At 44.8% G+C, this 42528-nt stretch carries 36 protein-coding genes and 1 other annotated feature (1 of these 37 cut by a window edge); of the genes, 32 read left to right on the top strand and 4 right to left on the bottom strand.

Translation table 11 applies throughout. The annotated features are described in order from the left end of the window. Nucleotides 1-99: 99 nt before the first annotated feature. On the top strand, nucleotides 100-3417 hold the full coding sequence (locus OCV77_RS05195) for a DUF6044 family protein (RefSeq protein WP_262573866.1): 3318 nt from the start codon (nucleotides 100-102) through the stop codon (nucleotides 3415-3417). Nucleotides 3418-3501: 84 nt separating this feature from the next. On the opposite strand, the gene OCV77_RS05190 is transcribed toward OCV77_RS05195, so the two are convergent. From OCV77_RS05190 to murC, 4 genes are all read right to left on the bottom strand, one after another. Further along, a complete protein-coding gene (locus OCV77_RS05190; protein ID WP_262573865.1) occupies nucleotides 3502-4689 on the bottom strand; it encodes a ribose-phosphate pyrophosphokinase in 1188 nt (395 codons plus the stop codon). 8 nt (nucleotides 4690-4697) lie between these two features. Further along, complete coding sequence (locus tag OCV77_RS05185; protein ID WP_262573864.1) at nucleotides 4698-5669, bottom strand: ATP-binding protein; 972 nt, start codon at nucleotides 5667-5669, stop codon at nucleotides 4698-4700. A 13-nt stretch (nucleotides 5670-5682) separates the two neighbouring features. Then, nucleotides 5683-6768 carry a DnaD domain protein gene (locus tag OCV77_RS05180; RefSeq protein ID WP_262573863.1) on the bottom strand — a complete coding sequence of 362 codons (1086 nt, stop codon included), beginning with the start codon at nucleotides 6766-6768 and terminating at the stop codon, nucleotides 5683-5685. Between the two features lie 276 nt (nucleotides 6769-7044). Beyond that, nucleotides 7045-8421: a UDP-N-acetylmuramate--L-alanine ligase gene (murC, locus tag OCV77_RS05175; RefSeq protein ID WP_262573862.1), complete on the bottom strand. Its 1377-nt coding sequence runs from the start codon at nucleotides 8419-8421 to the stop codon at nucleotides 7045-7047. A gap of 326 nt (nucleotides 8422-8747) precedes the next feature. Between murC and OCV77_RS05170 the strand changes: the two genes are divergently transcribed. From OCV77_RS05170 to OCV77_RS05020, 31 genes are all read left to right on the top strand, one after another. After that, on the top strand, nucleotides 8748-10025 hold the full coding sequence (locus OCV77_RS05170) for a glucose-1-phosphate adenylyltransferase (protein ID WP_262573861.1): 1278 nt from the start codon (nucleotides 8748-8750) through the stop codon (nucleotides 10023-10025). Then, nucleotides 10022-11143, top strand: a complete 1122-nt coding sequence (glgD, locus tag OCV77_RS05165) for a glucose-1-phosphate adenylyltransferase subunit GlgD (protein WP_262573859.1) — start codon at nucleotides 10022-10024, stop codon at nucleotides 11141-11143. Before OCV77_RS05170 ends, glgD begins: the two co-directional genes overlap by 4 nt. Before the next feature lie 53 nt (nucleotides 11144-11196). Beyond that, the gene (gene spoVG / locus OCV77_RS05160; protein ID WP_118799412.1) at nucleotides 11197-11472 is read left to right on the top strand and encodes a septation regulator SpoVG; all 276 of its coding nucleotides are present in this window, start codon (nucleotides 11197-11199) and stop codon (nucleotides 11470-11472) included. A 290-nt stretch (nucleotides 11473-11762) separates the two neighbouring features. Further along, nucleotides 11763-13685, top strand: coding sequence for a PfkB family carbohydrate kinase (locus OCV77_RS05155; protein ID WP_262573857.1), 1923 nt, complete (start codon nucleotides 11763-11765; stop codon nucleotides 13683-13685). Beyond that, on the top strand, nucleotides 13682-14599 hold the full coding sequence (rbsK, locus tag OCV77_RS05150) for a ribokinase (protein WP_262573855.1): 918 nt from the start codon (nucleotides 13682-13684) through the stop codon (nucleotides 14597-14599). Before OCV77_RS05155 ends, rbsK begins: the two co-directional genes overlap by 4 nt. A gap of 7 nt (nucleotides 14600-14606) precedes the next feature. Continuing rightward, a complete protein-coding gene (locus OCV77_RS05145) occupies nucleotides 14607-15569 on the top strand; it encodes a nucleoside hydrolase (RefSeq protein WP_262573853.1) in 963 nt (320 codons plus the stop codon). Between the two features lie 18 nt (nucleotides 15570-15587). Then, on the top strand, nucleotides 15588-16220 hold the full coding sequence (locus OCV77_RS05140) for a hypothetical protein (RefSeq protein WP_262573851.1): 633 nt from the start codon (nucleotides 15588-15590) through the stop codon (nucleotides 16218-16220). A gap of 37 nt (nucleotides 16221-16257) precedes the next feature. Further along, on the top strand, nucleotides 16258-17013 hold the full coding sequence (locus OCV77_RS05135) for an energy-coupling factor transporter transmembrane component T (protein WP_262573850.1): 756 nt from the start codon (nucleotides 16258-16260) through the stop codon (nucleotides 17011-17013). Beyond that, a complete protein-coding gene (locus OCV77_RS05130) occupies nucleotides 17001-17849 on the top strand; it encodes an energy-coupling factor ABC transporter ATP-binding protein (RefSeq protein ID WP_262573849.1) in 849 nt (282 codons plus the stop codon). The genes OCV77_RS05135 and OCV77_RS05130 overlap by 13 nt, the downstream gene beginning before the upstream one ends. A 15-nt stretch (nucleotides 17850-17864) precedes the next feature. After that, complete coding sequence (locus OCV77_RS05125) at nucleotides 17865-18671, top strand: energy-coupling factor ABC transporter ATP-binding protein (protein WP_262573847.1); 807 nt, start codon at nucleotides 17865-17867, stop codon at nucleotides 18669-18671. Nucleotides 18672-18893: 222 nt separating this feature from the next. Then, nucleotides 18894-19475, top strand: coding sequence for an aminoacyl-tRNA hydrolase (gene pth / locus OCV77_RS05120; protein ID WP_262573846.1), 582 nt, complete (start codon nucleotides 18894-18896; stop codon nucleotides 19473-19475). Between the two features lie 16 nt (nucleotides 19476-19491). Continuing rightward, a complete protein-coding gene (gene mfd / locus OCV77_RS05115; RefSeq protein WP_262573845.1) occupies nucleotides 19492-23013 on the top strand; it encodes a transcription-repair coupling factor in 3522 nt (1173 codons plus the stop codon). Nucleotides 23014-23223: 210 nt separating this feature from the next. Then, nucleotides 23224-24093, top strand: a complete 870-nt coding sequence (locus OCV77_RS05110; protein ID WP_262573844.1) for a phosphate ABC transporter substrate-binding protein — start codon at nucleotides 23224-23226, stop codon at nucleotides 24091-24093. A 15-nt stretch (nucleotides 24094-24108) separates the two neighbouring features. Continuing rightward, entirely contained in the window at nucleotides 24109-25047 is a 939-nt protein-coding gene (gene pstC / locus OCV77_RS05105) for a phosphate ABC transporter permease subunit PstC (RefSeq protein ID WP_262573843.1), read from the top strand. Beyond that, nucleotides 25040-25912, top strand: a complete 873-nt coding sequence (pstA, locus tag OCV77_RS05100) for a phosphate ABC transporter permease PstA (RefSeq protein WP_118799406.1) — start codon at nucleotides 25040-25042, stop codon at nucleotides 25910-25912. The genes pstC and pstA overlap by 8 nt, the downstream gene beginning before the upstream one ends. A 30-nt stretch (nucleotides 25913-25942) precedes the next feature. Then, nucleotides 25943-26707: a phosphate ABC transporter ATP-binding protein PstB gene (gene pstB, locus OCV77_RS05095; RefSeq protein ID WP_262573840.1), complete on the top strand. Its 765-nt coding sequence runs from the start codon at nucleotides 25943-25945 to the stop codon at nucleotides 26705-26707. 29 nt (nucleotides 26708-26736) lie between these two features. Further along, entirely contained in the window at nucleotides 26737-27399 is a 663-nt protein-coding gene (gene phoU, locus OCV77_RS05090) for a phosphate signaling complex protein PhoU (RefSeq protein ID WP_262573838.1), read from the top strand. A 113-nt stretch (nucleotides 27400-27512) separates the two neighbouring features. Next, a complete protein-coding gene (locus OCV77_RS05085; protein ID WP_262573837.1) occupies nucleotides 27513-29288 on the top strand; it encodes a Na/Pi cotransporter family protein in 1776 nt (591 codons plus the stop codon). Between the two features lie 15 nt (nucleotides 29289-29303). After that, a complete protein-coding gene (locus OCV77_RS05080; protein WP_118799402.1) occupies nucleotides 29304-29978 on the top strand; it encodes a response regulator in 675 nt (224 codons plus the stop codon). A gap of 12 nt (nucleotides 29979-29990) precedes the next feature. Beyond that, entirely contained in the window at nucleotides 29991-31358 is a 1368-nt protein-coding gene (locus OCV77_RS05075) for a sensor histidine kinase (protein WP_262573836.1), read from the top strand. 14 nt (nucleotides 31359-31372) lie between these two features. After that, nucleotides 31373-32572, top strand: a complete 1200-nt coding sequence (pseC, locus tag OCV77_RS05070; RefSeq protein ID WP_334307698.1) for a UDP-4-amino-4,6-dideoxy-N-acetyl-beta-L-altrosamine transaminase — start codon at nucleotides 31373-31375, stop codon at nucleotides 32570-32572. A gap of 54 nt (nucleotides 32573-32626) precedes the next feature. Further along, on the top strand, nucleotides 32627-33649 hold the full coding sequence (locus OCV77_RS05065) for a glycosyltransferase family 2 protein (protein WP_118799399.1): 1023 nt from the start codon (nucleotides 32627-32629) through the stop codon (nucleotides 33647-33649). 61 nt (nucleotides 33650-33710) lie between these two features. Continuing rightward, nucleotides 33711-34784, top strand: coding sequence for a 6-phosphofructokinase (locus OCV77_RS05060; protein WP_118799398.1), 1074 nt, complete (start codon nucleotides 33711-33713; stop codon nucleotides 34782-34784). Nucleotides 34785-34816: 32 nt separating this feature from the next. Next, a complete protein-coding gene (dnaX, locus tag OCV77_RS05055; RefSeq protein ID WP_118799397.1) occupies nucleotides 34817-36424 on the top strand; it encodes a DNA polymerase III subunit gamma/tau in 1608 nt (535 codons plus the stop codon). 36 nt (nucleotides 36425-36460) lie between these two features. Beyond that, entirely contained in the window at nucleotides 36461-36814 is a 354-nt protein-coding gene (locus tag OCV77_RS05050; protein WP_118799396.1) for a YbaB/EbfC family nucleoid-associated protein, read from the top strand. Continuing rightward, nucleotides 36814-37410: a recombination mediator RecR gene (gene recR, locus OCV77_RS05045; protein ID WP_118799395.1), complete on the top strand. Its 597-nt coding sequence runs from the start codon at nucleotides 36814-36816 to the stop codon at nucleotides 37408-37410. The genes OCV77_RS05050 and recR overlap by 1 nt, the downstream gene beginning before the upstream one ends. Nucleotides 37411-37431: 21 nt before the next feature. Then, nucleotides 37432-38472: an aldose epimerase family protein gene (locus tag OCV77_RS05040; protein ID WP_262573832.1), complete on the top strand. Its 1041-nt coding sequence runs from the start codon at nucleotides 37432-37434 to the stop codon at nucleotides 38470-38472. Between the two features lie 94 nt (nucleotides 38473-38566). Continuing rightward, nucleotides 38567-39202 (top strand): hypothetical protein, encoded by a 636-nt coding sequence (locus OCV77_RS05035; RefSeq protein WP_262573830.1) that lies wholly within the window; start codon nucleotides 38567-38569, stop codon nucleotides 39200-39202. A 20-nt stretch (nucleotides 39203-39222) separates the two neighbouring features. After that, the gene (locus tag OCV77_RS05030; RefSeq protein WP_262573829.1) at nucleotides 39223-40434 is read left to right on the top strand and encodes a DUF5711 family protein; all 1212 of its coding nucleotides are present in this window, start codon (nucleotides 39223-39225) and stop codon (nucleotides 40432-40434) included. An 18-nt stretch (nucleotides 40435-40452) separates the two neighbouring features. After that, nucleotides 40453-40845 (top strand): CvpA family protein, encoded by a 393-nt coding sequence (locus OCV77_RS05025; protein ID WP_262573828.1) that lies wholly within the window; start codon nucleotides 40453-40455, stop codon nucleotides 40843-40845. An 87-nt stretch (nucleotides 40846-40932) separates the two neighbouring features. Beyond that, nucleotides 40933-41180 (top strand) — a binding site (T-box leader). A gap of 155 nt (nucleotides 41181-41335) precedes the next feature. Beyond that, nucleotides 41336-42528, top strand: partial view of a carbon starvation CstA family protein gene (locus tag OCV77_RS05020; protein ID WP_262573826.1) — the 5' portion only. The gene runs 496 nt beyond the window's last position; only the first 1193 of its 1689 coding nucleotides appear in the window; the start codon lies at nucleotides 41336-41338; the stop codon falls past the right edge of the window.

Here is a 42528-nt window from a genome sequence, read left to right as displayed (position 1 = left end):
AGGATGTCCAACAATTCATCCATACCTACATCATAAAAAATAAGTCTATAGCCTCTGAATGAGAGGTCTATAAACTTATAATACGAGGAGAAGTAAAGAGTGAAAAAAATAGCAGAAAAATGGTATCTTGTTCTGATCATCGGCTTTCTTGTTTTTGCAGCCCTTGTGTTTGGGATTTTCGGAAAGGGAAGTATTATTTCCGTGCATGACAACCTGGATCTGTTCGTGGCACAGTTCCAGATGCTGAAGAATACAGGAGCCTTTTGGAAGCATGGCGTAGAAGTGCCGTTTCTTGGAGGGATCAGCCGGGATGTACTGCCTTCCGAGTTTTCACTTTATTCTCTGTTGTATATGATCCTGCCATCTTACTATGCGTATGTGGCAGGATATTTGCTGAAGATCGTGATCGGTACCTTTTCCATGGTACTCCTTGCCAGAGATCTGTTTAAGGATCAGTATGGAGAAAGTAAGCCGGTGATCTTTCTTGCTGGGTTTGCTTATGGGATCCTGAATGTTTTTCCGGCCTTTGGTATACCCTTTGCATCTGTTCCTCTGGTGGTTTATCTCCTGCGGAAAATATACAGAAGTCCGTCGGCAGGGTGGTATCTGCTGTTATTTCTTTATCCACTGTTATCCTATTTTTCTTATTTTGGCCTGTTTATCCTGGGATATCTGGCGATAGCCTTTGTTATTCTGTGGATCAGGGACCGAAAATTTCCGTTTCGGATGATCCTTTCCCTTATCGTACTTTCAGCGGGCTACATCCTGTTTGAGTACCGGCTGTTTGGAACCATGCTGTTTGGAAGTGAGGAAACGATCCGGTCTACCATGGAGGCGGGAAGCTTTACAGGTGGAGAAATCGTGAAAACCATGGTCGATGGATTCAGACAGGGAATGTTCCATGCGGAAAGCATACATACATATCTGGTGATGCCGGTCTGTCTTCTGTATTTCCTGTTTCTCAATGTGTCTTATATCCGGAAAGGAAATACGAAAGGGATCTTCCATGACGGTTACAATCTGTTGATGGTGCTTCTGGTGTTTAACAGCGTGGTATATGGCATTTACTATCTGGAGCCTTTCCGCAGCCTGATCGAAAAGATAGTGCCACCTCTGAAAGGCTGGCAGTTCAACAGGACGATCTTCTTTAACCCCTTTGTCTGGTATCTTGCATTTCTTGTTGTTCTTGTGAGATTGTATCAGGAAAAGAAAAAATGGCTGTGCGTTCTGACGGATCTGCTGGCAGTGGCAGCAGTACTGCTGATCGTATTTTCGGGAACGAGATATAATGATCTTTATCATACCTGTGTAGCGAAGGCATATGAGATCCTGAAAGGAAAGGAATCCAATGACTTAAGCTACGGGGAATTTTATTCGGAAGAGCTCTTTGCGAAAGCGAAAGAGGACATTGGTTATAATGGAGAGTGGTCGGCGGCTTATGGCTTCCACCCGGCGATTCTTGAATATAACGGAATTTCCACCCTGGATGGCTACCTTGGTTTTTATTCCCAGGACTATAAGGACAGGTTCCGGAAGGTGATCGCACCGGCTCTGTCGCAGAATGCGGCATCTGCGGAGTATTTCGACACCTGGGGAGCCAGAGCATATCTGTATTCCCCAACGGAAAACTCTCTTGTGATGGCGGTTAGGGATTATCACGTGGAGGATGAGAGTCTTGCCATTGATGTGGATGCCTTTAAGGCACTTTCCGGAAGATATCTGTTCAGCCGGATCTGCATTTCCAATGCAGAGGAGGAAGGGTTTACACTGATCGGAACCTATACGGATGAGTCATCTCCGTATACACTGTATGTTTACCGGACAACGACTCTCTATCAGAGTAATAACTGGTCAGAGGTTCCTTTTGCAGAAAGGGATCTGACCTATGACAAAGATGTCATATATGAAACTGCGGATCATCTTGAGGAACTGGCCAAAGAAGCGGTCAGACAGGAAGAAAATCAGGAAACAGTAGTTCTTCAGGAAGAGAAAGCTCTTTCTCTGTATGAAAGTCTTCTGGATGGCTGTATCCGGGTGAGAACCTGTAATTCCCTGTCTCAGATCCGCTACGACATGGATGTGCGGGATGAAGAGAATGCCAGCCTGCAGGAACAGCAGTATGAGGATGCTGTGGATATTACGGACAGAGTTTATGCAGCTATGGCGCAGATATGTAATTCTCCTTACAAAGAAATTTTTTCTGAGGTATTTACTGAAAGTGAAATAAGCTCCCTTCAGGATTATGAAGAAATGACAGAGCAGGAAAAAGATTTGATCCTGAAGGAAAACAGCCTGCAGCAGGAATATAATGAAGCACTGCTGGATGATTATGACGCAGAGAAAAACAGTGTGATCGGGGAAATTTACTGTGAACTGGTATCTGTCAGGGATCAGCTTGCCAGAGAGTATGAATATGATAACTATGCTGAGTATGCCTATGGGGGCTTGTATCTGCGGGACTATGACACGGCAGACGCTAAAGCCCTGTTCAAACAGGTAAAAAAAGAAGTCATGCCATGGCTGATCGAAATAGAATCTCTTTACTATGAAATGGATGATTCCGCACTGGAGGAGCTGAATGACAGTCCGGCAGCGGAGAGGCTTTCGGCTGTGCAGAAATACATTGGGGAGCTGGATCCGGAGATGGAAGAAGCCTTTGACCATATGCTTGCATATGATCTTTATGATATGGATGCGGGAGAAAGCAAGGCACAGACTGGATATACCATAGAACTTCCCTGGTACGGAGATGCTTTTATTTTCGATGCACCATATGGAACCTGTCAGGATTATGTGACGACTATTCATGAATTTGGGCACTACAACTACGCAGTCCATAAAAAGAGTAATCCATTATTTGTCGTGAATAATATGGATCTTTGTGAAATTCATTCCCAAGGACTGGAAATGCTCTTTTATGATTACGATCAGGATATGATCCAGGGTGAAGCTGGAGACATGTTCCGACTGCAGGATGTGGTGCAGCTTGCAGAGCAGACAGCTAATGCCTGTATGCTTGCTGAATTTGAGATCTGTGTGTATGAAAACCCGGATATGACAAGAGAAGAGATGAACAAACTGTACTGTAATCTGGCCAGAGAGTATGGAATGGCTGTAAATGATCCGGATATTCAGGAGCTGTATTCCTGGGTGGATATTCCCCATCTTTTTATGCAGCCCTGCTACTACCTTGGTTATGGTACATCGGCTTTCACAAGTCTTGATCTCTTTGCTCTGGCAGGAGAGGACAGGGAAGCAGCGGTTGATAAATATCTGGAGCTGACTGCTGTTTCTGCTGAAACACCTTACTGTGAAGCTGTGCAGAAGGTGGGACTACGGGATATCTTTGAAAAGGGAGTTCCCGGAGAAATCCTTAAGGAAGTAAATAACAGACTTAAGAAGGATTACGAACAGTAAAACTGAACAGAACAAAAAGAAGGTGTACCGGAGAACTGCTCTGGTACACCTTTTACTTTTGATTGGATCATTGGATCAGGAAGATCAGATCCTTTCGCCTCTTTTGTATTTGCCGACAACCTTTTGGATACGTTCATTAGGATCCAGAAGATCACTGATAGATGCATCGTGGTTCAGGGTGTCGATCAGGTAAGCGATGTATTTACTCATATCACAGTTGATATACCATTCTCTGGAGAGAAGCTCCGGTGTCTGGTAGATCAGGTTGGTGGTCAGGACTTTGTCAATGATACCGCTCTGATATGCCTTATCAAAGCGCTCCAGGCCATTTGTAAACAGACCGAAGGTAGTACAGATAAACACTTTTCTTGCACGTCGCTCTTTCAGGGCAGTAGCAACCTCGATCACGCTTTCTCCAGATGAGATCATATCATCAATAATGATCATATCCTTGCCTTCTACAGATGAGCCAAGAAATTCATGGGCAACGATGGGATTTCTGCCATCAACAATTCTTGTATAATCGCGGCGCTTGTAGAACATACCCATATCAAGACCGAGTACGTTGGCCATGTAAATAGCACGTCCCATACCACCCTCATCGGGGCTGATGACCATCATGTGGTCGGAGTCAAGCTGCAGATCGTCCACGTTGCGGAGCAGACCCTTGATAAACTGATAGGTAGGCTGTACTGTTTCGAAACCATGCAGAGGAATCGCATTCTGCACACGTGGATCATGTGCATCAAAGGTGATGATATTATCAACACCCATATGAACCAGCTCCTGCAGTGCCAGTGCACAGTCAAGGGATTCACGGGTTGTTCTCTTGTGCTGGCGGCTTTCGTAGAGGAAAGGCATGATCACAGTGATCCGTCTTGCCTTACCACCCACAGCGGCAATGATACGCTTCAGGTCCTGATAGTGATCATCCGGGGACATGTGGTTTTCGCGTCCACAGAGAGAATAGGTCAGGCTGTAATTGGCAACATCAACGAGAATATAAAGATCTGTACCACGGACAGATTCTAGGATCATACCCTTTGCTTCACCGGAACCAAAACGCGGTACCTTGGCCTTCAGAATGTAGGAATTGCGCTGATAACCTGAAAAGGCAAGGCTGTTTTTATGCTCGCTTTCACGGACAGTCCTCCATTCTACCAGATAATCATCTACCTTCTGACCGAGGGATTTGCAGCCCTCCAGGGGAATAATACCCAGAGATCCGACAGGTATGGTCTCAAGATTTCTTGTTTCTTCGCGTTGTGACATGGGAGTCCTCACTTTCTGTTCTGAAGTCTTTTTTTATACATCCGGATATCAGGTCCGGTTATCTTACAGATTTCGTAGTTGCTGGTGATTCTGGAAAAGATCCTGTCAGAATATCGGTTCCGGAAATCCTCCAGTGAAAGATTAGTGGATATAATAGTAGCTTTTTTACGCAGGTGTCTGTCATTGATCAGTGAAAAAAGCTCAGAGGCAATCAGGTTGTTGGTAAATTCTGTGCCAAGATCATCAATGATCAGCAGATCACTTTCGAACAGATCTCCATAGGAACTTCGGAGGTCATCACTGTTTCTATAGTCAAATTTATATTTGGACAGGGTATCGAAAAGTCCAGTAGCACTGAAGTAGATCACAGAATGACCACTTTCAATCAGCTCTTTGGCAATACAGCCTGAGAGAAAGGATTTGCCCGTACCAACTGTACCATAAAAAAAGAGATTGTGGTAGTCTGAATTAAAATTATTGATAAAGTTTCTGCAGGTGAGGACAGTATTTTTGAATCTTGTCAGATCCTCTCCCTGATAGTATTCATAGGACAGGGTAGAAAAATTCTCATTCTCCAGCATTTTGCGGATTCCGGACTGTTCGTACAGGAGATCGATCTGCGCCTGCAGAAAACAATGGCATTTCCTGCCATCGATATATCCGGTATCCTTACAGGCGGGACATTCATAGACCGGAGCAAGGTAATCAGTGGGAAGACTGGCATCTGTAAGGAGTGCATCCTGCTTCCTGCGCAGCCTTGCAAGCTCCGTTTTCAGATCCTCTATGGCATCTTTGTTCCCGAGAAGAAGCTGTTTTCCCTGTCTGACAGAAACAGAGGCGATCTCATTTCTGACTTCATTGTAGCCGGGGATGTGTTTCATGACGTAAGCTGTCCGCTCTTCGAGAAGATGGCGGCTATTCGTCTGCCTGGCTTCATAGAGCTTCATAATGGTTTCATACTGGGAATTGGTAAGTGCCACGGGTACGCTCCTTTTAGTTACTTAAGATCTCTTTTTCCAGAGTATCAAAGTCATAATCAGTGTGCATGAACTGGTTGAACTGTCCGTTCCTGGGAGCGGTTTTGGCTGCCGGCTTCCGGGAATGGGCTTCATCCATGGTACGGATATCTGCCTTGTGCTTTACGTGGTTTTCATGCCAGCTTTTCAAAATACTGTCAGCATATTCGAAGCGGTGCTTGTCAGTAGCAAGGACAGTTCTTTCACAGGCTTCCATGATGATATCGGAAGTAAAGCCATACTCTCTGACCCATTTCATGGCATAATCAGCTTCTGCCTTGGTCGGGATAGAGGATTTGCCAAGAGCCTTCATGATATCATATACGTTCTTGTCGTATTTGGCAGCATATCTGGCGGCCTGTGCAGGAGTAGAAATACCCTCCTGTGCCCAGCTGATGGCCACCTTTTCTATGTAACGGAAATCCCTCTTGCCCTTTTCCACACAGTACTGGAACAGATAGTCGATCAGGTCAGCAGAGAAATGCAGTCTGTCTGAAAAGAAAAGAATGGTTTTCATTTCGGGGGCAGTCAGTGGTCTGCCGATATACTGTTCGGCAACAAAGATGATCTGGGAGGTTTCCTCGTTATTCTTAAATTCCTTCAGCTCATCCAGAGAGTAGGAGGGCTTTGCAAAAGGATCAGCCGTTTCAGCAGCTGTCCGGACAGCGGGCTCTTCTGTGATACTTCTGCCTGCTATGTCCTTCTTCGAGACAGTAACAGGCATGCTGACGATTTTGGTCAGGGGAAGAACATCGTTTTCGCTGCGGCTGGTTACATCCAGCAGACGGATGCCGCACAGGGTTCTGTCCTCGTTATATTCCAGTGCGAGAAGATTATTCTTTTCCCAGTACTTCAGTGCCCGCATCACATCCTTTTCAGTGTGATTAAACTTGTCCGCAATATCGGACACGCTGGTAGCCTTATGCGCACTCATCATACGCAGAAGATATAAATAGATCTTAATCTGCGCATCATTGGCATCCTTCATATATTCATCAATAAATAAATTGGACACAATGGTGGTATCGGCATAGTTGTCCTGGTAAATAGTAAAACGACTCACGTTGATCCCTGCTCTCTGCTGTTTACATTTTCATTTCAAAGCAAAATGATTATAGCATATGAAAAAAGAAATGCAAACCTCAATTTTTCCGGAAAACCCAGTATTTACAAGGGTTTCTGGACTTTGTGGACAATGTGGATAATGTGGATAGTTTACCGGAGGAGAAGAAAAACTATTGTAAAAAACAGGTAAAATCTGCTCCCACCATAAAAATAAATATCCACATACGAAAGAGGCCTTTGCAGCTTCCTGAATGTGGATATCGTGGATAAAAAATTATTTCAGAAGATTTTCTCCGATTTTAACAACATCTCCGGCTCCCATAGTTATCAACAGGTCACCCGGCTTACATTTTTCCAAAATAAATTTTTCGATAGAAGAAAAATCCGGGAAATAATAACAGGTTTTGCCAAGAGCCTCAAGCTCTTTCTGAAGTGTTTCAGAACTGATCCCGAGATTATCAGTTTCCCTGGCCGGATAAATATCCGCAAGGATCACATAATCGGCATGGGACAGAGCCTTTGCAAAATCCTTCATAAATGTCTTGGTACGCGAAAATGTATGTGGCTGGAATACACAGTACAGATCCTTGTGGGGATAATTTGCAGCAGCTTTCAAAGTCGCAGTAATTTCTGTGGGATGATGTGCATAATCATCTATTATAGTAATACCATTGATACGGCCCTTATACTCAAACCGTCTGTCAGTACCATGAAAATCGGACAGGGACGCTGCAGTAACAGATGGATCTACAGAAAGGAGGTCTGCGAGTGCGATTGCTGCAAGAGCATTCAGAATATTGTGTTCTCCGGGGACAGACAGGGTAAAATGTCCGTCAGGAGCTCCTTCCCTCAGTAAAGTAAAGGAGGCACAGCCCTTTTCGTCATAAGTGATATCGGTGGCACTGTAGGTAAAGGAAGGATCCATACCAAAGGTGATAATGGGACAGGCTACGTCCGCTGTGATCTCGGAAAGATCAGAAATACTGCCATTTATGATCAGTGCACCGTCCGAAGGAAGGAGCAGGGCAAAACGGTGGAATGAAGAACGGATATCTGCAAGATCCTTAAAGAAATCCAGATGGTCTGCTTCGATATTAAGGATCAGACCGATCTTTGGATAAAAACTCAGGAAGCTGTTGGTATATTCGCAGGCCTCTGTTACAAAGTACTCAGAATGACCGATCCTGATATTGCCGCCGATAGTCTTCAGGATACCGCCGATGGAAAGGGTTGGATCGAGCTCTGCATGGAGCAGGATCTCAGAAATCATGGAAGTGGTTGTGGTTTTGCCGTGGGTGCCGCTGATGGCAATAGGGAGCTTATAATTCTTCATCATTTGACCAAGGAGCTCTGCTCTTGTGAGAAGAGGAAGAGAAAGCGCTGCAGCTGCCTGCATTTCCGGATTATCCGGATGGATGGCGCTGGTATAAACAACAAGATCCAGGTCACCTGACAGATTTTCGCGCCGCTGGCCATAGTAGATATGGGCACCTCTTTTTTCGAGAAGCTCAGTCAGGGGAGAGGGGCGCATGTCAGAGCCGGATACGGTAAAGCCTTCATCTAACAGGATCTCTGCAAGACCGCTCATGCTGATGCCGCCGATTCCGATAAAATATATATGAATGGGGTGGTGAAAATCGATCTGATACATGGAAATAACCTCCAAAGATAATTATACTGATATTATAAACATCCTATACAAAAAAACCAATAGCATTTTGAACAAAATGTATGGTCTGCTTCTTTTACATAACACAAAATGTTGTAAACACGATTCGAAAGTGTAAATTTAAATAGTAGAGAATTGTAAGATATTTACATAAAAGCATGTAAAATGAGCAAAATTTTTGTAAAAAATATTCACATTCAAATGGTTATATGATATACTATTCGTAAACTTGATGATTGGAAACTGTAACGGTCTACCGATTATTAAGAACAAAATATTCACAAAAAATACTGGTAAGAGGTGACAACATGATTAAAAAGGAAATGATTGCCATGTTATTAGCGGGCGGTCAGGGAAGCAGACTTGGTGTGCTCACTTCAAAAGTGGCCAAACCTGCGGTATCTTTTGGGGGAAAGTACCGTATCATTGACTTCCCGCTCAGCAACTGTATTAACTCCGGTGTAGATACAGTGGGTGTGCTGACACAGTATCAGCCCCTCCGGCTGAATACGCATATTGGCATTGGTATTCCGTGGGATCTGGACAGGAATATTGGTGGAGTCAGTGTCCTGCCGCCTTATGAGAAGGTGACAAACAGTGAGTGGTATACAGGTACCGCAAATGCGATCTATCAGAACATTGATTACATGGAGAGCTTTAATCCCGATTATATCCTGATCCTGTCAGGAGATCATATTTATAAGATGGATTATGAAGTGATGCTGGATTTCCATAAGGAAAAGGGAGCAGAGTGTACCATTGCAGTCATGCCTGTTCCGATGGAAGAAGCGAAGCGCTTTGGTATTATGATCACAGATGAGGATAAGAAGATCACAGACTTTGAAGAGAAGCCTGCCAATCCGAGAAGCAACCTGGCATCCATGGGTATTTACATATTCAACTGGAAGACATTGAAGGAAGCCCTTCTTGCCAATGCAGACCAGCCGGGACTTGATTTTGGTAAGCATATCATTCCGTATTGCCATGGCAAGGGATCACCACTTTATGCTTTTGAATTTAACGGCTACTGGAAGGATGTAGGAACGCTGAATTCTTACTGGGAAGCCAATATGGAACTGATCGATATCGTTCCGGAATTTAATCTTTATGAAGAGTACTGGAAGATCTATACCAAGAGTGAGATTCTTCCTCCACAGTATTTCGCAGAGACCAGTCTGGTAGAGAGAAGTATTATCGGTGAGGGAAGTGAGATCAGCGGACAGGTTTACAACTCCGTGATTGGTTGTGGGGTAACCATTGGTAAGGATACGGTGGTAAGGGATTCCATTATTATGAACGGAACTGTGATCGGGGATGGCTGTGAACTGAATAAGGCCATCGTTGCAGAGAAGGCCATCATCGGAAACAATGTGAAGCTGGGTATCGGTGAAGAAGTGGAAAATGAAACAGATCCGCATATCTATAACCACAGCATTGCAACTGTTGGTGAAAAGAGCGTGATACCGGATGGCATCACTGTTGGTAAGAATACCTGTGTATTCGGAACCACTACTGCTGAGGATTATCCGGATAACTGCCTTGCAAGCGGTAAAACACTAATTATTAAGGCGGGTGATGAAAAGTGAGAGCGATCGGTATTATTTTAGCAGGTGGCAGCAGCTATCGTATGAAGGAACTTTCTACCAAAAGAGCAGTGTGCGCCATGCCTGTGGCAGGAAGCTATCGTAGCATTGATTTTGCACTGAGCAATATGACGAACTCCCATATCCAGAAGGTAGCTGTACTGACCCAGTACAATGCCAGAAGTCTGAATGAGCATCTCAGCTCTTCCAAGTGGTGGGATTTTGGCAGAAAGCAGGGGGGACTGTATGTGATGACTCCGTCTGTGACAGCAGAAAGCAATGCCTGGTACAGAGGAACAGCAGATGCTATTGCACAGAATCTTTCTTTCCTGAAGAACTGCCATGAGCCTTATGTGGTAATTGCTTCCGGTGACTGTGTCTACAAGCTGGATTACAATAAAGTGCTGGAGTATCACATTGCAAAGAAGGCAGATATTACAGTGGTATGTAAGGACATGCCGGCAAGTGAGAATGTAGATCGTTTTGGCATCCTGAAGATGAATGAGGAAAGCCGGATCGAGGAGTTTGAAGAGAAACCGGTAGTTGCCAAGTCCAACACGATTTCCTGTGGTATCTATGTTGTCAGAAGAAGACAGCTGATCGAGATGCTGGAGAAATGTGCAGAAGAAGAAAGATATGATTTGGTTAAGGATATTCTGATCCGTTATAAGAACATGAAGCGGATCTATGGATACAAGATGCAGGAATATTGGAGCAATATTGCAAGTATTGATGATTATTTCAATACCAATATGGATTTCTTAAAACCGGAAATCCGGGATTATTTCTTCAGACAGTATCCGGATATCTATTCCAAGGTGGATGACCTTCCGCCTGCCAAATACAATGTAGGAGTCAGTGTGAAGAATAGTCTGGTTTCCAGCGGCTGTATCGTTAATGGTACTGTAGAGAATTCCGTAATCTTCAAAAAGGCTTATATCGGAAACAACTGTTATATCAAGAACTCTATTATTCTCAACGATGTGTACATTGGGGATAATACGCATATTGAAAACTGTATTGTAGAAAGCCACGGCACGATCAGAGCCAATTCCTATCATGCAGGGGAAGAGGGAAAGATCAAGGTTGTTATTGAACGCAGTGACAGGTATGTGATCTAAGCCACAGCAGCATTGATGCAGAATAAATAAACGAAACAGGGGAGAGGAATGCTATGCAGATTACAGATGTAAGGATCAGAAAGGTTGCGAAGGAGGGTAAGATGAAAGCGATCGTATCCATTACGATCGATGATGAATTCGTAATCCATGACATTAAAGTGATAGAGGGAGAAAAGGGCTGCTTCATTGCCATGCCGAGTAAGAAATCGACAGATGGAGAGTACCGGGATATCGCACATCCTATTAATTCCTCAACAAGAGAAAATATCCAGAAGATCATTCTGGATCGTTATGAACAGGCGCTGCAGGAACCGGACGAAGAGGCTTAGGCAGAGACCTGAAAAACCTGATACCAGTTACAATAAAGAGACTGAAAAGCCAGTATGATGATATGGTTTTTCAGCCTCTTTTTTTGAGACTTAAGACTGGCATTATTACCAGTCTTTTTTACTTTCTGAGAACGAAACAGTGTTTAGTAAAGATGTAAATTGTGCAATATGTCGGAAAACAGTTTTGCTTTTTGAAATTATTGCACTATATCGCACAAAATGATAAGATGTTATCAAGCGAAACGAGTTTACTAAAAGCTTTTAGAATAATTTAGTTTGGTGAGGATTTCATGAATATACGGGATATTGCAAAAATAGCAGGAGTATCTGCCTCTACGGTATCAAAAGTTATGAATGGAAAAGACCGTGATATCAGTGAGGAAACAAAGAAAAAAGTTCTGGATGTTATTGAACAGGAACATTATATTCCTTATTTTAAATTTCTGGAAAAGGAGGGGATGAAATCTCGTCTCATAGGGATGATTCTTCGCAAAGACAATCGGACAAAGCAGAAGATGCAGCTCGTAGCCGAAAAGGCCGCAAGGGAGAATGGTTACAGTCTTGTTGTCGGATATGCGGATGGTATGGAAGATACAAAACAGCTTGTAAAGGAGATGAAGACGAAAAAGATATCCGGATTTCTGATTGACGAGTCCCATTGGGTTGCAGATGGGAATATGGAAGATACAACGGTATATCTGAGTGATACAAGGACATTTGATGAGAGACAGAAAACAACATTTTATTATCGGCCATCAGAAGCTGCCAGAATAGCAGTTAGTCAGCTTTACAAAGAAGGGCATCAGAAGATTGCCTGTATTGTTACACAGCAGGATAAAAGTATTCTGGACGGTTATAAAATAGCAATGCAGAACAATAATCTGCACTACAATCCGTTGTGGATCTATATCTTTGATTCCGTGAACGACATTGAAAAAATTGGAATACCGCAGGTAATGAAAGAACGTGTAACAGCCATTGTCTGTGGATCACCGGAGGTTGCCTGTTACGTAGAACGTGTACTGTCCAAAAATAATACAGTAGTACCGGATGAAATATCCCTGATTTCCATAGGAGATGAAAATGAACTGGAATATGTGGGAAATGGTATTACGGCAGTGCAGTTTCCTATTGAAAAAATGGTATCCGCTGCAGTGGAATGTCTGCTGGAAATCATTAACCAGGAAAAAAGAATTGAGGTGGTCAGAAAATTTGAACCACAGGTCAAATGGAGAAACAGTGTAGTGAGACCACCGGCAGACAGACAGGGTGAGAAGATCGTAGTAGTTGGAAGTATGAACATAGACGTGACAATCTATGTAAATGAAATTCCAGGCGCAGGTGAAAACCAGATGGCAAATAAGGTGTATATTTTCCCGGGAGGAAAGGGAGGAAATCAGGCTGTCGGAGTTGGAAAGCTTGGAGGTCAGGTTTATATGATCGGATGTCTTGGCAACGACATGGAAGGAAAACAGATTTATACCAGTCTTACTGAAAATCATGTGCATGTAGACGGAGTCAGATTTAATACAGTGCTTCCTACGGGAAAAGCTTATATTCATGTGGACCAGAGCGGAGAAAGCGCAATTACCGTCTATACAGGTGCTAACAGAGGATTGAGTATGAAGCAGATTGATCAATATGAATATCTGTTTGAAAAAGCAAAGTATTGCCTGGTATCTACAGAAATTCCGGAAATGATAGTGGAGCATACTGTCAGACTTTGCAGGGAGAATAGAACACAGGTAATTTTGAAACCTACAGTGGCCGAAGTCCTGAATGATAAAATATACCAGGAGATTACATATTTTGTACCAAATGAAAAGGAATTGCACATACTTGTTCCGGGAAACGCGTCAATAGAAGAAAAGGCTTATATTTTAAGGGAAAAGGGAGTTAAGAATGTCATAGTGACTCTGGGGGCAAGAGGATGCTATCTGAAAAATGATGACTATTCTATGTACTTTGATGGTACTGGTTTTGAAGCTGTAGATACTACTGGGGGTGCAGATTCTTTTATCAGTGCATTAGCGGTTTATCTGAGCGAGGGAAGAAATCTGCTGGAAGCGGTTGGGTTTGCAATCTATGCTTCCGGGATCAGCGTTACCAGACATGGAGTGCAGCAGGCGTTGCCAGACAGAAGGGCTGTAGATATTTATGAAGATGAAATTCATTCCCAATATTACACAAGGAGGAAGGTGAAGGCAGATTGAAACAAATTTTAGTAGTGGGAAGTCTGAATATGGATACTGTGATAGAAACACCTCACATGCCTAAATGCGGAGAAACGATCACGGGGAAAAGTGTAGAACAGATTCCAGGTGGAAAGGGCGCTAATCAGGCATATGCAGTGGGAAAGCTGGGGGGGAAGGTTGTCATGCTCGGAGCGGTTGGGGATGACACGAAAGGACAACAGCTTTTGGACAATCTGAATGCAGTAAATGTGGATGTTTCACATGTGGAAAAACTGAAGGCGGTTCCTACAGGACAGGCTTATATTACGGTGGACAGTAATGGAGATAACGCTATTATCATCATAGCTGGAGCAAACGGAAAAGTAACTAAGAAATTGATTCGTGAAAATCGGGAGCTGATCTGCGGAAGTGATATTATTGTCATGCAGCTGGAAATACCATTGGAAGTTGTTCAGTATGTTAAGGAGCTGGCAGTAGAGGAGGGAAAGACGATCATTCTTGATCCGGCACCTGCCAGGAGTGATATACCGGAAAGCTTGTGGAATGGAATTGACTTTATAAAACCAAATGAAACCGAAATAGGAATTCTTACGGGAACCGGCATGGGAGATCGGAAGGAAAGGATATGTGCAGCACGGGAACTTATCAGGAAAGGAGTAAAAAATGTAATTGTTACACTTGGAGGTGAAGGCTGTATTCATGTGACGGCGGACTCAGAAGAGTATTTTCCAGCTCATAAGGTGAAGGCGGTGGATACCACGGCAGCAGGAGACTGCTTTACAGCTGCTTTTGCACTGGCACTCAGCCAGGGAAAAAACTGCAGAGAGGCAATTTCCTTTGGACAGAAAGCATCTGCCATAGCGGTGACAAGAAAAGGGGCGCAGACCTCTATTCCAACTTTGGAAGAAATTAGAGAATATGGAGGAGATTAAGGAAGACATGCAAAAAATTATTATTGATACAGATCCCGGAATCGATGATGCGATTGCGATCTTACTTGCATTATCTGCAAAGCAAGAACTGGAAGTATTGGCGCTCACTACGGTAAATGGAAATGTGGGACTGGATAAGGTTACGAAGAATGCATTCAGGATACTGGAAATTGCCGGAAGGAATGATATTCCTGTTTATAAAGGAAGTGCAGAACCGCTGGTCCGGGTGCATGAGCATTGTGAAGCATTTCATGGAGATGACGGACTTGGAAATCTGCGGATGGCCGAGAGCCAGAGAATGCCGGAAGAAGAGGATGCTGTAGATTATTTGATCCGTAAAGTAAGAGAAGATAAAGGTAATATTACCCTGGTGCCGATTGGACCACTCACCAACATTGCAAAGGCAATTCAGAAGGATCCGGAGTTTATACATAATGTGAAAGAAGTTGTTATTATGGGTGGGGCAGAAAATGGTGGTAATATGACACCGCATGCGGAATTTAATTTCTGGATGGATCCGGAGGCTGCTAAAATTGTATTCCAGGCAGGATTCAAAAAAGTTACAATGATCGGTCTGGATGCCACACGGGATGTCTGGCTGAACTCAGACTTAAGAGAATTGCTCTGGCAGATCAATACACCGGCATCCCGTTTTATACATCAGATTACCCGTGTATATGTAGATGGACACTGGAATTATGCAAAAGAGATCGGATGCGAGCTCTGCGATGTATTGATCATTGCATACTTGCTTAACCGCGAAATTGTAAAAACCAAGGAAGCATTTGTGGATGTGGAGACAGAAGGACTCTGTCAGGGAGCATCAGTCGTATATCCTACTTTTATCTACAAGGATAAAAAGAAGAACTGTCTGGTGGCAACCGGAGCGGATAAAAAGCTGTTTTTTGAAACATTTTTCCACTACCTGTTTCCAGGATATGAAGATATCGTAAAACAATATAATGTATAGGATGAAGGGAGAAACACTATGAGCAAAGGAAAAGAATCAAAAATCAATTTAGTTACTATCTTAATTATTCCCATTGCAGTTGCTATTAACTGGGTTGGAGGAACACTGGCCGGTTTGCTGAAGCTGCCAATTTATCTTGATTCGATCGGAACTTTTCTGGTATCTATCCTGGCAGGACCGATCGTGGGATGTATTACAGGTATTCTGAGTAATGTTGTTGTTTCCCTGACAGCACCGACAGCTCTGCCGTATGCGATCGTAAGCGCAATTTTTGGTATTACAACCGGTCTTTTGGCTAAAAAGGGCATGTTTATTGATGTTAAGAGATTCATTATTTCTGGTGTGCTTATTATCTTAATGGGTGTGTTTGCTTCCATCTTTGTTGTAGTTGTATTTTTTGGAGGATTTGATGGAACCACAAGCTCAGCTATTATCGGAGCCATGATCACAGCAGGGGTTCCTTTCTGGCCAGCACAGGTAATCGGTAACTTCATTGCAGAGATACCGGATAAATTTATTTCACTGTTGATTCCTTATATGGTTATCCGTAATATGTCGGATCGAAATCTGTATAAGTTTGCAAATGGTCCTGTCTTTATTGAGGCCAGAAAAAGAGCGAAGGAAGCAAAGGATGCCCAAAAGTCAAAATAAGTATAACGGAAAACCAACAAAAAGATAGGAGAAAGAAATGCAGAATAATAAGGAACAGAAAAATATACTGAATCCTTTGACAAATTTATATATTATTTTGGCATTGGCAATCATTTCCGCGCTCTTTGGTAACGGAACAGCTATAATATGTGTGTTGGTAATGATAGGGATAGCATTTACATACCGGACAGGAAAGGAATACCTGAAGCTGTGGGTAAAAACGATCTTCTTTGTAACAGTAGTCTGTTTTATTTTCCAGATTTTGTTTATTCCTGGGGATACTGTGATCTGGAAATTGTGGGTATTTTCAATCACACAGGAAGGACTGGATAAGGCGGTTTCCCTGTGCTCGAAGATCCTGGGAATTGGTTCTGCCGCAATCCTGTCAGTAAAGATCCTGAATTTGAATAAACTGATGGCGGTACTGGAAAAAAAGGGAGTATCCCCGACAGTCAGCTATGTGCTGATGTCTACAGCAAGTATTATTCCACAGATGAACAAGAAGATGGGGACTATTCTGGAAGCACAAAAATCCCGTGGGATTGAAATGGAAAGTAATCTTATTGTACGTGCCAAGGCATTTTTTCCATCTGTAGGACCACTGATCCTGAATTCCATTGTCAGTGCAGAGGAAAGAGCGATCACGTTGGAAGCAAGAGCCTTTTCAGCTCCGTGTAAAAAAACAACCCTGCATGAAATCCCGGATACCGGGACAGATAAGGCAGTGCGGATTCTGGCTATTGCGGCCGTTGTTGCAGCGATTGGAGGGAAAATTGTCTTATGGATAGTATAGTCATTAAGGATTTAACTTATCAGTATCCGACGGCTGAGGTACCAACGTTGAAAAATGTGTCCCTCACAGTAAAAAAAGGAGAACTGTGCGCCATTGTGGGAGCGAATGGAAGCGGAAAAACGACATTATGTAATGCAATTCGTGGTTTTGTACCTATTTTCTATAAAGGAGATATTTCGGGAGAAGTCCTTGTTAATGGGAAAAATGTGCAGGAGGAAGAACTGGGGACTACAGCGATGGATGTCGGATTTGTATTTCAAAATCCGTTTACTCAGATCAGTGGTGTTGCACCTACAGTTTTTGATGAACTGGCATATGGGCTCTGCAATATGGGAATTGAGCCGGATGAAATCCGCAAACGGGTCGAAGAGATCATGAAGCTGACTAAAACAGAAGAATTTCGCGATCGGGATCCGTATCAGCTTTCAGGCGGTCAGCAGCAGCGCGTGGCACTGGCAGCCGTGCTTGTTATGGGACAGGATATTTTTGTTATTGACGAGCCGACCTCCCAGCTCGATCCCCAGAGCACGGATGACATCTTTGAGATCATCAAACTCATGAAGAGCATGGGGAAAACGATCGTACTGGTGGAACATAAGATGGAACAGGTAGCAGAATATGCGGATCAGGTGGTTGTTATGGATGAGGGCAGGATTGTAATGGAAGGAACTCCGAAAGAAGTTTTTGCAAATCCGAAATGCAGAGAATATCATACAAGGCTTCCCCAGTGCACCCAAATTGCTCTGGAATTACAGGAACAGGGAATTGATTTGGATTCGATTCCGGTCACTGTAGATGAAATGATACAAATGCTGCAGGAAAAAAGGAAGAACTAGCAGGAAGGTGACGAAATGGCATTAGTAGAGGTAAAAAATATATCTTTTAAATATCCTAATGGTTATCTGGCTGTAGATGATGTGAGTTTTTCTATTGAAGCGGGAGAAAACATTGCAATCATAGGGCAAAATGGTGCAGGAAAGACAACAACAGTGAAGATGCTGAATGGACTTACAAGACCTTGTTCCGGTGATGTACTAATCAATGGAGAATCTACAAAGAAATATACGACAGCGCAGATGGCACGCAGGGTAGGCTATGTATTTCAGAATCCGGATGACCAGATCTTCAATGCGACAGTTTATAAAGAAATCGAGTATGGGCTGAAGAAGATGAAGGTGCCGGAAGAGGAAAGGGAGCGCAGAATCAAGGATGCAGCAGAGCTGACAGGCATGGACAAATACCTGGAGGAAAACCCATATGATCTGCCACTGTCTATCCGGAAGTTTGTAACGATCGCGTCGGTGATCGCCAGTGACTGTGATGTGATGATCTTTGATGAACCCACAGCCGGGCAGGATCTGGATGGACTGGAAAGACTGTCACAGTTAAATTGCATTCTGACAGGACGTGGCAAAGCGATTGTGACGATCACGCATGATATGGAATTTGTGGCAGATAACTATAACCGAGTGATTGTCATGTGTCAGAAGAAGATTCTGGCAGATGGAAAGACAGAAGAAGTCTTTTTTGAAAAAGAGATTATGGACCGAGCCATGCTAAAACAGCCGGCAGTTGTAAGGATTGCAACAAAGCTGGGAATGACAAAGCACACACTGGATGTAAAAGAACTGGCACAATATATCAGAGAAAATATATAAGAAATTATAGCCGGGAAAGGAGACTACTGAAAAAGTGGTTTCCTTTCTTTGCTTCCAGCGGATAATGTGCTTTTTATCTGGTTGCCAAAAGTTTAGGGAATATGTTATATTGAAAACAACACAGGGGCATATGATAAATATGGCCTTATTTTATCATGTATAAATAAATTTCAGCTATGCACCCTTCCAGGTGCACAGGAACAGAAAACGAGGAAAAGAAAAATGTATCTGATCGCAGGACTGGGGAATCCAGGGACAAAATACGAAGGAACGCGGCATAATATTGGCTGGCAGGTTATTGATGAGCTGGCAGAGAAATATAATATAAGGGTATTGGAAAACAAGTTTAAAGGACTGACCGGAAAGGGCATGATCGGTTCTGAAAAGGTGCTTCTGTTAAAGCCACTGACCTATATGAACCTCAGTGGGGAGAGTATTGCAGAGGCAGTACGCTTCTACAAGATCGATGAGACTACAGAACTGATCGTCATTGCAGATGATATCAGTCTGGATGTAGGACAGATCAGGATCCGGAAGAAGGGCAGTGCAGGTGGACATAATGGGCTTAAGAATATCATTGCACAGCTTGGACATGAAAACTTTGCCAGAATCAAAATGGGTGTCGGGGAAAAGCCTGCAGGCTATGATCTGGCGGATTATGTGCTTGGACATTTTTCGAAGGAAGAGGAAAAGATCATGGCAGAGAGCAGAAAGACAGCAGTAAAAGCCATTGAAACGATCCTTGCAGAAGATATTGATAAGGCAATGAATCTGTATAACTCGAAGAAAAACCAGAAGGACTGAAAGGAACAGGAATCATATGAGGGCACTGACAGCTCCGTTATATGAGCTTTCGGAATTTGAAGAAATAAGGAAACTATTAAAAAAGCCGGGGAAATATGCAGCTCTGACAGGCTGTGTGGAGTCCCAGAAGCTTCATATGGCATATGGCCTTTCGGAAGGACTCCGGTGCAGGCTGATCGTGACCTTCAGCGACCAAAGGATGAAGGAGCTGCAGGAGGACTACCGCTTTTATGACAGAAATACGACCTGTTTTCCAGCCAGGGATGTGATCTTTTATCAGGCAGATATCCATGGAAATCAGCTTACCAAGGAGAGGATCCGGTGTTTCCGCAGGATGATGGAGGGAAGACCCTTTACTGTGGTGACGACCTTTGGGAGTCTTCTTGCACCGCAGATTCCACTTTCTGTTTTCAGGGATAATGTGATCACGGTAAGCTGTAATGGCTCTCTGGATGAAAAAAAGATGGCAGGGGAGCTCGTGAAGCTTGGCTATGAGAATGTCTATCAGGTGGAAGCACCGGGGCAGTTCAGCATTCGTGGCGGGATCATTGATATTTTCGATCTGACAGAGGAAAACCCGTACCGGATCGAGTTGTGGGGAGATGATGTGGAATCCATCCGCAGCTTTGATGTGCAGAGCCAGAGGTCTATTGAGAAGCTTTCTTCCATAACGATCTATCCGGCCTGTGAGCTGATCCTTACAGAGGAACAACTGAAAAAGGGCATGGAGCAGATTGAGAAGGAAAGCAAAAAGTTCTCAGAAAAACTCCGGAAGGAATTTAAAACGGAAGAAGCCCACCGGGTGGAAGAGCAGATGAATACGCTGAAGGAAGAGGTATTTGCTTATAAGAGCCTGGCCAATCTGGATGGATATGTCAGATATTTTTATGAGGATACGGTATCTTTCCTGAACTGTCTGGACGTGGAGAACAGTATTGTTTTTTTGGATGAACCGGCGAGGATCAGGGAGCATGCGTCAGCAGTAGAACTCGAATTCAGGGAGAGCATGAGCCACCGTCTGGAAAAGGGCTATATTCTTCCGGGACAGGCAGACTTTCTGTATTCTGTAGCTGAGGTAACAGCCAGGATGTCCGCATTCCGTCTGGCATCCCTGGCTGCACTTGACCTGAAGGGCGGACTGCTGAAGCCTGACTGGAAAGCAGATATTTCTGCCAAGAGTATCTCTTCCTATAATAACAGCTTTGAAGCACTGGTATCAGACCTGCAGAGATATAAGAAAAACGGTTATCGTGTGCTGTTGCTTTCCGGTTCCAGAACAAGGGCGAAACGACTTGCGGCTGATCTGTCAGAAGATGGACTGACATCATTTTATACCGAGGATCCGGACAGGGAGATAAAGCCAGGAGAGATCATGACCTTCTATGGAAGAGTATTCCGGGGCTTTGAATATCCGCTGCTGAAGTTTGCGGTCATTTCTGAGAGTGATATCTTTGGTGCTGAAAAGAAGAAAAAAAAGAAGAAAAAGCAGTATGAAGGAAGGAAGATCAACGACTTTTCCGAACTGTCTGTCGGAGATTATGTTGTCCATGAAAATCATGGGCTTGGTATTTATCAGGGTATTGAAAAGGTAGAGGTGGAAAAGGTAGTCAAGGACTATATCAAGATCTCCTACAGGGATGGCGGTATCCTGTATGTTCTCGCGACAGGTCTTGATGTGATCCAGAAATATGCCTCTGCAGATGCAAAGGCGCCAAAGCTCAATAAGCTTGGGACAACAGAGTGGGTTAAGGTAAAGAATAAGACAAAGGCGGCAGTTAACGAGGTGGCAAAGGATCTGGTGGAGCTGTATGCCATCAGACAGCATAGTGAAGGCTATTCCTATGGAAAGGATACTGTCTGGCAGCGGGAATTCGAGGAGCTGTTTCCTTATGAAGAAACTGAGGATCAGCTTTCTGCCATTGAAGCCACCAAGAAGGACATGGAAAGCAAAAAGATCATGGACCGTCTGATCTGTGGTGATGTGGGCTATGGGAAGACGGAAATTGCCATCCGGGCAGCGTTTAAGGCTGTTCAGGAGGGAAAACAGGTCGTATATCTGGTGCCGACTACGATCCTTGCCCAGCAGCATTACAATACCTTTGTACAGCGTATGAAGGACTTTCCGGTGCGGGTCGATCTGCTTTCCAGATTCCGGAGCAGCAGTGAGCAGAAGAAAACAATAGAGGATCTCCGGAAGGGACTGGTGGATATCGTGATCGGCACCCACAGAGTACTGTCTTCCGATGTGGTATTCAAGGATCTTGGACTTCTGATCGTAGATGAGGAGCAGCGCTTTGGGGTTGGGCACAAGGAGAAGATCAAGAAGATGAAGGAACAGGTGGATGTGCTGACGCTGACGGCGACACCGATTCCGAGAACCCTCCATATGAGTCTGATCGGAATCCGGGATATGAGCGTCCTGGAGGAGGCTCCGAATGACAGACTGCCAATTCAGACCTATGTTATGGAATATAACGAAGAAATGGTGAGGGAAGCCATTGTCAGGGAGCTTTCCCGGAACGGACAGGTTTATTATGTATATAACAGAGTCAATAACATTGCAGATGTTGCAGCACAGATCCAGAGTCTTGTACCGGAGGCTGATGTAGCCTTTGCCCATGGGCAGATGCAGGAACGGGAGCTGGAAAAGATCATGTATGATTTCATCAATGGAGATATTGACGTACTGGTATCCACAACGATCATTGAAACCGGACTGGATATCCCCAATGTCAACACCATGATCATCCATGATTCGGATAATATGGGACTGTCCCAGCTTTACCAGCTCAGGGGAAGAGTCGGCAGGAGCAGCCGGACGGCTTATGCCTTTCTGATGTATAAAAGAGATAAGATGCTGAAGGAGATCGCCGAAAAACGTCTTGCGGCGATCAAGGAATTTACCGAGCTTGGAAGTGGCTTCAAGATTGCCATGAGGGATCTTGAGATCAGAGGTGCCGGCAATCTGCTTGGGGTGAAGCAGTCCGGGCATATGCAGGCGGTCGGCTATGACCTGTATTGCAAGATGCTGAATGAGGCGGTGAAAACGCTTAAAGGGGATAGTGTGGTGGAGGATTTCAATACCACAGTAGACCTGGATGTGGATGCTTATATTCCTCCGTCCTATATCCTTAACGAAGTACAGAAACTGGATATTTATAAAAGGATTGCCGGGATTGAGAGCCAGAGTGAGTGCGATGATATGAAGGAAGAACTGCTGGATCGTTTCGGGGAGATCCCGGTACCGGTGCACAATCTGCTGCGTATCGCTCTGATCAGGTCTCAGGCACACAGACTGTACATTACCGAGCTGAAGGGAAAGAACGGTGAAATAAAGCTTCTGATCAAGGCGGATGCCAGGATCCATGCGGAGCGGATCCCGGAGCTTCTTGGAAAGGTGGAAAAGCTTTCCTTCAATATCAAGCTGACAACCTTTGTGTATCATTATCAGAGATCTGGTGTGGCAGAGAAGGATGCCAGATCCCTGCTGCAGGAAACAGAAGAGCTTCTTAACGTCATGGAAGAGGTTCTTCTGTGATAGAGATCCTGCAGGATAAATATATGGAATAATTTGAAATGTGCGCTTTTGTGGCGCACATTTTGTCTTTTACACAAATCTTACATAATCCTTACCTCTCTATGATATTTTCTTATACTTTCTCATGCTAATATACAAAGCACAGACAAGGAAAGCACAGGGCTTTTGAAATGTCTGCAGATGAATAACAATAAGAGGAGAAATGAAAAAATGAAAATGAAGAAGATTCTTGCCCTGACATGTGCAGCAGCAATGGTGTTTGGTCTTGCGGCCTGCGGAAGCGCAGCGGCTGATACAACAGCAGCTGATACAACCGGAGCAGAAACAGAAGAAACAGCAGATCTTTCCGGAACTATTTCCATGGCAGGATCCACATCTATGGAGAAGCTTGCCAATGCAGTAGCAGAGAGCTTTATGGCAAAGTATCCTGGCGTTACTGTAACAGCAGAGTTCACAGGATCTTCCGCAGGTATTGAAGCAGTAACTGCAGGAAGCGTTGATATCGGTAATTCCTCCAGAGCATTAAAGGATGAAGAGAAGGAAGCTGGCGCTGTAGAAAATATCGTAGCAATTGATGGTATTGCAGTAGTAACAGATCCTGCAAACACTGTTTCAGGTCTGACAAAGGATCAGCTGATCAGCGTTTATAAGGGAGAGGTTAAGAGCTGGAGTGAACTTGGCGGTGAAGATGCACCTATTGTAGTGATCGGACGTGAAGCAGGATCCGGTACAAGAGGAGCCTTTGAAGAGCTTCTTGAGCTGGAAGATGCCTGCGCTTATGCAAGTGAACTGGACAGTACAGGCGCAGTGATCGCTAAGGTGGCAGCTACTCCTGGAGCAATCGGATATGTATCACTGGATGCACTTGATGATACAGTAAAGGCTTTTGCACTTGATGGTGTTGAAGCAACTGCAGAGAATATCAAGGCGGGAAATTATTTCCTGAGCAGACCTTTCGTAATGGCTACCAAGGGTGAGATCAGTGAGCAGAGTGAAGCTGTACAGGAGCTTTTCAAATATCTGGCATCCGATGAAGGAAAACAGGTAATTTCCGGTGTAGGTCTGATCACCGTAGACTAAAGAGAGGTAATCATCTTGAACAAGCAGCAGACTTTTTCCATCCTGGGAAACCGAAAGAATAAGTCCGCAGTGGAGGAAATCGCACAGGTTATATTTACCCTGTGCGCATTTCTTGCCATATTGGCGGTTATTTCCATTACGGTATATATGGTGATAAACGGAACACCAGCCCTGTTTCAGGTAGGTATCAGGGAAATCCTTTTTGGAACAGCATGGAAGCCAACGGCAGAAAATCCATCTTTTGGTATCCTGTATGTTATCCTGACATCTATTATAGGAACAGCACTTGCGGTACTCCTTGGCGTTCCGATCGGAATCCTGACAGCGGTATTTCTGGCAGAAACAGCACCGAGGAAGCTGGCAGCTCTTGTGAAGCCGGCAGTAGAGCTTCTTGCCGGCATCCCTTCGGTAGTATACGGACTTCTTGGACTGATGATCCTGAACCCTCTTATGTACAAACTGGAGCTTGCCATATTTAAAGGCTCAGATACTCATCAGTTTACGGGTGGAGCGAATCTGCTGTCGGCTGTGATCGTACTTGCCATTATGATCCTGCCTACGGTGATCAACATCAGTGAGTCAGCGATCCGGGCAGTGCATCCTTCCCTGAAATCAGCGTCACTGGCACTTGGGGCATCCCATATACAGACAATCTTTAAAGTGATCCTTCCTGCAGCAAAATCAGGTATCATCACAGCAGTCGTTCTTGGTGTTGGAAGAGCGATCGGTGAAGCCATGGCGATCACACTGGTTTCGGGAAGCAGTGTGAACATGCCACTCCCCTTCAACTCCGTCAGATTCCTGACAACGGCGATCGTAGCAGAAATGGGATATGCATCCGGACTTCACAGACAGGTGCTTTTTACGATCGGACTTGTATTGTTTGTATTTATTATGATCATCAATATTACGTTGAACAGTATCCTGAAGAAAGGGGAAAGGGAAGATGCATGACAGTATCATGAACAGAAGGAAAAGGACATCAGATGTATTTGTAAGTGGTCTGATCAATCTTTCTGCTGCTTTTTCTGTAATCCTTTTGGCTGGAATCATTGCTTATGTGTTTGTAAAGGGAATCCGGAGTGTGAATCTGCAGTTTCTTACAACGGTAACGAGTACCTTGAACAAAACTGTAGGTATTGCGGGAAATATAGTGAATACCCTGTATATTATAGTGATCACTCTTCTCATAGCAACACCGGTGGGAATCGGATCTGCTATTTATCTGAATGAATATGCAAAGCCCGGAAAGCTGGTAAGGGCGATCGAGTTTACAACAGAAACACTTTCCGGTATTCCATCTATTATTTTTGGTATGTTTGGTATGATGTTTTTTGGAACCGGACTTGGACTTGGCTACTCCATTCTGACAGGCTCTCTTACGCTGACGCTTATGGTATTGCCGCTGATCACAAGGAATACGCAGGAAGCGTTAAAAACGGTACCGGACAGCTACCGGAGCGGTGCCCTTGGAATGGGGGCAACGAAATGGTATATGATCCGCACAGTACTCCTTCCCTCAGCCATGCCGGGTATTATTACAGGTGTGATCCTCGCGATCGGAAGGATCGTTGGAGAATCGGCGGCGCTTCTGTTTACAGCAGGTAGTGGTTATCTGCTTCCGAAATCAGGGATCGGTTTCCTGAAAAAGATACTGGAATCAGGAGGCACCTTAACGATCCAGCTGTATTTAAGTATGGCTAAGGCCGAATATTCTACCGCTTTTGGTATTGCAGCAGTTCTTCTTGTGATCGTACTTGTGATCAACTGGCTGACTAAGGTTCTTTCCAGAAAGCTGGATGTAACCAGAGCTGAATAAAGCAGGAAAAAGAAAGATAAGGGTATCATAATGAACGAAAACCAGAATAAAATTATCACCGAAAACTTAAATCTCTATTATGGAGAGAATCATGCGCTGAAAGACATCAACATGAAGATTCGGGAAGGGGCTATTACGGCATTCATCGGACCCTCCGGGTGTGGAAAATCCACCTTTCTGAAAACACTGAACAGGATGAACGATCTGGTAGATTGTGTCAGGATAGAGGGAAAGGTTTACCTGGACGGCGAGGATATTTATGATCCAAAGGTAGATACCACGCTGCTCCGGAAAAAGATGGGAATGGTGTTTCAGCAGCCCAATCCATTTCCTATGAGCATTTATGACAATATTGCTTATGGACCAAGGATCCACGGGATCAAAAATAAAGCCGCGCTGGATGAGATCGTAGAAAGATCACTCAGAGGTGCTGCTATCTTTGATGAGGTAAAAGACCGTCTGAAAAAGTCTGCGCTTGGTCTTTCGGGTGGACAGCAGCAGAGACTTTGTATTGCAAGGGCACTGGCAGTAGAACCAGAGATCCTTTTGATGGATGAGCCGACCTCGGCACTGGATCCGATCTCAACTCTTAAGGTTGAGGAGCTGATGGAAGAGCTGAAGAAGGATTATACAGTCGTGGTCGTTACCCATAACATGCAGCAGGCAGCCCGGGTTTCTGACTATACCGCATTTTTCCTGGTGGGAGAAGTGATCGAATTTGATACAACAGATAATATCTTTTCAAGACCCAGGGATAAGAGGACTGAGGATTATATTACCGGACGGTTTGGCTGATATACTAGGAGAGACAGAAGGAGAATAACATGTCACCCAGAACAACATTTATCAATGAATTAAACCAGTTAAAGGAAAATGTAGCTGATATGGCGACCAGAGTTGAGAAAAACTATGAAACTCTGTTCGAGGCCTATGAAAAAAAGGAAAAGGCTGCCATAGAAAAAATCGTGGCAGTGGATAAGGATATCAACAGAAGGCAGAGGGAAATTGAATCAGAATGTCTGTTCCTGATCACGAAGCAGCAGCCAATTGTCAGTGACCTGCGGGCAGTCACAGCCAGCCTGAAGGTGGTTACCGATATTGAGAGAGTAGGAGATCATGTGGCAGATATTGCAGAGCTGCTCATCCGGATGGATATGAAGGAGCTGTCAGCGTATTCTGTCCACTTAAATCCGATGATCGGGGAAACGAGAGATATGCTTCGGATGGCGGTGGATGCTTTTACCGGCAGAAATAAAGAGGAAGCGCAGGAAGTCATTCAGAAAGATGATGTTGTAGACGAGCTTTTTAATGCTGTTAAGAATGATGTCATCGAGTCACTGAAAAAGGAAACCAGGGATGCAGATGAGAGCGTTGACATTTTGATGATAGCCAAATATCTGGAAAAGATCGGAGATCATGCTGTTAATATCTGTGAATGGGAGATCTTCAAAGAGACTGGAAATATCAGTGATATGAGGCTTTTGTAAGAAAGATAAGTCCCTGGAAAACGACAGAATGAAAATTTTTATATCCAAATGGGAATAAATAGTGTAGAATGGGAATCAAAGCGAGCTTTCTACGCATGACCCGGAGGGATAACATGGATATTTTTTCGTTACTGTCGATGATCGGAGGCCTGGCTCTGTTTCTGTATGGAATGGAGGTCCTTGGTGATGGACTGAAGAAGGCATCCGGCGGTAAACTGGAGCACATTCTTGAGAAGCTGACGAGCAACAAGCTGATGGCTGTGCTTCTGGGCGCAGGTGTGACTGCAGTGATCCAGTCATCTTCTGCAACAACTGTCATGGTAGTCGGATTTGTCAATTCCGGTATTATGAAACTCTCACAGGCTGTGGGAGTTATTCTTGGTGCCAACGTAGGAACAACAGTAACAGCCTGGATCCTGAGCCTTACAGATGTAAACGGATCCGGATTTTTCCTGCAGCTTCTGAAGCCTACTTCCTTTTCGCCGATCCTGGCAATTATTGGTGTATGTCTGATCAGCATTGGCAAGAAGGAAAGACAGAAAAATATTGGTACGATCCTGATCGGGTTTGCGGTACTGATGTTTGGTATGGACACGATGTCTACGGCTGTTGAGCCTCTGGCAGAGCAGCCGGAATTTTCACATATTCTGCTTATGTTTTCCAATCCGGTACTGGGTATGCTGGTAGGTCTGATCCTGACAGCAGTTATCCAGTCTTCATCCGCATCTATTGGTATCCTGCAGGCGCTGTGTGCAACGGGTGTAGTAAGTTATGCTACAGCGATCCCCATTATCATGGGACAGAATGTAGGAACCTGTGTGACAGCACTGATCTCCAGTGCGGGTGCCAGCAAGAATGCCAAGCGGGCAGCCCTGATCCATCTGTACTACAATATCATAAAGACAGTAGCATTTATGGCTGTTTTTTATGCACTGAATGCTTTTATCCACTTTGCGTTTCTTGAAGAGGCAGCGAGTGCCCTTGGTGTTGCTGTGATTCATACTGCATTCAATGTGGCAGCAGTCATTATTATTTTCCCGGTTTCCTGGATCCTTGAAAAGCTGGCTTATCTGACGATTCCTGAAACGGAAGAGGAGAGGGAGAAGGAAGCCGAAAAATCCAGAAAAGAAATCCAGCTCTTGGATACCCGCTTCCTGTCAACACCCGGATTTGCTCTGGAACAGTGTAAAAATGTAGCGGTAGATATGGCAGATTATTCCAGGGAAGCACTGTTCCTGGCAATCCAGATGCTGGACAAGTTTGATAAAGCCTCTGCAGACAGAGTGGTGGAGCTTGAAAATATCGTAGATCATTATGAGGATGAGATCGGTGTTTATCTTGTCAAGCTGTCAAGCCGCCACCTGACTGAAAAAGACAGTCAGCATTTATCCGTACTGCTTCACAGTATTGGTGATTTTGAACGTATTTCGGATCACGCGATCAATATCATGGAAGCAGCGAAGGAAATGCATGCCAAGGAACTGGATTTTTCCAGGAAAGCAAGAGAGGAACTGGGTATTTATACCGGTGCGATCAAGGATATCATCAACACCTCTGTTCTGGTGTTCCAGGAGGAAGATCTGAAGCTGGCTGCCATGATCGAGCCAATGGAAGAAGTGATCGATTATCTCAGTGTAGAAGTAAAGAAAAGACATATGAAACGCCTCCGCAAGGGGAAATGTACGATTGAAATGGGATTTATCCTTTCAGATATTGTAACTAATTATGAAAGGGTATCAGATCACTGCTCTAATATTGCATTGTCCCTGTTACAGCTCAATGAGGAAAACTTTGAAGCACATGAATATCAGGAGGCAATTTCCAGTAAGGATAATGTTGCCTTCACGACAGAGGTAAAGCATTTGAAGGAACGTTATCAGCTGCCATAGAAAGGCGGGACTGTTGTGGCATTTGTATATATTGTTGAGGATGATAAGAATATCAGGGAGATCGAGGTGATCGCCCTGAAAAATTCCGGATATGAAGTACAGGAGTTTGAAACTGCAGGAGAATTCCGAAAGGCATTTGAAGAAAGGCAGCCGGATCTGCTGCTCCTTGATCTGATGCTTCCGGATGCAGATGGTCTTGATATTGTCAGGGAACTGCGTCAGGATAAAAGGGGAAGAGAGCTTCCCATTATCTTGGTGACAGCCAGAACGACAGAAATCGACAAGGTAAAGGGACTGGATATCGGTGCGGATGATTACCTGACAAAGCCTTTTGGTATTATGGAGCTGATCTCAAGGGTGAAGGCTCTTCTGAGGAGGACAAGCAGAGAGCAGAACAGCAGAGTGCTTGAAATAGGAACAGTCCGTATGGACGATGAAAAGCACAAGGTTACAGCGGCAGGGGCAGACTGCGAGCTTACCTTTAAGGAATATGAGCTTTTGAAACTCCTTATGACGAATGCGGGTATTGTGACATCCCGTGAGGAGATCCTGGAAAAGGTATGGGGTACTAATTTTGAGGGAGAATCAAGAACCCTTGATATGCATATCAAAACACTGAGGCAGAAGCTTGGAGAGACCGGAAGTCTGATCAAGACAGTGCGGAACGTCGGCTATATTTTCAGTGCATAAAGGAATATACCTATGAAGAGAAAAATATATAACAGACTATTTGCAACAGCTACTCTGGCAATTGTGGTTACCCTTTTGCTTACGGTAGCTGTTTATTATAATCTGCTGAAAAAGCAGGTGCTGGAGGATAGCAGACACTATGCACAGATGGCAGCAGGACTGCTGGAGGGCACTGAGGATATTGAGAAGTCACTTGCACCTCTGACAGGAGAAAATGGTGCACAGGATATCCGTATTACTGTGATAGACCATGAAGGAGATGTGCTGTACGATTCCAAGGTGCGTGCGGACGGTCTTTCGAATCACAAGAGCAGGCCGGAAGTACAGGAAGCTCTTACAGATGGAAGTGGCTTTGAGATCCGAAGATCTGCCACACTGGATGAAAATACCTACTATTATGCCATGCTTCTGAAGGATGGGACTGTCCTGCGGGTTGCCAGGGAAGCTGACAGTATTTACAAGGTAATGGAATATGCAGTGCCGTATCTTCTACTGATCGTAGCAGCACTGCTGGTTGTATGTGGGATAGTTTCGTATTACTTGGCAGAAGGGATCATCCGTCCTATACGGCAGATCGCAGAGAGCGGCGGGGAGACAGGAGAGGTTTCTTCTTATGAAGAAATGAAGCCCTTCATTGAGGCTATTCAGAGACAGCAGGATGACGTGCTGGAAAATGCAAGGCTCAGGCAGGAATTTACAGCCAATGTTTCCCATGAACTGAAGACACCACTGACAGCGATCTCCGGTTATGCAGAGCTTGTGGAAAACGGCATGGTCGCAGAAGAGGGGGAGGTGCGTCGGTTTTGTGGTGAGATCCACAAAAATGCAGGAAGACTCCTGGTACTGATCAATGACGTGATACGTCTGTCAGAGCTGGATGATTCAGAAAATCAGGAGACTATGGAACCTGTCAATCTTTATGAATGTGCAAAAAACTGTGTTGATATGCTGCAGCTGAATGCAGAGAAGCATGGTGTTACCCTTACGGTGAGTGGCGTGAATGTAGTGATATCAGCTAATCATCAGATGGTGGATGAGGTGCTTTACAACCTGTGTGATAATGCAATCAGGTACAATAAGGAAAAGGGAAGCGTCAGTGTGATCGTGGAAGACCGCCTGGATCTGGCAGTACTGACGGTGAAGGATACCGGTATTGGTATTCCGAGGGAACATCAGGAACGGATCTTCGAGCGTTTTTACCGGGTGGATAAAAGTAGAAGCAAATCCACAGGGGGAACGGGTCTTGGACTTGCAATCGTCAAGCATATTCTGTTAAAATTAAATGCGGAAATTGCACTAAAGAGTGAGCCGGGAGAAGGGACAGAGATCACGGTAACATTTCCTGCGATCAGGGAGGCCAGGTTCCGGCAGACGTCATAGAATAACAGGAGGCAATGAATATGGAGAAACCGGCAATCTGCGGAGGGGAACCTGTCCGCAGTACAAAAATATTTTATGGACACCAGTTTATTGATGAGGATGATATCCAGGCAGTTGTAGATGTGCTGAAAAGTGATTATCTGACCTGTGGTCCCAAGATCGGGGAACTGGAAGAAAAGCTGTGTGAAGTAACGGGAGCAAAATATGCAGTTGTATGCAGCAATGGGACAGCGGCACTTCATATTGCCTGTCTGGCAGCCGGAGTTATGCCGGGAGATGAAGTGATTACTACACCGATTACCTTTGCCGCCTCTGCAAACTGTGCACTGTACTGCGGGGCAAAGCCTGTCTTTGCAGATATCAATGAAAATACCTATAACATAGATCCGGCACATGTGGAGAAGCTGACAACAGAGAGAACAAAGGCCGTAGTAGCAGTTGACTTTACAGGTCAGTCAGTGGAACTGGACAGATTGCTTACCCACTGCAGAGAACATAATCTGGTACTTATCGAGGATGGCGCCCATGTGATCGGCACCAGCTATAAGGGCAGGATGAACGGATCCATTGCTGACATGACGACCATGAGCTTTCATCCGGTAAAGACCGTAACAGGAGGCGAAGGCGGTGCAGTCCTTACCAACAGTAAAGAATATTATGAGAAGCTTTTATTATATCGTGCCCATGGCATTACCAGAGATCCGAAGCTCATGGAGCATGAGCCGGATGGCCCCTGGTATTACGAACAGATCGCACTTGGGATGAACTATCGTATGACGGATATGCAGGCGGCGCTGATCATCAGCCAGCTCAATAAGCTTCCGAGATTCATGGAGCGAAGAAAGGCAATTGTGAAGGCTTATAATGAGGCTTTTTCCAGGCTGCCGCAGCTTTTTGTACAGCAGGAGATTCCGGAATCTGATACCACAAGGCATCTGTATATCCTGCGGATCCGCCCAGAGAAGCTGACGATTGACAGAAAGCAGTTTTTTGAGGCCCTGGCAGCAGAAAATATCTGTTGTAATGTGCATTATATTCCTACCTATTATTTCCCTTACTATGAAAAGCTTGGCTACAAAAGGGGACTTTGCCCAAAAGCAGAGAAGCTCTATGCAGAAGAGATCAGCCTTCCTCTTTACTATGCCATGACTGATCAGGATGTAGAGGATGTGATCCGGGCAGTTACCAGAATTGCAGAGTATTTTAAGGCTTAAGAAGCTGTAAGAGACACGAAAAGGCAGACAGTATAAGGGCGGAGACAAGAGGATATGTTACTCAGTGTGATTGTACCGGTATATAATATGGCAGAGGGCGATAAGCTTTCCTTCTGTATGAACAGTCTGGTGAACCAGACCATAGAGGACTATGAGATCATAGCAGTAGATGACTGTTCGACGGACAGATCATTGGAGATCCTTAGAAGCTATGAAAGAAAATATCCAGAGAAGGTGAAGGTGATCGCCTCACCGGAGAACAGAAGACAGGGGGGAGCCAAGAACCTGGGTCTTGCGAAAGCACAGGGCGAATGGATCGGATTTATCGACAGCGATGACTGGGTCTGTGATGATTATTATGAGAAGCTGCTGAAGAAGGCAGAAGAAACTGGTGCTGATATGGTTGGGTGTGATTATCATCTGACCGGAGAGCACAGCATGCAGATCGGCCAGATCGTACACAATAACAAGCCTTCACAGGCGGGGATCCTGAATGAGGAAAAATACCGATCCCTGATCCTGGACAGCGGCAGTCTTGTGGTGAAGATTTACAGGAGGCATATCATCCTGGATTATCCCAACCGTTTTCCCGAGCATATTTTCTATGAGGATAACGCCATCAGTAATTCCTGGATGCTGAGAGCGAAGCATTTTGAATATATCCAGGAGCCCATGTATTACTATTATCAGCATGACAGCTCTACGGTGCATACGATTACAAAAAGCCGGTGCGAGGACCGCATGGAAGCAGCAAGAGTGATGGTCAGGGAGGCCAGGGAATTTGACTATCTGGAGCAGTATTATCCGGAGATCGAAAGCAGCTTTACCACCCTGTTTTATGTAAATACCCTGTTTTCCTATATGGCTGGTGTGAAGAAAAAGGAATATGGATTTGTGAAAGCACTTTACAGGGAGATGAAAGAGACGTTTCCCGGGTTTATGGAAAATAAATATTATGGGGAGAGAGTTCATGCAGAGGAAAGAAAGCTGATCCGTCTGCAGAGCAGATCCACCCTGTTGTTTATGCTGTATTACAGGCTGCTGTGGACCTACAGGAATCTGAGAAAGCGGTTGTAGATATGCTGTAAATGGGGTATACTTAAAAGGTATTTTTCCAAAAGAAAGGAAGGGCTTTCAAATGAAGAGAATCGGTATGTTAACGAGCGGCGGTGACTGTCAGGCACTGAACGCAGCAATGAGGGGTGTGGTAAAGTGCCTCGTAAACAGTAATGAAGATGTGGAAATTTATGGCTTCCTGGATGGCTATAAGGGACTGATCTATGGGAACTTCCGTATGCTTGCCGGACATGATTTTTCCGGTATCCTTACTAAGGGAGGAACGATTCTCGGCAGCTCAAGAGTTCCGTTCAAGACCATCAGGGAGCCTGATGAGAACGGCGTCGACAAGGTAGAAGCCATGAAGCAGAATTACTATAAGCTGCGTCTTGACTGTCTGGTTATCCTTGGAGGAAACGGCACCCATAAGACAGCAAACCTTCTTAGGGAAGAGGGACTCAATGTGATCACACTTCCGAAGACGATCGACAATGACCTCTGGGGAACAGATATGACCTTTGGCTTCCAGAGTGCTGTCAATATTGCCACAGAAGCTATTGACTGTATCCATACGACAGCATCTTCCCATGGGCGGACCTTTATTGTGGAGGTTATGGGACACAAGGTAGGGTTCCTGACATTGAATGCCGGTATGGCGGGCGGCGCAGATATTATCCTGATCCCGGAGATTCCCTATGATATTAACAGGGTTATAGAGGCAATCGAAAAGAGAAACCAGGATGGCAGCCGTTTTACGATTCTGGCAGTGGCTGAGGGAGCCATTTCCAAGGAGGATGCGAAGCTGTCCAAAAAAGAATACAAAGAAAAAATGAAGAGTTATAAATATCCTTCCGTTTCCTATGAGCTGGCAGATGAGATCCAGAAGAGGACAGGTGGAGAGGTACGTGTGACAGTACCAGGACATACCCAGAGAGGCGGAAGTCCCTGCCCTTATGACAGAGTATTTGCGAGCCGTCTCGGTGCAGAAGCAGGAGAACTGATCCTGAAGGGTGAGTACGGATTTATGGTTGGATATAAGAACAGAGAAATTGTGAAGGTTCCGCTTGCTGATGTGGCAGGAAAGCTGAAAATGGTTTCTCCGGATTCTGATATTGTCAAGGAGGCCAAGCTTCTTGGTATCAGCTTCGGAGATTAAGAGAAGGAACGCTTCCGGAAGGAAATATCAGAATGTCATATACAGCTCTTTACAGAAAATTTCGTCCCACAGTATTTGAAGATGTAAAGGGACAGGAGCATATAGTAACGACCCTGAAAAACCAGATCAGGGCTGACAGGATCGGTCATGCCTACCTGTTCTGCGGAACAAGAGGAACAGGTAAGACCACTATTGCCAAGATCTTTGCCAAGGCGGTGAACTGTGAGCACCCGGTGGATGGAAGTCCATGCGGAGAATGTGAGACCTGTAAGGCCATTGCCGCAGGAGCATCCATGAATGTGATCGAGATTGATGCTGCATCCAATAATGGTGTGGACAATATCAGGGAGATCGTGGAAGAGGTTGCCTATTCTCCAGCGGCAGGAAAATATAAGGTTTATATCATAGACGAGGTTCATATGCTTTCCATAGGAGCGTTTAATGCTCTTCTGAAAACACTGGAGGAACCACCGTCTTATGTTATTTTTATTCTGGCTACGACAGAGGTACATAAGATACCGATCACGATCCTTTCAAGGTGCCAGCGGTATGATTTCAGAAGGATCACGATCGATACGATCGCAGACAGGATACGGGAACTGACAGGGATTGAGAAGGTTCCCATAGAGGACAAGGCGATCCGCTATATCGCCAAGACAGCGGACGGCTCCATGCGGGATGCCCTAAGCCTTCTTGACCAGTGTATCGCCTTTCATTTCGGACAGGAACTGACGTATGATAAGGTGCTGGATGTCCTTGGAGCTGTGGACACGGAGGTGTTCAGCAGGCTGCTCCGTGCTGTCCTTGAGGAGGATGTAAGCAAGACACTTGCCATCCTGGAGGAGATGGTGGTACAGGGAAGGGAACTGACCCAGTTTGTAACCGATTTTACCTGGTATCTGAGAAACCTGCTGCTTCTTAAAACAGCAGATGGGATCGAAGATATCATAGATATGTCAACAGATAATCTGAACCATCTGAAAGAGGAAGCAGAGCTTACTGACTATGACAGGATCATGCGGTATATCCGTGTGCTTTCTGATCTTTCAGGACAGATCCGGTATGCAGCACAGAAGCGTGTACTGATCGAGATTGCACTGATCAAGCTGTGCAGACCCCAGATGGAAGTGGATACATCATCTTTGTCAGAGAGGATCCGGGATCTGGAGGAAAAGCTGGAAAAGGGTATTGTACAGACGATCCCGGCGAAAGGCGGCAGCAGCCCACAGCAGAGTACGGCTCAGCCAGAGCCGCAGGCACCTCTTCCAGAAGCAGTCCCGGAGGATATCAGGATGGTGGCAGGTAAATGGTCTGTGGCTATTTCAGAACTGCCAAATCCTATGAAAACCTACCTGAAAGGGGCGTATCCCAGCCTCTCGGAGGATGGGAAGCTTATGGTTGTTCTCGGTGACGGACTTCCGTTTGATTATTTCAGGCAGGAAGGTCATAAGGAAGAGCTGGAGAAGCACCTTTCCGGTTATGCAGGTAAGGCTATGGAGGTTGTTATTAAAAATGCACAGGCTGGCAGAAATCCGGAGGCTGTATTCCCGAATCTGACCAGACTGATCTCTGATAATATTCAGATCGAGATTGAAGAAGAGGAAGAACCGGAGGAGGATCCTCTGGAAGAAGAATTTTAAAAAGAAAAGTTTTATGTTGAGAAAGGAAAATAAATTATGGCAAAACGTGGAGGATTTCCCGGTGGTGGAATGCCCGGAAATATGAACAATCTGATGAAGCAGGCGCAGAGAATGCAGCGTCAGATGGAAGAAAACCAGAAAGCAATGGAGACAAAGGAATTTACAGCCAAGGCCGGTGGCGGAGCTGTTGAAGTGACAGTGACCGGGAAGAAAGAGATCACAAAGGTCAAGCTGTCTGAAGAAGTAGTGGATCCGGATGATATTGAGATGCTGGAGGATCTTGTTATGGCAGCAACGAATGAAGCACTCCGTATGGCAGATGAAGCAAATGCAGAGCTGATGAACAAGATGACAGGAGGACTCAGCCTCGGAGGAGGACTTCCGTTCTAATGGATCTTTATAGCGGATATATTAACAAATTAATCGATGAGCTGGCAGCTCTTCCGGGAATCGGGAACAAGTCTGCACAGCGTCTGGCATTTCATCTGATCAATATGCCAAAGGACAAGGTGGCCAGACTGTCAAAGACGATCCTGGATGCCAAGGAGCATGTCCGCTATTGCAAGGAATGTTATACTCTGACGGATGATGAGCTCTGCCCAATCTGCAGAAATGAAAAAAGAGATCACAGCACGATCATGGTGGTAGAAAATACCAGGGATCTTGCTGCCTATGAGAAAACAGGTAAATATGAAGGGGTATATCATGTGCTTCATGGGGCAATATCGCCCATGCTCGGGATCGGACCGTCAGATATCAAACTGAAGGAACTGATTGAGAGACTGAAAGGAGATGTGCAGGAAGTGATCATTGCCACCAACTCAAGTCTGGAGGGCGAGACTACAGCCATGTATATCGGGAAGCTCATTAAGCCTACAGGAATTAAAGTGACAAGGATTGCCAGCGGTGTGCCGGTAGGGGGTGACCTTGAATATATTGATGAAGTTACCCTGCTGCGGGCACTGGAGGGAAGAACAGAACTATAACAGGAGAGGAGTTATCAGAAAATGGCAGTAAGAACAGAAGCATTTGGCAAAATGAAAGACGGCCGGGAGATCACAAGATTTTTTATCAGCAATGGAAAGGGCATGGAGGCAGGTGTCATTAATTATGGTGCGATTCTCGTAGACCTTTTGGTTCCGGATAAGAATGGACAGACTGCAGATGTGGTTCTTGGTTATGATACACTTGAGCCTTATTTTGAAAACGGAAGCTGTTTTGGTGCGACCATCGGACCAAATGCCAACAGAATTGCGAATGCCAGCTTTGTGCTGGAGGGAAAGAAATATGAGCTTGCAAGGAATGATGGGGAAAATAATCTTCACAGTGATGCAGAGCTTGGTTATCACAAGAGGATATGGGATGCACAGATTGAAGGAAATGGTGTGAAATTTACACTGGAGGATGCAGACGGTTCCATGGGATTTCCAGGAAACAAGAGGGTTTCAGTTACCTATACTGTAACCGAAGAAAATGAACTTCAGATCCATTATCACGGGGAAAGTGACAGAAATACGATCCTGAATATGACAAATCATTCTTACTTTAACCTTGCAGGACATGATGCGGGTAGAATTGAAGGACATAGGCTGTTACTTCATGCAGCAAATTATACACCGGTACTGCCGGGTGCGATCCCTACAGGAGAGATTGCTTCTGTAAAAGGGACACCATTTGATTTTACGACAGAGAAGGAGATCGGAAGGGACATTAATGAAGACTGTGAACAGTTAAAGCTATGCAAGGGCTTTGACCATAATTTTGTAATAGATGGTGACTATGGCACCTTACGGGAGGCCGCAAGAGTGACAGAGGAAACCTCTGGCAGGGTCATGACAGTACTGACTGATCTGCCCGGCGTGCAGTTCTATGCAGGAAACTGTATTAGCAGAACGACAGGAAAGAATGGGGCAGTGTATGCAGAAAGAAGCGGACTTGCGCTTGAAACCCAGTATTATCCGGACACTGCCAATGAACCGGGATTTCCGTCTGCAGTATTTGGACCTGACAGGGCATATGATACAGTAACTATTTATCGTTTTGCCTGAAAGTCGAACAATAAAGAAAAAGCCGGACAGGCTATGACAGAAAGCGCATAGATTTTCCGATATGATGAAGAAAAATAGATATCATGGAGGGACTATGCGCTTACCTTGGATAGTAAGGCAGATCGGAAATGCTTCCGGAAAGGATCGGATCTATATAGAAGATTATGCCTGTTCTTTTTTGGAAAACTGCAGAAAAGAGGAATCTCTGCTTCCTGTCAGAGCTGCATTGTATGGATATGCATTGCAGAAAGAGGAAAGTCATATCTATCTGATTTATGGTGTTTCCCATATTGCGGCAGAGCTTCAGCAGGGGATGAGCCAGGAGCAGATCCAGGAAATGTTCTTTTCAGAATATGAGCTGATCGGCTACGTGAATCTGTATGCCGGTCAGACACTGTTTGAAAATCCGGCTTCTCAGGATTCTTCCGGTAAAGCGGGATTTTTTATCTTTTATGAGAACAATGAAGCCATGCAGGATTATATGATATTCTGCAATAAAAGAAAACAGAGAATGCCGGGGGACCACAGATCAGGCATTAAAGAGGATAAACACCTGGGAGTGAAAGGTAAAAGCAGCAGGAGACAGGGGAAGTGGACTGGCTTTATTTCGATTTTTCTTCTGGCAGTTCTCATTCTGCTGACGGCAACAGCCTCTCTTGCGATTGGGGATTATGCTGCCATGCGGGAATTTGCGCTTATGGCGGCAAAGGCATTGCAGGGAGCCGGTTAACAGGATATCTGGAGAAAAATATGTCAAACATTCGGGACTATTTAAAAGAAAGAGAAAAACGTCAACAGACCGAAAAGACCACTGGTTACAGAGAAAAGATCAGGGGACATAAGCTGGCTATATTTTACAGGGCAGCGCTTGGAGTTATTTTGGTTGCAGCTGTGCTGTTCTTTTTTATATTTCAGTGGAAGAATAAAGTCTTCACAGAAAGCGTGATCACAGGTTCTACGCCGGTGACGATTGTCCAGGGAGCCAGCGTAAGGGCACTTGGGACACGGGTGCTGTTATACAGTAAGGACGGTGTCAGTTCGCTGGATGAAAAAGGAAATGTGCTCTGGAACCAGACCTTTGAAATGCAGAATCCCATGACCACAATCTGTGGAAATGTAGCGGCGATCGGTGATTATAATGGCAGAACAATTTATGTGGTAAGTGGGGACAAGCAGCTTGGAACTGTGAACACCAATCTGCCGATCCGGAAGATCTGTGTGTCGGAGAATGGAGTAGTGGCAGCGGTTCTGGATGATTCTGACGTGACAAGGATCCTTCTTTATAATGGAAATGAAAATACGGATACTTCTATTGTAGATATCAAGGCTACTATGGATAAGAGCGGATATCCTCTAAGTATCTCTCTTTCGCCAAATGGGAAACTCCTTGCCATCTCCTATCTCCATGTTGACAGCGGTGAAATGAAATCAACAGTTGCTTTCTTTAATTTTGGTGAAGTGGGAAAAAATGAAAGTGATAATTATGTGAGCGGTTTTGATTATGTTGATACGGTAGTGCCTTATGTACAGTTCATGAGCAGCAGCAATGCATTTGCTGTTTCAGATGATAGAATTGTATTCTTTTCCGGAAGTGAAAAGCCGAATACTACGGCTGTAGCATTGCTGGATGAAGAGGTACAGGGAATTTATTACAATGAAAGCTATGTAGGACTGGTATACAGAGATCAGAGCGGAGAAGCTGCCTACCGGCTGGATGTTTATAATACAGGTGGTGACAAGATTCATTCCCTGCTGATCGATATGGACTATTCAGATATTGTATTTTCCAAAGACCAGATCATCATTTATAATGATATGGACTGCCGTATCTGTAATATCAGTGGAGTGGACCGGTTTACCGGTACTTTTGAAAAACCGGTAAGCCTGCTGATACCTACCTCTTCTGCTTACAAGTACACGGCAGTGACCAGCGGCTCGGTAGATACGATGGAATTAAAATAGAAAAGGACGAAGGAGAGGATGTATTATTTTTCACTGGTGATAGTTGCTCTGATCTTTATCTGGCGGATTGCTGCAGGAGCCAAAAAGGGAATGGTAAAGGAACTGATCTCACTGATCGCTATGGTGGCAGCGGGTTTTTGTGTGATCCTGATCATGGGAGCGCTGAACAGTTATTTTGACCAGAAGATTGGTCAGGTGGTGCAGTTCGTCTGTGTCCTGTTTGCAGTCTGCCTGGTATACCGGCTTATGAACGTACTGTTTACCTCACTGAAGCTGATCTCGGGTCTGCCGGTGATCCGTTGGCTTGACAAGCTGCTTGGGATGGTACTCGGGGTGGTGGAGGCAGGACTGATCACGGCTTTTCTGGTGCGGGTCGTAAAGGAGCTTGGCCTGACATTCTTATCTGTATAATAGGATAAAAAAGATCAATCTGAAAAGTTAGCAAAAAACAGTTGACATTTCAGAAAAAGGGACTAAAATAGTCCATAGTTTTAGAAATGAAATGCAGAGAGCAGGACAGGATGCTTTCCGGGAAGCATGGACAGAGAGCCGGCGGTTGGTGCGAGACGGTGTGTGAAGGAAGAGCATTATCCCCTGAGAGCAGTTCGGGTGAAGCAGCCAGTAATCCGAAACGGAGATCCACCGTTACAGGGATACGTATTCAGCAGCAGTGCGGATATGATAAGAGAGGTCAATTTTATTGGCAATTGAAGTGGTACCGCGGAGAACAGTTCTTCGTCTTCTGAGTGAATCAGGAGACGGAGTTTTTTTGTTGTTAAGAAACGGTAAAGATTTCCTGAGGATCAACGTGCTTTTGATGTCAGACACCGGGCTTTGGTTTAAGACCAAATACTGGTGTTGAGCATATATATTTATATTCAATCAAAGAGGAGATAGTATTATGAACACACTGGTTATTGTACTGGTTGCAGGCGTATGCCTGGCTGCAGGTTATCTTTTCTATGGAAGATGGCTTGCAAAGACATGGGGGATCGATCCCAATGCCAAAACTCCTGCCGTAACAAAGGAAGACGGACAGGACTATGTACCCACAAATGGCTGGACAGTATTTGCCCATCAGTTTTCATCCATTGCCGGAGCTGGCCCTGTTACAGGTGCTATTCAGGCAGCTGTATTTGGATGGGTTCCTGTGTTTCTCTGGATCGTCCTTGGTGGTATTTTCTTTGGTGCAGTCACCGATTTTGGTGCGCTGTATGCAAGCGTCAAGAACGAAGGAAAATCCATGGGACTTCTGATCGAACAGTATATCGGAAAAACAGGACGTAAGCTGTTCCTTCTGTTCTGCTGGTTATTCACCCTGATCGTTATTGCTGCATTTGCTGACATGGTTGCAGGTACCTTTAATGCCTATACCGTAGTGGATGGTGTATCACAGCTTTCTGACGCTGCGAAGACCAATGGAGCGGCCGGAAGCATTTCTCTGCTGTTTATTGTATTTGCAGTTGTATTTGGTCTGATCCAGAAGAAGTTCAAGCTGACAGGCTGGAAGCAGGTTGTAGTCGGACTTATATGTACAGTGGCAGCTTTTGCAATTGGTATGGCATGCCCGATCACAGCAACCAAGGACACATGGAGTTATCTTACATTTGCCTATATCTTTCTGGCAGCAGTGCTTCCGATGTGGCTTTTGATGCAGCCAAGGGATTATATGACAACCTTTATGTTTGCAGGAATGATCCTTGGAGCAGTTATCGGTCTGCTGGTTGCACATCCTAAAATGAATCTGCCAGCATTTACCGGATTTCATAATGATACACTGGGAGATCTGTTTCCGATCCTGTTTGTAACTGTTGCCTGTGGTGCGGTTTCCGGATTCCATAGTCTGGTTTCTTCGGGAACCTCTTCCAAGACTGTTTCCAATGAAAAGGATATGCTGAAGGTTGGCTATGGTGCTATGATACTGGAAAGTCTGCTGGCAATTCTTGCTCTCTGTGTAGCAGGCGCAGCTGCAGCTGCCGATGGTACTGCAGCAAGTGGAACACCGTTCCAGATTTTTTCATCAGGTGTGGCTGGATTTTTTGAAATGTTTGGTATTCCTGTATATGCTGCACAGTGCTTTATGACAATGTGCGT

Source organism: Suilimivivens aceti, from assembly GCF_025567405.1.
GTDB lineage: Bacteria > Bacillota > Clostridia > Lachnospirales > Lachnospiraceae > Suilimivivens > Suilimivivens aceti.
Note: the sequence above shows the minus strand (reverse complement) of the source record. Positions and strands in the feature narration are given on the sequence as shown.

Bases quoted from the DNA above. Each gene is read 5' to 3' on its own strand.
- OCV77_RS05190 (WP_262573865.1), bottom strand. From the start codon at position 4,689: ATGTCACAACGCGAAGAAACAAGAAATCTTGAGACCATACCTGTCGGA.
- murC (WP_262573862.1), bottom strand. From the start codon at position 8,421: ATGTATCAGATCGATTTTCACCACCCCATTCATATATATTTTATCGGA.
- OCV77_RS05170 (WP_262573861.1), top strand. From the start codon at position 8,748: ATGATTAAAAAGGAAATGATTGCCATGTTATTAGCGGGCGGTCAGGGA.
- spoVG (WP_118799412.1), top strand. From the start codon at position 11,197: ATGCAGATTACAGATGTAAGGATCAGAAAGGTTGCGAAGGAGGGTAAG.
- OCV77_RS05155 (WP_262573857.1), top strand. From the start codon at position 11,763: ATGAATATACGGGATATTGCAAAAATAGCAGGAGTATCTGCCTCTACG.
- OCV77_RS05145 (WP_262573853.1), top strand. From the start codon at position 14,607: ATGCAAAAAATTATTATTGATACAGATCCCGGAATCGATGATGCGATT.
- OCV77_RS05140 (WP_262573851.1), top strand. From the start codon at position 15,588: ATGAGCAAAGGAAAAGAATCAAAAATCAATTTAGTTACTATCTTAATT.
- OCV77_RS05135 (WP_262573850.1), top strand. From the start codon at position 16,258: ATGCAGAATAATAAGGAACAGAAAAATATACTGAATCCTTTGACAAAT.
- OCV77_RS05130 (WP_262573849.1), top strand. From the start codon at position 17,001: ATGGATAGTATAGTCATTAAGGATTTAACTTATCAGTATCCGACGGCT.
- OCV77_RS05125 (WP_262573847.1), top strand. From the start codon at position 17,865: ATGGCATTAGTAGAGGTAAAAAATATATCTTTTAAATATCCTAATGGT.
- pth (WP_262573846.1), top strand. From the start codon at position 18,894: ATGTATCTGATCGCAGGACTGGGGAATCCAGGGACAAAATACGAAGGA.
- mfd (WP_262573845.1), top strand. From the start codon at position 19,492: ATGAGGGCACTGACAGCTCCGTTATATGAGCTTTCGGAATTTGAAGAA.
- OCV77_RS05110 (WP_262573844.1), top strand. From the start codon at position 23,224: ATGAAAATGAAGAAGATTCTTGCCCTGACATGTGCAGCAGCAATGGTG.
- pstA (WP_118799406.1), top strand. From the start codon at position 25,040: ATGCATGACAGTATCATGAACAGAAGGAAAAGGACATCAGATGTATTT.
- pstB (WP_262573840.1), top strand. From the start codon at position 25,943: ATGAACGAAAACCAGAATAAAATTATCACCGAAAACTTAAATCTCTAT.
- phoU (WP_262573838.1), top strand. From the start codon at position 26,737: ATGTCACCCAGAACAACATTTATCAATGAATTAAACCAGTTAAAGGAA.
- OCV77_RS05085 (WP_262573837.1), top strand. From the start codon at position 27,513: ATGGATATTTTTTCGTTACTGTCGATGATCGGAGGCCTGGCTCTGTTT.
- OCV77_RS05075 (WP_262573836.1), top strand. From the start codon at position 29,991: ATGAAGAGAAAAATATATAACAGACTATTTGCAACAGCTACTCTGGCA.
- pseC (WP_334307698.1), top strand. From the start codon at position 31,373: ATGAATATGGAGAAACCGGCAATCTGCGGAGGGGAACCTGTCCGCAGT.
- OCV77_RS05065 (WP_118799399.1), top strand. From the start codon at position 32,627: ATGTTACTCAGTGTGATTGTACCGGTATATAATATGGCAGAGGGCGAT.
- OCV77_RS05060 (WP_118799398.1), top strand. From the start codon at position 33,711: ATGAAGAGAATCGGTATGTTAACGAGCGGCGGTGACTGTCAGGCACTG.
- dnaX (WP_118799397.1), top strand. From the start codon at position 34,817: ATGTCATATACAGCTCTTTACAGAAAATTTCGTCCCACAGTATTTGAA.
- OCV77_RS05050 (WP_118799396.1), top strand. From the start codon at position 36,461: ATGGCAAAACGTGGAGGATTTCCCGGTGGTGGAATGCCCGGAAATATG.
- recR (WP_118799395.1), top strand. From the start codon at position 36,814: ATGGATCTTTATAGCGGATATATTAACAAATTAATCGATGAGCTGGCA.
- OCV77_RS05040 (WP_262573832.1), top strand. From the start codon at position 37,432: ATGGCAGTAAGAACAGAAGCATTTGGCAAAATGAAAGACGGCCGGGAG.
- OCV77_RS05035 (WP_262573830.1), top strand. From the start codon at position 38,567: ATGCGCTTACCTTGGATAGTAAGGCAGATCGGAAATGCTTCCGGAAAG.
- OCV77_RS05030 (WP_262573829.1), top strand. From the start codon at position 39,223: ATGTCAAACATTCGGGACTATTTAAAAGAAAGAGAAAAACGTCAACAG.
- OCV77_RS05025 (WP_262573828.1), top strand. From the start codon at position 40,453: ATGTATTATTTTTCACTGGTGATAGTTGCTCTGATCTTTATCTGGCGG.